General features: G+C 39.5%; 56 protein-coding genes and 1 riboswitch (1 of these 57 cut by a window edge). Of the genes, 15 read left to right on the top strand and 41 right to left on the bottom strand.

The window, feature by feature from the left end; all coding sequences use genetic code 11:
• The first annotated feature begins 121 nt into the window (after positions 1 to 121).
• Positions 122 to 748 (top strand): YczE/YyaS/YitT family protein, encoded by a 627-nt coding sequence (locus tag DFO72_RS07175; protein WP_113883888.1) that lies wholly within the window; start codon positions 122 to 124, stop codon positions 746 to 748.
• Positions 749 to 765: 17 nt separating this feature from the next.
• Here the strand turns inward: DFO72_RS07175 and DFO72_RS07180 are convergent, their stop codons facing one another.
• Positions 766 to 3,075 (bottom strand): ATP-dependent DNA helicase, encoded by a 2,310-nt coding sequence (locus DFO72_RS07180; protein ID WP_113883889.1) that lies wholly within the window; start codon positions 3,073 to 3,075, stop codon positions 766 to 768.
• 207 nt (positions 3,076 to 3,282) lie between these two features.
• Between DFO72_RS07180 and DFO72_RS07185 the strand changes: the two genes are divergently transcribed.
• Both DFO72_RS07185 and DFO72_RS07190 read left to right on the top strand, forming a co-directional pair.
• The gene (locus tag DFO72_RS07185) at positions 3,283 to 3,669 is read left to right on the top strand and encodes a hypothetical protein (protein WP_243856083.1); all 387 of its coding nucleotides are present in this window, start codon (positions 3,283 to 3,285) and stop codon (positions 3,667 to 3,669) included.
• Positions 3,670 to 3,779: 110 nt separating this feature from the next.
• On the top strand, positions 3,780 to 3,965 hold the full coding sequence (locus DFO72_RS07190) for a hypothetical protein (RefSeq protein WP_009334788.1): 186 nt from the start codon (positions 3,780 to 3,782) through the stop codon (positions 3,963 to 3,965).
• 69 nt (positions 3,966 to 4,034) lie between these two features.
• On the opposite strand, the gene DFO72_RS07195 is transcribed toward DFO72_RS07190, so the two are convergent.
• Positions 4,035 to 5,069, bottom strand: a complete 1,035-nt coding sequence (locus DFO72_RS07195) for a mechanosensitive ion channel family protein (RefSeq protein ID WP_113883891.1) — start codon at positions 5,067 to 5,069, stop codon at positions 4,035 to 4,037.
• A gap of 135 nt (positions 5,070 to 5,204) precedes the next feature.
• Here DFO72_RS07195 and DFO72_RS07200 point away from each other — a divergent pair, with 135 nt between their 5' ends.
• Both DFO72_RS07200 and DFO72_RS07205 read left to right on the top strand, forming a co-directional pair.
• Entirely contained in the window at positions 5,205 to 6,290 is a 1,086-nt protein-coding gene (locus DFO72_RS07200) for an AI-2E family transporter (RefSeq protein ID WP_113883892.1), read from the top strand.
• A gap of 109 nt (positions 6,291 to 6,399) precedes the next feature.
• Positions 6,400 to 7,449, top strand: a complete 1,050-nt coding sequence (locus DFO72_RS07205; protein ID WP_113883893.1) for a M42 family metallopeptidase — start codon at positions 6,400 to 6,402, stop codon at positions 7,447 to 7,449.
• A gap of 43 nt (positions 7,450 to 7,492) precedes the next feature.
• Here the strand turns inward: DFO72_RS07205 and DFO72_RS07210 are convergent, their stop codons facing one another.
• From DFO72_RS07210 to DFO72_RS07220, 3 genes are all read right to left on the bottom strand, one after another.
• Entirely contained in the window at positions 7,493 to 8,050 is a 558-nt protein-coding gene (locus DFO72_RS07210; protein ID WP_113884090.1) for a M15 family metallopeptidase, read from the bottom strand.
• 128 nt (positions 8,051 to 8,178) lie between these two features.
• Positions 8,179 to 8,682 carry a Mov34/MPN/PAD-1 family protein gene (locus DFO72_RS07215; protein ID WP_243856084.1) on the bottom strand — a complete coding sequence of 168 codons (504 nt, stop codon included), beginning with the start codon at positions 8,680 to 8,682 and terminating at the stop codon, positions 8,179 to 8,181.
• Between the two features lie 155 nt (positions 8,683 to 8,837).
• Entirely contained in the window at positions 8,838 to 10,274 is a 1,437-nt protein-coding gene (locus DFO72_RS07220) for a hypothetical protein (protein ID WP_113883895.1), read from the bottom strand.
• Positions 10,275 to 10,398: 124 nt separating this feature from the next.
• On the opposite strand from DFO72_RS07220, the gene DFO72_RS07225 reads away from it, so the two are divergent.
• Complete coding sequence (locus DFO72_RS07225) at positions 10,399 to 11,001, top strand: hypothetical protein (protein WP_113883896.1); 603 nt, start codon at positions 10,399 to 10,401, stop codon at positions 10,999 to 11,001.
• 21 nt (positions 11,002 to 11,022) lie between these two features.
• Positions 11,023 to 11,907, top strand: a complete 885-nt coding sequence (locus DFO72_RS07230) for a glycosyltransferase family 2 protein (protein WP_113883897.1) — start codon at positions 11,023 to 11,025, stop codon at positions 11,905 to 11,907.
• 83 nt (positions 11,908 to 11,990) lie between these two features.
• Here the strand turns inward: DFO72_RS07230 and sat are convergent, their stop codons facing one another.
• The 10 genes from sat to DFO72_RS07280 form a co-directional block, all read right to left on the bottom strand.
• On the bottom strand, positions 11,991 to 13,154 hold the full coding sequence (sat, locus tag DFO72_RS07235; protein WP_113883898.1) for a sulfate adenylyltransferase: 1,164 nt from the start codon (positions 13,152 to 13,154) through the stop codon (positions 11,991 to 11,993).
• A gap of 19 nt (positions 13,155 to 13,173) precedes the next feature.
• Positions 13,174 to 13,767, bottom strand: coding sequence for an adenylyl-sulfate kinase (gene cysC, locus DFO72_RS07240; protein ID WP_113883899.1), 594 nt, complete (start codon positions 13,765 to 13,767; stop codon positions 13,174 to 13,176).
• A 32-nt stretch (positions 13,768 to 13,799) separates the two neighbouring features.
• Positions 13,800 to 14,660: a sulfite exporter TauE/SafE family protein gene (locus DFO72_RS07245; protein WP_113883900.1), complete on the bottom strand. Its 861-nt coding sequence runs from the start codon at positions 14,658 to 14,660 to the stop codon at positions 13,800 to 13,802.
• A gap of 132 nt (positions 14,661 to 14,792) precedes the next feature.
• Complete coding sequence (locus DFO72_RS07250) at positions 14,793 to 15,200, bottom strand: hypothetical protein (RefSeq protein WP_113883901.1); 408 nt, start codon at positions 15,198 to 15,200, stop codon at positions 14,793 to 14,795.
• A 167-nt stretch (positions 15,201 to 15,367) separates the two neighbouring features.
• Positions 15,368 to 16,093, bottom strand: a complete 726-nt coding sequence (locus DFO72_RS07255; RefSeq protein ID WP_113884091.1) for a glycosyltransferase — start codon at positions 16,091 to 16,093, stop codon at positions 15,368 to 15,370.
• 270 nt (positions 16,094 to 16,363) lie between these two features.
• Complete coding sequence (locus tag DFO72_RS07260; RefSeq protein ID WP_243856085.1) at positions 16,364 to 17,290, bottom strand: NAD-dependent epimerase/dehydratase family protein; 927 nt, start codon at positions 17,288 to 17,290, stop codon at positions 16,364 to 16,366.
• Positions 17,272 to 18,102 (bottom strand): dTDP-4-dehydrorhamnose reductase family protein, encoded by an 831-nt coding sequence (locus DFO72_RS07265; protein WP_113883902.1) that lies wholly within the window; start codon positions 18,100 to 18,102, stop codon positions 17,272 to 17,274. Before DFO72_RS07265 ends, DFO72_RS07260 begins: the two co-directional genes overlap by 19 nt.
• Entirely contained in the window at positions 18,103 to 19,089 is a 987-nt protein-coding gene (locus DFO72_RS07270) for a polysaccharide biosynthesis protein (protein WP_113883903.1), read from the bottom strand.
• Positions 19,082 to 20,173 carry a non-hydrolyzing UDP-N-acetylglucosamine 2-epimerase gene (wecB, locus tag DFO72_RS07275; protein WP_113883904.1) on the bottom strand — a complete coding sequence of 364 codons (1,092 nt, stop codon included), beginning with the start codon at positions 20,171 to 20,173 and terminating at the stop codon, positions 19,082 to 19,084. The genes DFO72_RS07270 and wecB overlap by 8 nt, the downstream gene beginning before the upstream one ends.
• A 184-nt stretch (positions 20,174 to 20,357) precedes the next feature.
• On the bottom strand, positions 20,358 to 21,584 hold the full coding sequence (locus tag DFO72_RS07280) for a hypothetical protein (protein WP_113883905.1): 1,227 nt from the start codon (positions 21,582 to 21,584) through the stop codon (positions 20,358 to 20,360).
• A 376-nt stretch (positions 21,585 to 21,960) separates the two neighbouring features.
• Between DFO72_RS07280 and DFO72_RS07285 the strand changes: the two genes are divergently transcribed.
• The 4 genes from DFO72_RS07285 (at position 21,961) to DFO72_RS07300 (ending at position 25,027) form a co-directional block, all read left to right on the top strand.
• A complete protein-coding gene (locus DFO72_RS07285; protein ID WP_243856086.1) occupies positions 21,961 to 22,932 on the top strand; it encodes a hypothetical protein in 972 nt (323 codons plus the stop codon).
• A gap of 95 nt (positions 22,933 to 23,027) precedes the next feature.
• Positions 23,028 to 23,954 (top strand): hypothetical protein, encoded by a 927-nt coding sequence (locus tag DFO72_RS07290; protein WP_113883907.1) that lies wholly within the window; start codon positions 23,028 to 23,030, stop codon positions 23,952 to 23,954.
• Between the two features lie 63 nt (positions 23,955 to 24,017).
• Complete coding sequence (locus DFO72_RS07295; protein WP_113883908.1) at positions 24,018 to 24,719, top strand: hypothetical protein; 702 nt, start codon at positions 24,018 to 24,020, stop codon at positions 24,717 to 24,719.
• Positions 24,720 to 24,835: 116 nt separating this feature from the next.
• On the top strand, positions 24,836 to 25,027 hold the full coding sequence (locus DFO72_RS07300) for a CsbD family protein (RefSeq protein ID WP_113883909.1): 192 nt from the start codon (positions 24,836 to 24,838) through the stop codon (positions 25,025 to 25,027).
• A 56-nt stretch (positions 25,028 to 25,083) separates the two neighbouring features.
• Here DFO72_RS07300 and DFO72_RS07305 read toward each other — a convergent pair whose 3' ends face one another.
• The 11 genes from DFO72_RS07305 to DFO72_RS07355 all read right to left on the bottom strand — a co-directional run bounded on the left by DFO72_RS07305 (position 25,084) and on the right by DFO72_RS07355 (position 38,071).
• The gene (locus DFO72_RS07305; RefSeq protein ID WP_113883910.1) at positions 25,084 to 26,076 is read right to left on the bottom strand and encodes a C40 family peptidase; all 993 of its coding nucleotides are present in this window, start codon (positions 26,074 to 26,076) and stop codon (positions 25,084 to 25,086) included.
• A gap of 290 nt (positions 26,077 to 26,366) precedes the next feature.
• Positions 26,367 to 28,244 (bottom strand): selenocysteine-specific translation elongation factor, encoded by a 1,878-nt coding sequence (selB, locus tag DFO72_RS07310; RefSeq protein ID WP_166672433.1) that lies wholly within the window; start codon positions 28,242 to 28,244, stop codon positions 26,367 to 26,369.
• 76 nt (positions 28,245 to 28,320) lie between these two features.
• Positions 28,321 to 29,124: a type II pantothenate kinase gene (coaW, locus tag DFO72_RS07315; protein ID WP_113883911.1), complete on the bottom strand. Its 804-nt coding sequence runs from the start codon at positions 29,122 to 29,124 to the stop codon at positions 28,321 to 28,323.
• The gene (locus DFO72_RS07320; RefSeq protein WP_113883912.1) at positions 29,099 to 29,857 is read right to left on the bottom strand and encodes a TIGR02206 family membrane protein; all 759 of its coding nucleotides are present in this window, start codon (positions 29,855 to 29,857) and stop codon (positions 29,099 to 29,101) included. The genes coaW and DFO72_RS07320 overlap by 26 nt, the downstream gene beginning before the upstream one ends.
• Positions 29,858 to 29,924: 67 nt before the next feature.
• The gene (locus tag DFO72_RS07325) at positions 29,925 to 30,299 is read right to left on the bottom strand and encodes an SET domain-containing protein (protein WP_113883913.1); all 375 of its coding nucleotides are present in this window, start codon (positions 30,297 to 30,299) and stop codon (positions 29,925 to 29,927) included.
• 36 nt (positions 30,300 to 30,335) lie between these two features.
• The gene (locus DFO72_RS07330; protein WP_113883914.1) at positions 30,336 to 31,013 is read right to left on the bottom strand and encodes a diphthine--ammonia ligase; all 678 of its coding nucleotides are present in this window, start codon (positions 31,011 to 31,013) and stop codon (positions 30,336 to 30,338) included.
• A gap of 65 nt (positions 31,014 to 31,078) precedes the next feature.
• Positions 31,079 to 34,213 carry an AAA family ATPase gene (locus DFO72_RS07335; RefSeq protein WP_113883915.1) on the bottom strand — a complete coding sequence of 1,045 codons (3,135 nt, stop codon included), beginning with the start codon at positions 34,211 to 34,213 and terminating at the stop codon, positions 31,079 to 31,081.
• Positions 34,210 to 35,355, bottom strand: a complete 1,146-nt coding sequence (locus DFO72_RS07340; RefSeq protein ID WP_113883916.1) for an exonuclease SbcCD subunit D — start codon at positions 35,353 to 35,355, stop codon at positions 34,210 to 34,212. The genes DFO72_RS07335 and DFO72_RS07340 overlap by 4 nt, the downstream gene beginning before the upstream one ends.
• A 179-nt stretch (positions 35,356 to 35,534) precedes the next feature.
• Positions 35,535 to 36,818 carry a Na+/H+ antiporter NhaC family protein gene (locus tag DFO72_RS07345; protein WP_113883917.1) on the bottom strand — a complete coding sequence of 428 codons (1,284 nt, stop codon included), beginning with the start codon at positions 36,816 to 36,818 and terminating at the stop codon, positions 35,535 to 35,537.
• A gap of 86 nt (positions 36,819 to 36,904) precedes the next feature.
• A riboswitch (SAM riboswitch) is annotated at positions 36,905 to 37,009 on the bottom strand.
• A gap of 159 nt (positions 37,010 to 37,168) precedes the next feature.
• Positions 37,169 to 37,753 (bottom strand): DUF421 domain-containing protein, encoded by a 585-nt coding sequence (locus tag DFO72_RS07350; RefSeq protein WP_113883918.1) that lies wholly within the window; start codon positions 37,751 to 37,753, stop codon positions 37,169 to 37,171.
• Between the two features lie 117 nt (positions 37,754 to 37,870).
• Positions 37,871 to 38,071 (bottom strand): cold-shock protein, encoded by a 201-nt coding sequence (locus DFO72_RS07355; protein ID WP_009334826.1) that lies wholly within the window; start codon positions 38,069 to 38,071, stop codon positions 37,871 to 37,873.
• A gap of 336 nt (positions 38,072 to 38,407) precedes the next feature.
• On the opposite strand from DFO72_RS07355, the gene DFO72_RS07360 reads away from it, so the two are divergent.
• Positions 38,408 to 38,689 carry a phage holin family protein gene (locus DFO72_RS07360; RefSeq protein WP_243856087.1) on the top strand — a complete coding sequence of 94 codons (282 nt, stop codon included), beginning with the start codon at positions 38,408 to 38,410 and terminating at the stop codon, positions 38,687 to 38,689.
• 48 nt (positions 38,690 to 38,737) lie between these two features.
• On the opposite strand, the gene DFO72_RS07365 is transcribed toward DFO72_RS07360, so the two are convergent.
• The 4 genes from DFO72_RS07365 to DFO72_RS07380 all read right to left on the bottom strand — a co-directional run bounded on the left by DFO72_RS07365 (position 38,738) and on the right by DFO72_RS07380 (position 41,649).
• A complete protein-coding gene (locus DFO72_RS07365) occupies positions 38,738 to 39,064 on the bottom strand; it encodes a hypothetical protein (protein ID WP_113883920.1) in 327 nt (108 codons plus the stop codon).
• 128 nt (positions 39,065 to 39,192) lie between these two features.
• Positions 39,193 to 39,945 (bottom strand): SDR family oxidoreductase, encoded by a 753-nt coding sequence (locus tag DFO72_RS07370; RefSeq protein WP_113883921.1) that lies wholly within the window; start codon positions 39,943 to 39,945, stop codon positions 39,193 to 39,195.
• 355 nt (positions 39,946 to 40,300) lie between these two features.
• Complete coding sequence (gene rpmG, locus DFO72_RS07375; RefSeq protein ID WP_113883922.1) at positions 40,301 to 40,450, bottom strand: 50S ribosomal protein L33; 150 nt, start codon at positions 40,448 to 40,450, stop codon at positions 40,301 to 40,303.
• Positions 40,447 to 41,649 (bottom strand): GTP-binding protein, encoded by a 1,203-nt coding sequence (locus tag DFO72_RS07380; protein WP_113883923.1) that lies wholly within the window; start codon positions 41,647 to 41,649, stop codon positions 40,447 to 40,449. The genes rpmG and DFO72_RS07380 overlap by 4 nt, the downstream gene beginning before the upstream one ends.
• Positions 41,650 to 41,945: 296 nt before the next feature.
• Between DFO72_RS07380 and DFO72_RS07385 the strand changes: the two genes are divergently transcribed.
• Both DFO72_RS07385 and DFO72_RS07390 read left to right on the top strand, forming a co-directional pair.
• Positions 41,946 to 42,938 (top strand): permease, encoded by a 993-nt coding sequence (locus DFO72_RS07385; RefSeq protein ID WP_113883924.1) that lies wholly within the window; start codon positions 41,946 to 41,948, stop codon positions 42,936 to 42,938.
• 10 nt (positions 42,939 to 42,948) lie between these two features.
• Positions 42,949 to 43,923: a TIGR03943 family putative permease subunit gene (locus DFO72_RS07390; protein WP_113883925.1), complete on the top strand. Its 975-nt coding sequence runs from the start codon at positions 42,949 to 42,951 to the stop codon at positions 43,921 to 43,923.
• A gap of 33 nt (positions 43,924 to 43,956) precedes the next feature.
• Here DFO72_RS07390 and DFO72_RS07395 read toward each other — a convergent pair whose 3' ends face one another.
• The 9 genes from DFO72_RS07395 to DFO72_RS07425 all read right to left on the bottom strand — a co-directional run bounded on the left by DFO72_RS07395 (position 43,957) and on the right by DFO72_RS07425 (position 53,691).
• Entirely contained in the window at positions 43,957 to 45,645 is a 1,689-nt protein-coding gene (locus DFO72_RS07395) for a methyl-accepting chemotaxis protein (RefSeq protein WP_113883926.1), read from the bottom strand.
• Positions 45,646 to 45,984: 339 nt separating this feature from the next.
• On the bottom strand, positions 45,985 to 46,296 hold the full coding sequence (locus DFO72_RS07400; RefSeq protein WP_113883927.1) for a DUF3870 domain-containing protein: 312 nt from the start codon (positions 46,294 to 46,296) through the stop codon (positions 45,985 to 45,987).
• 47 nt (positions 46,297 to 46,343) lie between these two features.
• Entirely contained in the window at positions 46,344 to 47,549 is a 1,206-nt protein-coding gene (locus DFO72_RS07405; RefSeq protein WP_113884094.1) for an acyl-CoA dehydrogenase family protein, read from the bottom strand.
• A gap of 14 nt (positions 47,550 to 47,563) precedes the next feature.
• Positions 47,564 to 48,751 carry a CaiB/BaiF CoA transferase family protein gene (locus DFO72_RS07410; RefSeq protein WP_113883928.1) on the bottom strand — a complete coding sequence of 396 codons (1,188 nt, stop codon included), beginning with the start codon at positions 48,749 to 48,751 and terminating at the stop codon, positions 47,564 to 47,566.
• A gap of 322 nt (positions 48,752 to 49,073) precedes the next feature.
• Positions 49,074 to 50,102: a VanW family protein gene (locus tag DFO72_RS07415; RefSeq protein ID WP_113883929.1), complete on the bottom strand. Its 1,029-nt coding sequence runs from the start codon at positions 50,100 to 50,102 to the stop codon at positions 49,074 to 49,076.
• 166 nt (positions 50,103 to 50,268) lie between these two features.
• Complete coding sequence (locus DFO72_RS29350) at positions 50,269 to 50,436, bottom strand: hypothetical protein (protein ID WP_166672434.1); 168 nt, start codon at positions 50,434 to 50,436, stop codon at positions 50,269 to 50,271.
• Positions 50,437 to 50,458: 22 nt separating this feature from the next.
• Positions 50,459 to 50,602: a hypothetical protein gene (locus tag DFO72_RS29355; protein ID WP_166672435.1), complete on the bottom strand. Its 144-nt coding sequence runs from the start codon at positions 50,600 to 50,602 to the stop codon at positions 50,459 to 50,461.
• A gap of 117 nt (positions 50,603 to 50,719) precedes the next feature.
• Complete coding sequence (locus DFO72_RS07420; RefSeq protein WP_113883930.1) at positions 50,720 to 52,165, bottom strand: APC family permease; 1,446 nt, start codon at positions 52,163 to 52,165, stop codon at positions 50,720 to 50,722.
• Between the two features lie 137 nt (positions 52,166 to 52,302).
• Positions 52,303 to 53,691 (bottom strand): aspartate aminotransferase family protein, encoded by a 1,389-nt coding sequence (locus DFO72_RS07425; RefSeq protein ID WP_113883931.1) that lies wholly within the window; start codon positions 53,689 to 53,691, stop codon positions 52,303 to 52,305.
• 278 nt (positions 53,692 to 53,969) lie between these two features.
• On the opposite strand from DFO72_RS07425, the gene DFO72_RS07430 reads away from it, so the two are divergent.
• The gene (locus DFO72_RS07430; RefSeq protein ID WP_113883932.1) at positions 53,970 to 55,379 is read left to right on the top strand and encodes a sigma-54 interaction domain-containing protein; all 1,410 of its coding nucleotides are present in this window, start codon (positions 53,970 to 53,972) and stop codon (positions 55,377 to 55,379) included.
• A gap of 146 nt (positions 55,380 to 55,525) precedes the next feature.
• Here the strand turns inward: DFO72_RS07430 and DFO72_RS07435 are convergent, their stop codons facing one another.
• Both DFO72_RS07435 and DFO72_RS07440 read right to left on the bottom strand, forming a co-directional pair.
• Entirely contained in the window at positions 55,526 to 56,740 is a 1,215-nt protein-coding gene (locus DFO72_RS07435) for a CaiB/BaiF CoA transferase family protein (protein ID WP_113883933.1), read from the bottom strand.
• 64 nt (positions 56,741 to 56,804) lie between these two features.
• Positions 56,805 to 57,671, bottom strand: the 3' portion of a protein-coding gene (locus DFO72_RS07440; RefSeq protein ID WP_113883934.1) for an acyl-CoA dehydrogenase family protein. 306 nt of this gene lie beyond the right edge of the window; only the last 867 of its 1,173 coding nucleotides appear in the window; the start codon falls outside the window, past its right edge; the stop codon is at positions 56,805 to 56,807.

Below are 57,671 nucleotides of genomic sequence, written 5' to 3' on the forward strand. Positions count from 1 at the left end.
CTGTTAACCCAATCAATCTGATGATAAAATGAATTTTCCCTTCATAATTTCAGTGCTGCAGGAGTATTGATCTTAAAAAGGGCCAAGCTAATAATTAAACATAGATGATTGGAGAATCTTCATGAAAGAACGTTTCTTATTTTTTATTATCGGGATGCTGATACTGACTATGGGTGTAGCCCTAATTATCAGGTCAAACCTTGGAGCTTCTGCATGGGATGCCCTGGCTGTAGGTGAATCTCAAATGTTTCACTTAACAGTTGGCACCTTTGTTTTTATTAATGGAGTCGCACTCATTTTTATAAATGCTTTTTTAATGAAAAAAAAGCCTGAAGTCCTTGCAGCCATTTCCATCTTGATTATCGGCGCACTAATTGACTTTTGGCTTCTCGTTATTTTTGGTGACCTTTCCCCGCAAACATTGGCGGGTCAGTCATCCATATTGCTTTTTGGCATCCTTTCGATGGGAATGGGAGTGGCCATCTATTTGCAGGCCAAATTCCCGGCTAGTCCGATGGATACATTGATGGTGGCCATTCACACTAGATTTGGATTGAATTTAAGAAATTCAAGGATTATCAGCGAAAGCTTTGCCCTGCTGCTTGCGTTCTTATTCAAAGGTGCAATCGGTGTAGGAACGATAGTTGTCACATTAACACTTGGTCTGGTTGTACAATTCTTTTACCCGGTTTTCGAAAGAACGCTCGAAAAAATGCAGGTGCCCAAAGGCCCGCTTATTACCAAATGATTACCCTCATCCTGCTCTTACCGGGCAGGATGTTTTAACTTCTTAAACAAAATGGAATCCTTCCATTCATCAGGCAGCAGGGCCTGATACTTTGCCTGTACATACCTGTCATCCATTAAGACAATCATTCCTGTATCGTTTTCAGAACGAATTAGCCTGCCCCCTGCCTGAAGAACTTTGTTCATTCCAGGATAAGTATAGGCATAATCATAGCCGTTTTTCCCTTGCTGCTGGAAATAAGCTTTCATCATATCACGTTCAAACCCGATCTGGGGAAGACCCACACCAACCACAAAAACACCATTCAGCCTATCTCCCTGCAAATCAATTCCTTCTGAAAAAACCCCGCCCATGACGGCAAATCCCAATAGAGTTCCGGAAGCATTTGGCTGAAATGCATCCAGAAACTCCTCCCTTTCTTCTTCATCCATTCCCGTTTTTTGAATGATTGTATGTACGTGCATTTCCTCATGGGTGAACCTTTCATAAACATTCTCCATATATTGATAGGATGGAAAGAAGATCAAGTAATTCCCCTTCTGTCCCTTTAGCATGTCCTTAATCGTGCTGACAATCGGTTCGATAGATCCTTCCCGGTCACGGTATCTGGTAGAAAGCGGCTGAATGTAGACCTTGGCCTGATCTTTGGAGAATGGGGAAGGAACGGAAACAATATAATCTTCCTCTTGAAAGCCAAGCATGTCCAGATAATAGTTAAGAGGCATTAAAGTAGCGGAAAAAAAGATAGCCGACTTATAACCTTTTCTGGCCTTACGCAGAAGATTCGATGGATCCAGGCAAAATAACTTGATGATCAGGTCATTCCTCTGCTTTTGAATATAAGTTACAAACCTTTCATCATACAGTTTGCCTATTCTGATGAAGTTCTGAGCAGCAAAGAATACCTCCAGCAATTCTTCATCCGTATTGCTTCTGTTTTGCCCCAAATAGTTTTCGGCATTTTGAACAAATTCCTCAAGAACCTCAAAAAGCTCTTCAGGGGGATCTTTTTCTGCGACTTCCTGATTTTCACCACATTTCTTTTTTAATGCAATAAAAATTCCATTAACCTGTTTTGCGCTAGTATGAATCCCTTTGTCCCTCCCCTTAAAGCTTCTGCTCAATTGAAGAAATGCTGATTTTTCCAGGGAACTTGAATACATTTCTCTTCCCCGGTCCACAAGGTTATGCGCTTCATCGATCAGAAGCGCCGTTTTCTTTTTCTCCTCTTCAAGCAGTCGCTTAAGTGAGACCCTCGGATCGAAAATATAGTTATAATCACCGATAATGGCATCAGCGGCATATGCAGCGTCCAGTGAAAATTCAAAAGGGCAGACTTTATGCTTCATAGCATAATTTTCAATTGTTTTTCTGGTTATCATGTTCTCCTTCTTCAGGAGGTCAAGTACGGCATGGTTGATCCGGTCGTAATATCCATTGGCAAACTCACAGCTGTCTTTTTGGCAATTGGTCTCTTCCTTAAAGCAAATTTTGTCCTTGGCAGTAATTGTGACCGATTTAAGATTCAATCCGCCATCCCCCATAATGGCAACGGCCCCTTCAGCAGCCTGACGGGTAATGGTTTTAGCTGTGGCATAAATGATTCTCTGAATATGGCCTTCTCCAATGGCTTTTAATGCTGGAAAAAGAGTAGAAATTGTTTTTCCAATGCCTGTAGGTGCGTTGGCAAATAAGTTTTTCTCCTCTGCAATGGTTTTGTAAACTGCCCCGGCAAATTTCCTCTGGCCATTTCGGTAGGCAGGAAAAGGAAAAGCCAATTCTTGTATGCTCTTTGTTAATTCCTGTTGATGCTGAACCCTCAAGTCAGCATATGGAAAATAGGATTCCAGAAGGTAAAGTATAAATTCTTCAAGTTCACGAAAAGAATAGCTTTGCTGAAATCTTTTCACTTCATCTGTTTTAGATTGTACATAGGTTATTTGAACCCTCATCTCTGGAAGATTATGATCTTTTGCATACATGAAAGCATAGCATTTAGCCTGAGCCCAATGGACAGGGTAAGCAAATTCATCAATTTCAGATAGCGGGAGGGAAACAGACTTAATTTCATCGATAATGTGTTCTTCATTTCTGATGAGAAGCCCGTCACACCTGCCCTCAAGCTGAAAGTCGAGGTGATAGAAAGTTAAGGCTTCTTGCAGGTACACTTCTTTTTGATCTTCTTCCCCATAAAGTTTTTGGATTCTCTGATGAATCCTGGTTCCTTCTGAAAGCGGCACTGCAGAACGGAAGCCTGTTTCAATGCTGCCGCTTTTATAAACATATTCAACTAACGATCTAACCGATATTTTTATCTTATTTTCCATTGAAACGGCTCCTTAGTTTATTATTTCTACATTATAGCACATACGTTCTATTGATAAGAAAGATTTGCAATATAAGGAAATGACCCTTTACAATTTAAGGAGAGAAAAAATGGGAGGAGTGTGAGCGGATCTGTTCGTTGCCTGAACAGGCCATAAAAGTTGAAAAAAATTATTTTTTGGACAATAACCGGAGGGTCTTTTATATTATTGGGATTCCTAATCTATTTTGCTTCAATGGATCTGATATCAAATAAAGTAATGACAGAGGTTGCCGGCAGCATCACTGATGATGATCTGGAGATGCTTGCTGCTGATCCAAATGTAGAGGCCCTCCTCGGAAGCAGCCCAGAGGATTTAACAACAGTAAATCTAGAAAAGACATCGTTGCCGATCAAGACAAAAGACGAGGCAGTGAAGAAGATTTCAGAGAGCTTTTCGATGAAGGAAATCCAGCAGAGTGTCTCAAAAGTAAAAGGCGGACTGACTTCTGAAGAGCAGAATGAATTATACAGTCTTTTAACAGAAAGGTTATCAGAGGAAGAATTAACTGCCCTGAAAATCATTGCTATACAGGAAGTAAAGAAGAGTGATTAACACCAGATAATTCCAAAGAACTGTTTTTGTGTTATTCCGAAGATTCGGGATATTAGACCAAGCAAAATTCCTTCCTTTTCATACCTTAGTATGGAAGGGAGGGATCTATAATGTATCAATTGGCATTATTATATCTTGCTTGCATGCTTGCAGGCTACGGATTGACAATGGTACCTGTTTCTGCAGTTATTACTTCAGGCATTGCCAGCTTTTTCACCATTGTCGGCAGTCTGGCTATGATCATCTTTGGTCTTGCCATCCTTTATCTTGGCGTGAAAGCTTTGTTAGGGAAATAGGTTACATTTTAGGAAACACCAGCACTGAGCGGCTGGTGTTTTCGTTTTATCTCCCTTTAACTGAACCCGTCATTCACCTGGCAGCAGCTGTGCTGAGGCAAGCTCGATCCCATTTTTATAAAACCTCTCAGCAATTACATGTCTTAACCGGCTTTCAAATTTCTGTTTGGCTTCAAAGTTTGCAACAGGGACTTCTATTAGAAAGTCCATGGCCTTATTGCGGAAATCCACAAAACGGATATCAGGTGCAGGTGCCGATAAAACCCCTTCTGTGTTGGGCATTTCCACGTCGACTGCTTCTCTGAGAAGCTTTTCAACTTTATCTGTATCAGTACCATACGCTACGCTGATTAGAACCTGGGCAAGCATTTCTGAGCCTGTCCGGTTCTTAATGATTTGTTCGATGAAGTATTGGTTTGGGACGATGAGTGTTCCCTCTTTAGCTGTGCGGACGATAGTGGATCTGAGACGGATGCTTTCTATTCTACCGATCTTATTATTGATCTCGATCACTTCCCCAATTTCAATCGGCCGTTCAAAAAGGATAATGATGCCTGAAATAAAGTTACCGGCAATATTGCGCATGCCGAACCCTATACCAATGCCGAGAACCCCCAGTAGGGCAGCAGCCGCTGTTAAATCAAGGCCAACCGTTGTCAGGCTGATGGCGAGCGCTGCAATCATAACGGTATAATAGATCATTCTGTTGAATGAATAACCGAGCCCCCTGTCAACTCCATAGAATTCATAAACAGATGTTAATACATATTTGGTGAATACTTTTACGATCCGATTTGCAAGCGAGACTGTCAAAAAAGCTACGATTATTAAATATAGCGTCACATCCACATCCCCTGCTGTGAACAGGGTATAAAAAAGCCATTTCTCCCTTGAAAAATAAAACAAGAATAGAATGATAATTCCATAAAAAGCTGCCCAATTCACGAGTGAAGAAATTCCCTGAATGATCCGGTCGTTTTGTACTGACTTGCCCTTCCACTTTTTTACGAGTAAGTTAACTGTCCATTTGGCAGCCAATATCACTCCTGCAAACAATAAAAACAGCATTGCTTCCTTAATGGTTACATTTTTTATAAACAGCATCGTTATACTCCTTCACCTGTGCGTTCTTATGTTTTACCTATTCCTCTTACATCGATTCTTAAACGGCTGTGTTTAATACTGTTTGAAAAAAGGAAAGGTGTTTACTAAATACATATATAAGGTTGGGGTATATGAATGTGGATCAATAAACCATTTTTTAAATATGCAGCAGGCACTATTTTCGTATTAATCATCATTTTTCTGCTTGGAAAGATTGATTACTTCCTATGGCCAATTAGGGTTTTGGTTGCCACCATTTTCTTTCCGGTATTGATCGCTGGGATACTTTACTACATATTGAGGCCACTGGTTAGATTGGTTTCCAGGCCTTTACCCAAAACAGCCAGTATTATCGTCATTTTTGCTGTGGTGCTAGGTGCAGGGTATTTAGGATTTAACGCAATCGGCAATTTGATTGGCGGCCAGGTTACTGAACTAAGCGAAAACCTGCCGGCAAAGATGGAAGATTTATCGGATGAAACGGAGAAAGTGGTTGAAAAAAACAATATGGGCATGTTTTCTTATGACCAAGTCAAAAACAAAGCCTTGAACTTTTTAGAGACCATTTTATCTGGCGCTGGCGAGAACGTGATGAAAGTCTTCTCTACCATTACAAGCATTGTCACTGTCTTGGTTGTGGTGCCCTTTATTCTTTTCTACTTCCTAAAGGATGACCACAAGCTTCGGCCTTTTCTGTTAAAATATCTGCCGGATAAACACGAGGAAGAAGGCAATAAAATTCTCGGAGATATTGATAAGACCTTGTTTTCCTATGTTACGGGCCAGTTTATAGTGGCTGTCGTTGATGGTGTATTAATGTATATCGGCTATATGATTATAGGCTTGGACTACGCATTAACTTTGGCATTTTTTGCGATGTTCCTTACTGTCGTGCCATTTCTTGGTCCGGTACTTGGCATCATACCCGCCATTTTCATCGGTTTACTGCAAGGTCCCGGAATGGTATTAAAAATAGTACTGGTGCTTATCGCTGTTCAGCTGCTTGAAAGTAATCTCGTTTCCCCTCATGTGATGGGCAAAAGGCTTAACCTCCATCCGCTTACAGTCATCATTATCTTAATGGCTGCAGGATCAATTTATGGTTTTATCGGAATCCTCATTGCCATACCGTTCTACTCCGTCGTTAAGGTACTTGTAAAAGACTTTAGAAGATTTTACCGTTTAAGAACAAGGAAAAGCTTGCTCTCAGAAGAAATATAAAGAGGCCGACTGCCGTTCTGGCAGTTTTTTATTTATAGGGCATGCTTATCCCAAGAAATAACAGTATAATAAGAATTGCGTGTGAATAATTTGAGAGGAGATTTTCTAAATGGCATACCCAAATACAAAAGAAACCATTAACTTACTAAAAGAAATCGTTTCTATTCCAAGTCCATCCGGAAATACCAATGAAGTGATTACATATGTGGAAAAGTTTTTGAATGAGCTTAATGTTGAAACAAAACGCAACCGCAAAGGAGGGCTAATTGCTTCCCTCCCCGGTAAAGACCAAAATCGTCACCGGATGCTGACTGCCCATGTTGATACCCTGGGAGCAATTGTGAAAGAAATTAAGCCTAGCGGACGCCTGAAGATTGACCTGATCGGAGGATTTAAATATAACTCGATTGAAGGCGAATATTGTGAAATCGAAACATCTTCAGGCAATAAATTCACCGGCACCATTCTTATGCATCAAACATCTGTTCATGTATACAAAGATGCCGGGAAAGCTGAAAGAAACCAGGAAAACATGGAAGTGCGCATTGATGAAAAAGTACATAATGAAGAGGACGTCCGTGCACTGGGCATTGAAGTTGGAGACTTTGTTTCCTTTGATCCGCGTGTGAAGACGACACCGGCAGGATTCATTAAGTCACGCCATCTTGACGACAAGGCAAGTGTCGCGATTCTTCTTCAGCTGATTAAACAGCTGAAAACTGAGAACATTGAACTGCCGTACACAACCCATTTCCTTATCTCAAATAATGAAGAAATCGGCTATGGCGGCAATTCCAATATCACACCGGAGACTGTAGAATATCTGGCTGTTGATATGGGTGCTATGGGAGACGGGCAATCGACTGATGAGTATACCGTTTCTATCTGTGTGAAGGATGCAAGCGGCCCTTATCACTACGAACTAAGAAAGCGGCTGGTTCAGCTTGCCAAGGATAATGGAATTGGGTATAAGCTTGATATCTATCCTTTTTACGGATCTGATGCTTCTGCAGCCATCCGTGCCGGACACGATATTGTCCACGGCTTAATCGGACCGGGAATTGATTCTTCCCATGCATTCGAACGTACACATGAGGATTCAATTGAGAATACAGCTAAGCTTCTGTATCACTATGTACAATCGGAGATGGTGCTTTAACAAAAAATAAGAAACTGCACATCATGAGTGCAGTTTCTTTTATTTATTCAGTTTCAGGCGGTCTTTTTCCTCTTTGCAGTTCCCATATGGAAAGTCCAAAGTCCATTTGGAGATGGGGATAGTCTTTGAACTGTGTCCAATCCCCTCCCCATTCAAATCCAAGCCCCTTTGCGATTTCCACGACCTCCATCCAATCTGCTTTACTGTTGCCGTTGCCGTCATAATTCATATCCCAGATAACCTGGCCGTTTACAGACATCAGGGCGAAATCAATCGCCAGTCCGAAATTATGGTAGGACTCTCCCCCTTTTGCATGAGTAACAATATTCCCCTCAGCAGTGCGGCCTTTTTCATATAAAGCATCCTGTTCCTCTATGCTTCTGAAATCCTGGGTGATAACAACGTTTATGCCTATGTCGGCAGCCTTAGAGATCAGCTGGTCCTTTTTTTCTGCAACTGCAGGGTGAAGCTCGGTCGGGAGAGAAGTTTCCTCCAAATTTGGTGGTCCTATATAATATCTGCTATATTCATAAACTATTAACCCAATGGTGGATAATATGAGCAGAAAAACAACTAGTTTTAACAGTGATTTTACTGGCAAGATTTCAATTTCCTTTCTCATCGGTATTCCCTATATGTATATTAAATCATAAAAAGCCTCGGATTTCCCGTATCCGAGGCTTATATGACGATCTACACAACACACCTGTTAAATTAGAAAGGATAAAATTATCTTATAACTTCAAATTTCACTTGAAAAGCCTTATGGTCAATTATTTTAAAACACTTTATACTAGTCTTCCTATTTGCGAATGAAATAATAAAATAGGCTGCTGCGGGATCATGAAAGTTTCTGATGTCATCTCTTGAAGGCAATGGGGCTGCGGAAGGATGTGAATGGTACATGCCTGTCATAGTTTGAGAGAATTTTTTCATTTCAGTTAAGGCAGCTGAGACCTGTTTCATATCCATTGCAAAAGAAGTTGGACTTTTTTCCGTACTCCTAATTTTCCACATCATCTCGTTTCGGCCATGTTGACCGGAAAGAAGCCCACATGCTTCATAAGGAAGCTCTTCTCTGCAATGATTAATCATTTCATTCAAAACCGAACGATTTATATAAACAACATTTTTGTTGTAAAAGTCAAATTTATGGTTAACGGCCGCAGCAGCTCCTGCGTCTGGGTTGAGTGGCACTCGCAGTTCCCGAAACATAGATTTTTTTCTTGCCATTGCTCGATGTTTGTTTTAATTCTTGATTTTTCCCTTTTAAAAGCCCTGATGCTTTCTTGGCCTTATTACCAGCTGGGAATTTTCTCGCTTTTTTAAAACTTTCATAAAATTTTTTCGGTGTTTCCACTTCAACCACTCCCGTTAGTTTTTTATTTTTAGTATTTAAAAGGATTAAAAACACTGCTCTGCGATCGAGCCTGAGGGTAGAATTTCTGGATTAAATCCAGTTTGTTCTGAGCTCGCTGCTGACTTGGATTCATTTGTCTTGGCTGATTATTCATATTCCTTTGCATTCCATTTGCATTAGAGGTCCTGGACCTCCTAATGGAGCTTTGTTTTTGTTCAAATTGTCTCATTTCTGTTCTTTGGCTGCGTTGAGCATTTGCATTTTGCTGCTTCATCTTTTTCGATATTTTTTCCTTCTTCTGCATTTTCTGCGGAGGTAATGAAGATTGGTTATTCATATTTTCATATTCTTTTAACTGCTGCGATTTTGCATCCAGCTCTTCTTTCAAAAGATCCAATTCTGAAATCTTTTTTTCAAGACTAATATTTTTCTGCTTATATTCCTGAATCTCATCTTTGAGCTGCTGGATTTCATATAAATACTCATCTTCACTGCCAGCTATGGCCTGCAGATTTTCCTTTAAGTCAACCATTTCCTGCAGATAAAGTTCTTCATTTTTTTCATACTGGTCAAATTGCTTACTAAGCTTTTCCAGAACTTCTTCATATGAACTAACCGTAGCTTTCAATTCATTGATGGTACTTTGTAATTCTGCTGTTTTTTCCAAATACTGAGTTTGTTTATCTCCATTAAGCCAATTCCAAGCCAACTCTAACCAACTCCCTCTCTTTATGTTATTCATGTCCATTTCATGATGAATAGGCATAATAATCCCTTTTACTGCCCAATTTTCATGGAATACCTGATAATCGCTGCCCAACTTCTGTATCCTCAGATAGTCCTTTTTCTTTAAGTCCGTTAATTGGTTAATCTTTCTTTCAATTAGTTCAATGCTCTGCTTTTTATCTGGTCCCTTTTGAGTTACAGGGTATGAAGCCCCTGGTTCTAAGCTTCTTGCTTCACGATTTAACTGGTGACGCACTTTTTTATTTCCTTTTCCATTTTTTCGCTGAAGTGCGTTCTTGTAAAACTGTGTTCTTTTTTCGTGAATAGCAGCCAAATGTTTATAATCGGATATTTCTCTTTTCATTTGTTTCTTTTGTAAAACAAACTCTTTAATCATTAAGTCTTTTTTCTTTTTATCTTTTCTCCATTTTCCCTCCTCGAGGCGAAGATGTTTTAAATAATGCCTGATTTCTCCAATGATCATTTCTGTTTGGAGGAGAGCATCGTGCGGGTTATTAAATTTCTCCTTATGGACTGAGAAGCTGAGAGTCTTTTGATTTGTTATCCCTTTATTCTTATTCAAGGAAATCTTATTATCTTGGTCATTTTGTAAACTTTTTCTGTTTGGCTGTATATCATGTTTGGAGGAAAAAAGTCTGTCTTGAAGATTTTTCATCTCACACGAGTATCGTTGCCAATTGCCGTTCCTCACTAATACAACTTTGGCCCTTTTCAACATTTCACTCTCCTCCCTCTGCACAGATTCTTGATATATCTATATGTATTTATTTTTGTCACGTTACAAGCTTAAAGAACATTAAGTTATTACTACTTATGAGAATATTAAGACCGAGGTGTTAACCATGGAAAAGATTTATCTTCTAGATGAGTTTTTAACTGTTCCGTATTTGGAGGAACTCGTGAAAAGCATTGGTTTGAAAATGGTAAATCCCCCGCCACAAGAGCTTGAAGAGACCCTAAAATATTATAAACAGTGTTTAAGAGGCTCACTTGACGAGCCATACATCATGACTGATCACCAAAAAGCTAAAGTGAGAATTCCGCTAAACCAAGACGAGTACTATTGCATGGAATGGAACATGACGAAGCTGAAGTATCTTATAAAACGAGAACAAATAAAAAAAGTGGAAGTCACAGAAAAGATCATTGCTTCTTCTCTCCCGGCTCAATGCGAAGGCAATAAAGATGATAATTTGACACTGCTATCCTTCCCTCCAATCACAAGCAAATATATCCTTGCTGAAGGAAATAAGGAAAACATAAGCACCGAAAAAAAAATATGGGATGCCTATCTGATCCAGCCTCAAATACATCTTCAGGCAGTGACCCGTTCCATTTATAGGAATTTATTTGCTATCCATTTTAATTATTCCCTTATATGCAGTTATGTCGCCGGGCAGCTTACCCTTAAAGAAGTGGAAGCGAGAGTACTTCCAGTTATATAACATTAAAGGAGTGAGATAAATTTGCTTGCTTCCATTATCTTTCCTGTTAAAAACGAAGGAAACAACGTAAAAAACACTCTTGAATCTTTTTTCTCTGCGGAGATTAACTTTCCATATGAAATTATTATTGTAAATGACCAGTCTGATGATCATTGCTGTGATTTTCTTCAGGATCAGTTTTTGGATAAAAACATCACAGTGGTGAATACACCAGGTGTAGGAGCAGCAAATGCAAGAAATGCAGGAGCAGAAAAAGCAAATGGGAACATTCTTGTATTTTGTGATGCACACCTGGAATTTGAAGATTTGTGGCTCGACAGGCTGCTTGAATCAATTCTTGATGGGACCTGCGATTCCATTACCCCCGCCATTGGTGCTATAGGCAATCCCAATTTTATCGGGTATGGCCAAACACTATGGGTAAATGAAAGATCTAATAAATTCAGGACCCACTGGAATACCAAAAGGGATCATCTATTTGAAACAGCCATTTTGCCAGGAGGGTGCTTTGCGATCAGAAGAGATGTATTTGAGGATGTGGAAGGATTTGAAACAGGGTTTCCGACTTGGGGTCATGAAGATGTGGAACTTTCTATTAAGCTCTGGTTATTCGGCTACAATTGTTATGTTCAGCCGGAAACGAAAGTACTGCATTTATTTAGGAAAGTACAGCCCTACAAAATCGAAATGGAAGATTACTACTATAACCTATTAAGACTTGCCTATCTGCATTTTAATCCCAGCCGCATTCAAAAAATCCGTAAAATGATGGTAAAGCATACAAAGTCAAAAGCCGTGGAAAATAGAGTGATTCAGAATGGGGCGATGGAGAAGAAACAGGTTTATTTGAAGAAAAGGAAATTTGATGATGATTGGTATTTTCGGAGGTTTGGGATTGAGTTTTGATAGCATTTTTAAGCAAACAAGGAACCATCCATCAGCATCAATTAACAGACTCCCAGGATGATTCCTCAAATGAGCTCTATATGCTAGACGTTATTGCTAAATCCCTTCCTTAAAATATCCGCTACTTCGGGCCTTGTAATTTCAGGTGGAAGCTGCTCTCCATTTCTTAGCATCTCCCTGACTTTGGTGCCGCTTAGAAAAAAGCGGTCCTCTTCTAAGTGAGGACATGTCTTAGCGGACGCCATATTCATGCATTTTTTACAAAAAAAACTATGTTCAAAAAATATCAGTTTAATTCCAATTTTGTCCGGGTCAAAATTGGAAAATATTTTTTGAGCATCATAAGTTCCATAATAATTTCCGACACCTGCATGATCTCTTCCGACAATGAAGTGTGTACACCCATAATTCTTGCGGATAATGGCATGATGCACAGCTTCCCTCGGGCCTGCATAGCGCATAGCTCCCGGATAGATTACCAACCTAACCCGTTCCTTCGGATAATAATTATCCAGCAATACACTGTAGCTTTCCATTCTGATATCTGCTGGTATATCATCCCCTTTTGTTTCTCCAACCAGCGGATGAAGTAAAAGGCCATCTACAATCTCCAAGGCACACTTTTGCAGGTATTCATGAGCCCGATGTACTGGATTACGTGTCTGGAAGCCAACGATTGTGCTCCATTTTAAGTCATTGAACATTTTTCTTGTTTCAGCTGGTTCTTTTAGATAGTCTTCAAATGGTGCGTGTGAAGGCTGATTAAGTGCATAAACTGGACCTGCAACATAAATATCCCCTTGGGTATTTAATTTCTTCACACCAGGATGATGTTGATCGTTTGTGCCGTAAACCTTCAATGCCTCATATTCTTTGTTGTAACTATATATCTCCCCTATTTTAATAACTCCATAGGGTTTATTGTCTTTCCCTCTTAGGAGGACTTCATCTCCTATTTTAAGTTGTTCAGCCTCCTTTTTATCAAGGGGAAGTGTGATGGGTATTGTCCAGGGAAGACCGCTTGTGAGATGCATGTTTTCCAATACACTGAGGTATTCCTTTTGATTCATAAACCCGCAAAGTGGACTGTAACCGCCATTTGTAATTAGTTCAATATCAGATATAGTCCAATTCGAAATTGAAATATAAGGCATGGAATCTTGTTTTGATAAATATTTTTTTCTCTCCCCTTTAGATAACCTCCCGTTTACTAAAGTTCCTCCATGAGGTTCTATATTTGAATTCATTTTTTCCCTCCTTAACTATTTACAGAAATCTTTTTAGATACTCATAAAGAGATTCAGTACACTCTTTTATTGAATTTTTCGAAGTCTCTAGGATGATTTCTGGATTCTCAGGCACTTCGTAAGGCGAAGAAATCCCTGTAAACTCTTTGATTTCCCCTTTTTTTGCCCTTTGGTATAAGCCCTTTGGATCTCTTTTTTCGCACTCTTCCAGGGAGCAATTGACATACACTTCAATAAACTCGTCCTTATCAACCATATCTCTGACCAGTTTACGCTCTGAAGCGAATGGTGATATAAAGGTAACCAGTACCACAATTCCGCTCTCGACAAATAACTTTGCTACCTCTCCGATTCTCCGAATATTTTCTTTTCGATCTACTTGACTAAACCCTAAATCGCTATTTAGTCCCTGCCGGATATTATCTCCATCCAAGATATAAGTGGAGATTCCTTTTGAGTTCAGAATTTCCTCTAGTTCATTTGCAAGTGTTGTCTTTCCCGATCCGGATAAACCAGTAAACCAAATAATCATGCTATTATGTCCATGGAGTACTCTTCGTTTCTCCTTTGTTACTTTAAATATAGGAGCAAATAAATTCTTTTCTTGATCCATACCTTCCCTCCTTTTTTTGTGTCATCCATAAATTAGCCTTTATTATTTTTTTTAATTGTAAAAATTATAGCTATTAGCCAAAGTATAAAAAGACAGGCATATAAAAGGTAAGATAGTGTCACTTCTATATCTGCCAGATTGATAATCGTATGAAAATTGGTTATGATAATTACTCCCCCTACTGCTACTCCAAGGATGTATGAAGGCAGTTTCCTTACGAGCCATGCTGCAATAGGGGCGGCGAACATCCCGCCTATCATTAAAGCAATAACCCAAAACCAATCAAATTCCTGCCAGCCTAAAGATATTAGAAAACCTGCAGTAGCTGATAATGCTATTACAAATTCACTCGTATCAACAGTTCCAATCACTTTTCTTGGAACTGTGTCTTTTTGGGCCAGAAGAACAGGTGTGGTAATGGGACCCCAGCCGCCTCCACCGGTAGCGTCAGCAAACCCTCCTAACAGACCGAGGATCGCCGCCTTTTTGTTTGATAGCTCAATACCCCTATTCTCATTATAGGCATTCTTCAAAAACAAAAAGCGGAACAAAATGTAAAATCCCAATGATAATAAAAAGACAGAGATAAAGGGCCTGACAGCTTCTCCTGGTATATTGCTTAAAAAACAGGCTCCTATAAATGCTCCTACACCGCCGGGAAGAATTAATTTTAATACTGTCCCCCTGTCTACGTTCCCAAACTTAAAGTGAAAAAACCCTGAGGCAGCAGTCGTTACCACTTCAGACATATGAATACTGGCAGATGCTACTGCAGGGGCCATACCTAACATTAAAAGCAAAGAGGAGGAGGTAACCCCATAAGCCATTCCCAGAGATCCGTCAATTAATTGGGCAATGAATCCAACAATTGTGACAGTAAGTAATTTTCTCAAATGCTCTGCTCCAATCTATTTGATCTAATACATGAGGGTATATTTTATTAAATTCAAATCTCTTAAACTTGAAACGGCTAATGCACCAGGCAGAAGCGAAAAAAAATGCCGGGAATTTTACTTCCCGGAAATTTATAATTTAATCATATTCTTAAAATTTGAAGCAAAAGCATTTATATCTGGATACTTTTCTAATTCCTCAAGAATTTCCAGTACCTGTGTTCTGTTATATGGAATATTTTCTAGTAAGTTTGTTAAATTTTTTTCATGCCAAAGTTTTGCAGCTATTTGCCGAAACACTTTATTAAATAAGTTTGAAATTCCTTTAAATTTATTAGAATAACCTTCTAGGAATTTCAAATAAGAATCATATATTAAATGTACATTTGGAACAGTTATGCCCAGGAAGTGTATAACAAACATTCGTAATTGCACTTCAGAATATTTGTTGAATACTCTCACAAAGTTTTTTATCGCATCATGAGGATTAGACTTTGCAACAGGGTGTTCTTGATGATAAGCAACTAACCCATTATTCAAACTACTCACTCCTTAAGCTAATAATTATAGAATCAAGATTATTATTTATCGTTAATAGAAAGCCGCCTATAAAGATATTTTTAAAATAACTGTTGGCACTTTCTCGTCAGTAAAGTAAGCCGCAAAGCAAACAGTAGACAGCCCTTACTTAAAAGCTGTTTCAAGATTTAACTAAATTTATTTTTCAAATACTGGTCCATCTCCTCTTTGTGTTGTAATTTTACCCTTTCTGTTTCCTCTAACACATCATTCATAAAGAGCTTTGTTCCCATATTCCTATGAACTCTATATAAGGTGAGCGGAATATTTAAATGTCCAATTTCATATTTTAAAAAAACCCTGATCCAATAATCATAATCATTTGCATATACCAGGGACTCATTAAATAACCCTACTCTTTCAATAACATCTCTCCGCATCATAATTGTGGAACCATTTATCGGACAGCCCATTCTTAAACTATTTAGCAGCTCATCATGTGAAAAACCTGCAGGGCCAACAGAATTAGAGATAATTCTATTCTCTTCGTTTATGCAAAAGTAATTGGTATAGGAAAACAAAAAATTTTCATTCCTCATGAAATTTAATTGCGTTTCCACCTTGGTAGCAAAAAATAAGTCGTCTGAACTTAGCCATACAATGTAATCCCCTGTCGAATTTCTAATTCCCTCATTTAAAGCCGAGGCAGTTCCGCCATTTTTTTTTCTAATATAGATAATTTTGTCCTTAAGCGGTTTTATCATCGGAAAGTGATGAGTGGATCCATCATCAACCACAATAACTTCTATATTTTGATACGTTTGTTTTAAAGCACTGGTAATTGCTCTTGCAACGAACCTACAGTTATAGAATGGAATAATAATTGATACGAGAGGGCTTTCTTTGTGTTCCACTGTGATTTCAATCCTTTCTAACCCGAATCGGGTGAACATCATCCTCTATATATCCAAGTATTGAAAAAAAACTCTTAAAAATCGGTGTTCACATCTGCTTTAACTCTAAACTTAATATAAGAAGCGGCCCACCCCTTATCATAAGCTAGATGGGCTGATTAGCACCAAATAAACACTGGACGACTATTGGTAAAAGTTAAGTGAATTTTTTCCAACTATCCATTTTTAGATGTTCTTAGGAAACGGCATCATAAATATGATATTCCAGAGTCAACCCCTTCCTCTGGAATAATTTCTTCTATAATAATTAAGACTTTCTTCAAGTGATGTTTTTATGCAGAATTTCGGGCTCCATCCCAAATCGTTCATTTTTTTAGAAGAAATCTCAACTTTTTCTTCTTTTTTGCTTACATCAGAAGATTTGATACTATAATTAATTGGCGTCATGGTTTTAAATACCAATGCGATTTCCTCTAAAGAACGGCTTTTTCCTGATGAAATGGGATAGATTTCTTTACTTACCCCTTTTCTAAAAAGGATTTCATATGCTCTGATGGCATCTCGTACATCTATGAAATCGCGTTGTGCACATAGATTTTTCACTTCAAGTATTGGTTTAGCATTACGGCTTTCCATTTCAGCAATCTTTTTTGCAAACACAGAGCAAACTCCGTTTGACCTTCCGGGGCCTATTAGATTCGTTGGTTGGGCAATGACAATTGAAAGGCCATATAGTTCTGCCCATGCTCTTGCAGCAAGTACTTGAAGCGTTTTACTGAGGCTATATGGATGATTAATAGCAGATATATTGGAGGGGTCGATTTCGAGAGCTGATCCAACTATGACAGATTTTGAATTAGGGCATTCTTTTTGGAGTGCGTCCAGCAAATAAAGAGTAGAGAGTACATTTGTTTCCATTGTAATTATGGGATCTTCCCATGATTCACCAACATGATTTTGACCTGCCAAATGCAGAAGATATTGCGGTTTTACTTTTTTTATTAAATTTAGCACCGACTCTTTGATATTAAGATCGCATTGTTCTACCATTACACCATCGATAGCAATATCCCTTCTTGTGACAGCAACTACGTCATATCCAGCAGATGTAAAATATCTGGAGGAATGAAGGCCGGTATATCCAGCTGCACCAGTAATTAATATTTTAGACTTCCCGCTCACTTTTCTTTCATCCACTCTCTAAGATCAAATAGCATTTCCTCATAAGCTGAAACTTCATACTTTTTATAATTGCTTCTTGTATTAATAATGGTCCTGTCCTGTCTTATTTCACTATCTGGCTGAATTATAACGTCATTTTTATTAAAAATGTCTTTGATCAAAATCAGCAATGCAAATTTTGATATCTTTTTATCGGATGATAAGTGATATAATCCCGTAATATTCTGCTTAATCATCCAATCAATTGCCTTTGCTAATTCAAGAGTTGTAACACCATTCCAATAAACTTCCTTATATCCCTTAATAGTCCCTTTTTGCCTCATAAACCATAAAAATAGGCCGATTCCGGAATCTTTTAATTCTGGACCTATTATAGAAGTACGAATGGTTAAATGCTTATCGCTTATGATTTCTCCAAGCTGCTTTGATTGAGCGTAAACAGAAGTGCCATCTGGTATGTCATATTCCGTATAATTTCCTTTAGTTCCTAAAAAAACACAATCCGTACTAATATGAATCAGTTTGCCATTGTACCGCTCTGTAAATTTGACTAACTGATGCGGAAGCAAGCTATTAACCTGAAAGGCAAGCTTTTGATTATTTGCTGCAAAGTCATTTAATATCCCGATACAATTTATAATTATATCTGGTTTTTCATTATTGATGACCTCTTCAAGCATCAATGAATCTGTGATATCTAGATAGATTCCATCTTTATCTTCTTTATTCCTTGAAGTATAAATAACGTCATATAGCGGCTGCCTTTGAAGATAATCAACTATCATATGGCCAGCCATCCCTTTTCCTCCAAGGACTAATACCTTCATCTATATAAACCTGCCTTTCCTTAAAATTCCCCTGATTTCATCCTTGCTCATTAGGTCTTTGCTGGAATTATAGTTTAAAAGATTAACCGGTTTATAATTAGCATATTTTTCTTTTAAGCCATCAATATGAATACTTGGCAAAATGACAAAATACTCTTCATCATATGCAATTGTTGTTTCACTTTCATATTCTGAAAGGAGAAGTTCATGTATCTTCTCTCCAGGCCTGACACCCAGAATGTCAACCTCTATTCCTTTTTTTCCCATATCCTCTGATAAAACATGAGCAAGATCTAGAATTTTACATGCCGGCATCTTCATAACAAAAATCTCCCCGCCCATACTCTCAAAAGTGGCTTTGAATACCAGCTTGATAGCTTCTTCAATTGTTAAGAAAAATCTTGTCATTGCAGGATCAGTAATACCAATCCTTCCTTTTTCCTGTATTTGTTTCTTAAAGACATGGATTACACTTCCATTTGTTCCAAGAACATTTCCACCTCTTATGCAAACAAATTTAGTGTCTGTGTTAAGAGTATTGGCGTGGATGATCAGCCTTTCCCCCATTGCTTTAGATAAACCATAAAAATTGGAGGGATTTGCCGCTTTATCAGTTGAAATATAGACAACTCTTTTTACCTTGTTTTCAATGGCTGCTTCAATAACATTTTGTGTTCCGTGAACATTAGTTTTCAATGCTTCTAGTGGCTGATACTCACATACTGGTACATGCTTCAGGGCAGCAAGGTGAAAAACATAATCAACACCCTCAGATGCTTCCATGATAATTTCTTTTTCTTTAATATCTCCGATTACAAAATGAAGCAGCGGGTTATTGTCAAATTCTTGCTTCATCAAAAATTGGTTAGATTCGTTCCTGGAAAAAATTCTTATCTCCTTAGGATTATAATCCAAAAGCTGCCTAACAAGTTCATAACCCCAAGAACCCGTTCCTCCAGTAATTAAAATTGTCTGGTTCTTAAACAACTTCCATGCCTCCCATCAATAATTTCACCACTTTATCAGAAACACCAGTCTCGCCATATCCCTCAGGCAAAGGCCAGTCTCTCTCTCCATTCAGCATTACATTTACACAATTTAATATCTTTCCAGAGTCAATACCTGATAGAACATTGCTTCCGCAATCAATTGTTTCAGGCCTTTCAGTTGTCCGACGTACTGTAACCGTGGGGACACGAAAAATACAGCACTCCTCCTGGACAGTTCCACTATCAGTTAAAACACATAACGCCTTTTGCTCCAATTGAACAAAATCAAAGAAACCAAAAGGTTCATGAAATTCAACAAAGGTATTTAGCCTAAATGATTCAAGCTTTTGAAGCTTGGATTTGGTTCGGGGGTGTATACTGCAGATGATTCTTTTCCGGTAAACCTCTGCCACCCTGTTGATTCCATTCATGATTTCTCTTAGGTGGCTTATATTATCTACATTCTCAGCCCTGTGAATTGTTGCCAAAAAGTATTCCTCTTCCTTTAGACCAAGTGACTTAATTATTTGACTCTGCTCAATACTGGTTTTATAAGCACTTAATACTTCTTTTATTGGGTTTCCAGAAAGGATGATTCTATTTTTTGGAAATCCTTCTCTCATTAAATTTTCTTTGCTTTGTGGTGTATAAGGCATATTAAAACTGGCAATAGCATCGATTATTTTTCGGTTCTTTTCTTCCGGAACATCCAGATCGAAACACCGATTCCCCGCTTCCATATGAATAACCGGGATTCCCATTCTCTCTGCCAGGATGGCACTTAATCCGCTATTTGTATCTCCAAGCACCAAAACCTTATCCGGCTTTTCTTTTAGAAGGATATTTTCTAATTGATTAAACATATTTCCAAGCTGCCCACCTAAAGTGGCCTGTTTTTTCGATAAGAAATAATCTGGTTCCCTGATCTTTAATTCCCGAAAAAACAGGTCGCTTAATGACTCAGTAAAGTTTTGGCCAGTATGGACAAGTATGTGTTTCGAGGCAAGCAAATCAAGTTTTTTAATAATAAGGCTAAGACGAATTATTTCTGGTCTTGTCCCCAAAATTGTCATAATCCTCACTTTGTGCACTCCTTTCAGCTAAAATCATTATTTCAATTCGTCCCTATTAACCTATTCATATATCTTTGATTTGAATAGGTTTGTATCATCTATTTAAGTTAATTTTTTTGCTGTCAAAATAGATTCTTTGAAAAAAAAAGAAGGGTTGCCCCTTCTTCACATAGTTATTTGTTTATTCATAGAATTAATCATCTAGTAAATTAGGGAAAGTAACACAATCCTGTACAACCAGATCTTCATCCGGTACAAATCCTAATCCTGCTGCAGCAAATGTCACCAATGGTAATCCCGCAAGATCAGTAAGAACAATGGCATAAGCATCTGGGGCAGCACCGATGTTTTCAATCAGTGTCAATGTGAACAAAACAGTACGATCAGCTACACCAGGATCTGCAAAGCTTACAGTACCTGAACCTTCGACAGTCATAGTTGTAATTCCTAAAACTTCTGTACATTCCGGCATTCCAATTTCTGCAGCAGTAAACGTGAAGCTTTGATCCACAGTTCCTGTTCCTGTTCCTGTTGGAACTACGAAATCTTCTACAATCCACGAAATGGTGCTTCCACTCAATTGACAGTTGTCGCAAATTTCGGCGTTTAGTTCAGTAGTAAATGACCCTGCAACTAATGGTGCATCAAAAAGAATTCCTGCGAAGGTAATATCAACAGGACCAGTCAATGGATCAGTATCCACAAACGCCTGGCAATCACAGTTGTCACGCGGGAAGAAGTCACATTGTGCAGGCCACTCGAATTCCGGACAAACGCCGTTAGTAGGAAGTTCAATGTCATTTGGACGCGGGAAGCAGAATTTAGCAAGTACTTCTAGTTTTACGTCTGCTTCTACTTGAATCTCGAAACAGATATCCAGCATAACCTGAAGGCCAAGGTCTGGATCTCCAGTTTCGATGAAGTTAGTGTCACAGTCTAGTGAAATTAAACGGCAGAACACGTTATCAGCTGTAAACGGTTCTGGAGCACATACAACTAGACGGCGGGATTCACTGATAGTCGGACGGAATTGGCAGATGATAGCGCCTGTGCTATCAAAAATAGTAATGAGTGGTCTGATAGTGAAGATGACTTTTACAATGGCCACTTCTACTAATCTTCCACCAAGAGTAATTTCACGTCTTTCGATTCTGGAAGATACTGTGCACAATGCGTTTCCATCCGTATCTGGAGGAGTCAGCGGGAAGAATCCTCCTACATCCGGAACCTCACATGTTACATCCAGAGGTGTTCTTCCATCAGCAACCGCTGCAGCGACTGCAGCTGCGCAATCATCCGGCAAGGTTATTCCTGTGTCTTTAGAGATAGCATCAAAAACCCAGTCATAAACCTTGGATACCCGAATACATTCTTCTTGAACGTTATTAGGAGTCAATTGGGATCCTCTAATAGGTTTCAAGCAAATCATCCTTTCTAATAGGTTGTGTTTTCACTTCATAGTATGGATATATTTAGAATTGTGTTCTAATCAAATAGCCTGTTTTTGTTGATTCTCACGAATTCGGTCTCTTCTTCATATATATAGGTGTTACAAATGCAATTGATAAAAGGAGACTGTACACATGACCTATTCTGTTTTTATTGATGGCGAACTTTTAGGCAAAGCTCTCTATCAGTCAGCAGTTAGCCTGGCATTATTTTGTGAGCAACAGGGATTTGAAGCAGTTATTGATCAAAACAAAGAAACCATTAATATTGAAACCGGAAGAAAGCAGCACCCTATCTCAATTTCATCTCGTTCAAAGAACCAGCCGAGCAAGGACGCTGTTCTAAAATTGAATGATATTCTTAAAGCTGAGGGTTTGGATCTTTTGAAAGAACCAAGTATCACAATATTTTTGGATAGCATTGACCAGCAGTATTCTGATCAGCAATTGATCATTGAACATAATGTTCTTCTTGATGAAAGGCTAAAAAATCTTCTAATTATAGAGTTCAATAAAGCAAAAATACCTTTTGTATTAAATGAAAAGAAAAATTTAGCTGCTGATGGGAAACAGCAATTAGCCTTCAGATCTCAATTTAACGAAAATGATCGACTAATAGTAAGCATATCTCGTGCGTTTATCAGGTACTGCAGCGTTAAACCTAATGCAAATAATTCGGCTATAGTGCCAATGCCACTTATAAAGTCCTGGATAAGCTCCTTGTTAGATCAAACATCACTGACTAAAACACAAGAAAAGAAAGCAGCACCAAAGGTTCCTGAAAAAACCATTAAACCCGAAAAGAATAAAAATATCTCAGCAGTCAACAGTCAAGACCTACGATTAAAGAAAGCAAATGCTGAAGTTTTCCTAAATTACACAATGCTCATTCCAAGACCGGATGATGAACAAAAAGAGTATATGGTGAACGGTTCAATCATAATGAAAAACACTGGAGATCTCGATTTAAAAAATCCTGTCATCTGCATAAAAGTACCCACTGATTCAGGGGTCTCTTTACAGGGTCAGATTCTGCCGCCGAAACTTGTTGCAGGTCTCGCCATGAAGGGCAGTGATGGAGAAAAAGGCTGGAAATATGTATATGATGACTGGAGAGAAAGAGTGAAAACCAAAGGAGAATATTGGATAACTTCCATTCAGGATTTAACCATTCCACCCGGAGGTTCTGAGGCATTTAACGGATTAAAGGTCCTCATAAGAGAGCCTAAAAATTCCTCGGTCGGTATCCATGCATTTGTATATTTTAATGAAGGGAAACAACAATACGCTTCCAACAACACCATTTCACTTTCATTTTAAGCCTGTTTTAAACAGGCTTTTTATTTTGCACAATCTGCCTATCAGCACATAGGATAATACCAAATGCTCTAATTGTAAGGTTAGGAGGGCACATCATGTTGAATGCACCATTCATAAAAGAAGATGGGAAACAGGACAATAGAATTCTTCAGCAAAAGGTTATTTACCTTACTGCTGAAATCTCAAAATATAAAAATAAGATTAAGGATTACCAGGAAAATTATCATTACAGTCAATTGGAAACCTTGAAAAATGAAAATCAATACTTAAAGGAACAAATACAAAAAAAACAGCAGGATGAATTAGATATTAAAGAAGAACTTAGTTCTGCAATCGCCCACTATAAAAAGAACCTGAAAGAACTTTCTTCTAAAGAAGCAGATTACCTCGTTAAGATTGAAACACTAGATGAACAGATCCGGAAAAGTGAGAAGCTCATTTTAACCCTGCAGGAAAATAACACCTCTATACGTCAGGAAATTGAAGAGTTCCAAAAAAATAGACTCTACCTGCATAAACAACTTTCAGAAAAAGATTCTGAACTGATCAAGTTGAAAAATGAGAATGAACAACTCCAATCAAAGAATAATGAATTTAAAGACTTAATTGTTTACATGAGAGATGAATTGAACAATTACTCAAATCAATTAGCGACAATCGAAAAAAAGGATCAGCTTATTATAGACGACCTGCAATATAACTTATCCATACAAAAAGCGGAAAATGAAAAGCTTCTTCTTGAAATACTGGAATACCGTACCTTAATTAGCGAATATGAAGATAAAATAATGACAAATGAAGCGTATATAGAAGAATTAAAAATAAAAGAAGATACAAACCTTCAGCTTCAACAGCAAAATGAGCAGCTGCAAGCATTAAACAGGGATTTATATGATGAAAATGTGTTGATGGAGCAAATACAAAAAGAAATAATTGCTCAATTACTATTAATTAGAGATGAAATCAAGGAATATCCAAACTCCCCTTTTAGATCGGTTGTTGTATCTAACAGTAAACTTTGAGGCAATGCTAAAAAATAAAGTTATGTGCAGAAAAGTTAGAAAATATCAGAAAGGAGAATGAACATGCTCCGCAATCATACCCCCAATTTGGATAGCCAGATACAGCAGAAAATCACTGAACTAAAATCAGAATTAGCCAAATATCAATCCATGCTCAGCCCCTCTTTTAAAAGAGATGACTCAACAGAAGGCAAAAATAACATAAAGCAAATTACTGAATTGATCAATAAAAATGATATTTTGAGAAAGAAATTGGCTTCATTATCTGAAGAAAATAAAAAACAAAGTTCCTATTTGCATATATTACAGAAGTCAGTTTATGAGCTTCATAATAAAGAATTAACTGAAGAATTTTTTATAAAAGAAGATAAAGACTTGATTTACAAATTAGAAAGCCGAATATATGAGCTTGAATTAGCGTTTTGGGAAATGCATTGTAAAATTGAGAATTTGGAAAGGGAAAATGAAAGACTGATTAAATTACCTGAAAATGAAAATACACTTCACTTATTCCATAAATCAGATTCTGGTGACACCAGCAGTGAGATCATTGTATTAAAGGAAGAAAAGAGACTTGAACAGTTAGTAAGTATAGAAACGAACACAGTAACAGCCTTCAGCAATTCAACGCTTCAAAAAAAATTTTATGATGAAGCTGAAATTATTAACCCTTTAACTGACCGCAATATAGAGCTTGAAAGGGCTATAAAACTATTAGAGGGAAAAATTTTATCATTAGAGAATAAAATGAATCATCAAGAATAACACGCCTTTGAATGGGTCGTGTTTATTTTCTTTCCTTCTCCAATAACCGTTCAGTTTGTTTTAAAATGCTCATTTTGGGTAAATAAGAAGCAAGCAAACACAAGGAGGAGATACTTATGAACAAAGACCAGACAAATGGCAATGTGGACCAATTAAAAGGCGAATTTAAAAAGCAATACGGCAAACTGACCAATAATGAATCCAAAGAAACTGAAGGAAATATGGATAAAGTAAAAGGACAGGCACAGGAAAAATGGGGAGATGCAAAGGAAGCACTGTCAAAGACTTTTAGTGATCGCAGAGATTAAAAAAAAGTACTCAGCGCTGCATTTGAGCGTTGAGTACTTTTTCATGATCAGAATGATTAAAAAGTCGTTTTCGCACCTAAATAACGAGGTTTCCAATATGAATTATTCATATCGCTGATTTCTACACCGCGTGAAGAACCAGCATGAATGAACTTGTAATTGCCAAGATAGATTCCAGCATGTGATGGACCGGACTTGTATGTTTCAAAGAAAACCAAATCGCCCACTCTCGGTGCTGCAACATGTTTTGTCGCGGTCCAAATGGATGCTACAGTACGAGGAATAGAGATTCCCACTTTACCATATACGTAGTTCAGGTAGCCGCTGCAGTCGAATCCGGCAGGTGTGCTTCCTGCCCATTCATAAGGAGAACCAATGTATTTCTTTGCTTCATCGATCAATTCATTCACCTTTGATGTCGTTTGGCCTGCTACCTGTGATTCTGCCGGCTTGCTTGATGCCGTACCAATTACTTTTAGAGTCTGACCGGCATAAATCAAGTCAGAAGAAAGGTTGTTCATTGCCTTTAGTTGTGAAACCGATAAGTTATGGCGAGATGCAATACCTGAAAGAGTGTCGCCTCTTTTGATGGTATAAGATCCAGTGCTTGCAGGAGCAGGAGCAGAAGGTGCAGCAGTGTTAGCCGAACCTTTTACTATTAGCTTTTGACCTGGATATATCGTGTCACTGCTGATTCCGTTTAAACTTTTTAGTGTACTGACGGAAAGGCCATGTGTTTTTGCAATTCCCCATAAAGTATCGCCTGATTTCACTGTGTAGCTGACAGTACTGCTGGAAGACCCGACTGCTGAAGCGTCATGGCTGTGCGGTGCCAGCAGAGTCAGGGCTTGTCCTTTATAAATTATCGATCCTGATATATTATTCCATGTCTTTAACTCTTCAATTGAAAGATTGTTAGAGCGGGAGATTCCCCATAAGGTGTCGCCAGACTGAACTATATATTTATTTTCATGAGCACTTGCTTCTCCATTGAACGGTGTAATCAAAAAACCAGCTGTCGCAGCCATTGTAAGTAGTTGTTTCTTCAAGTTGTACACTCCTTAAATTTCATTGACAACCTAATATTAGTAATAATTCTAGTAAAATCCTATCTGAAAATAATGGACTAATAGGCAGAAACAACCATAATTTCATAGTATTCCCTCGAGTTGTAAATTTGTAGTAAATTTATCCTGCATTTATTGGTGGTAATTTCCAAGATATCAGAAGAAATCGGGTCGTTTATCGTCATATTTCAGATTATTCTAATTAAACTTTTTTCTTCCTAAACAAAAAAATAGATCAGCATTCTTAAGCTGATCTATTTACAGAAAACTCATTAAATCCATATTCTTTTATTTTCTGCTCTGCGTGTAATACCCAAAGAATCAAGCTTTTCGAGAAAAGGAATCATATACTTTCTGGAAAGACCCAAAACTTCCTTTGCATGGCCCACTTCAAATTCAGCATCTGTGCTCTTTTTCAGTTCTTCAACCGCTTCTCTAAAATGATCACCATGCCAATAGTTTTGTGCATCCAGCGGTACGACGATTTCCTGGTCTTCTAAATATCGTTTTAAATCGCCTTTGAGATTCTCAGGAATCCCGGCGGAAGCATAATAATCATCAAAAGGCTTTACTTTATATCCATCTTTTTTTAATTCCGCAAGAAGATTGTCAGTGCGTTTTTGCCAGCTTTTCGGCACATGAGGATAAAAATCTTTATTCTGCAAAAACTGTCCTGTTCTTTGAAATGCACTTTTTTCAATCCCTGAATTTAAAACAAATTCAACCAGCATTTTAGGATATTGATTCTGCATTGCCTGCAGCAATTCTGCTTTATTGGCCCCTTGCTTCATTGGATTTTCCAGGTGGAACTCATTCAGGCGGTCAGCTATTTCTTCTTCTATTGCCTCTTTGATGGCTAATAAAGTGAATTCCTTGCTGTTAACTCTCAGGAAATCTTCTTCATGAAGTATTTCCTTAACCGTCAATTCATCCAGCGAGGTTTTTACTGTAACCTCCGAAAGCGAAAGCACCTTATTTTCTGACAAAGCCGCTTTTATGCGATCTTTCGGTGTCCCTTCTTTTTTCCTGCTTAAGTCCTCAATGGTTTTTTGGCCGAACCGGTATTTTTCACCGTTCGGATCAATCACCCAGCCCCCGCCAACGGTCTCCTGGGGACTCGGCCGTCTTAAAATGAACCTGTCTCCCCTTTTGGCGACGACTTCCTCTTCTAAACGCAGCTGGCAGAGAATTTCTCCTTCTGAATTGGATAATTCATTACGGTCAAAAAAGACGATTTTCCCCATGACCTCAGCTGTACCAATATGGCATTTGATCGGCATTCTCTGTTTGACGATATGCTCTAAATCTCCCACCATTTTTACCGCTACATCAATGGTTTTCGTGACGCTGAAATGCTCAGATGATACAAGGACCTCGCCCCGCTCAATATCCTCCTTCGAAACACCCGAAAGGTTAATGGCTGCCCTTTGCCCTGCAAATGCCGATTTTGCAGGCTGATGATGTACCTGCAGCTGGCGTGCCCTGGTCTCAATACCATTTGGCATGATTTTCAGAAGCTGTCCTTCTTCGACTTTTCCTTCATAAACAGTGCCTCTGACTACAGTTCCCTGTCCTTTCACCGTAAAGACCTGATCGATTGGAAGGCGGAATGCACCTTTTGCATCCCGTGTGTCCTGTTCTTTCAGCGTATGAATAATCAGCTCCTTTAACTCTTCAATCCCTTTGCCTGACAGACTATCTGTTAAAATAAAGGGAACATCTTCAAAAACAGTGCCTTTCAGTTCCTCAAGAATTTCTTCTTTTACAAGGCCGGTGAACTCTTCGTCCACACGGTCAATTTTTGTTATGGCGACAATGCCATTCCGGATCCCCAGAAAATCGAGAATTTCCAGATGTTCTTTTGTTTGCGGCATAACACCCTCATCTGCTGCGACAGCCAGAATGACTAAGTCTATTCCAGCAACACCTGCAATCATTTGCCTGATAAAACGTTCATGACCCGGTACATCCACGACTGAAATTTGAAGTTCCTCATCTTCGTGTAAAGGGGCAAATCCCAGTTCTATGGATATTTGCCTTTCTTTTTCTTCTTTAAGCCTATCTGTATCCACATTTGTTAATGCTTTTGTCAATGTAGTTTTTCCATGATCGATATGGCCGGCCATACCGATTGTAAAATATCTTTTCATCAAATCTGCCACCTGCTTCTTTTTGCATTCTTTTTCCACTGTATCCTGAAAAAAAGAATCTTTCAATCATCTGATTTTATAAAGACAGCATCGCACCTATAGCTCCACAATACGCCCCATTTTGAATAAAGACAGGATTCTTGCCAAGCATGGAGGTATACTTCTTTAAAAGGTGCTTTAACGGTTCATTATACTGAACCGTGCTTCCTATATAAATAATATCGCCAACCTGGTGCTGAACTGAAGCCTGAGTGCTTAGGAGCACAATTGTTTCTGCAATCATGTTTGTTAAACTGGCAGCTTTGTCTTCCTTGCTTACATGATCATCTTTAATTTTCCCAAAATTGCTGGCAGTCAGGCTGCCATCTATCGGTGAGTTGAATGGTGCGTAAATATCTTTAACCATTAAATCTGCATTTTCGGCTTTCCCGCTGCATGCCAGGGAAACAAACGCGGAAAAATCTTTTTCACCTGTCAGCAATCTCCCCAGGCCCATCAATGTGCCACCGCCGATTCCGCTCCCGGACACTCTTGAGATTCTCCCGCCGCTGTTCAGGCAAATTGAAGTTCCTGTGCCTATACTTATTAAGAGAAATTTTTCATAAGATAAACCATCTTTCTTCATAAAATAGGATGCACCCATACCGCTTGACTCAAATTCAGGAACAATCCGGGAATTTTGAAAAAACTCATTTTTAAGGTATTCAGCCTTCCCGCCTGTCAAGGCAATTGGCGCATCAGCAGCAGTCATTTTCAGCCAATTCATAGAACTGTACAACTCATCAATCGAATAGCTTTTGTAATGAATTTGACCTTGTTCTTCAAAAGCCATTTTCAGCAGAGAACCTCCAGCATCAATTCCTATTTTTGCAGGTTTCATGCAGATTCCGCCTTTCCTTTCCAGCTTTATCTTTTCCAATCATTTTGAATGGCAGCAGCAATAATAAAAACAGGAATAGTGCCGCTATTTCCATTGTTATTATGTAATAAGGGTGAGGTCCAAAGTAATCTATTAATGATGGATTTACCGGCTTACGGGAAAGGAACATATAATTTCCTCCTGTTAGCTTGTTTGCGAAAAATGCCGCTGCTGCACAGAAATTCAGGAAGATAAAAGCTTGGAACAAACCCTTTCCTGTTGGTCTGAATTGATGAACAAACACGAAATAAAGGCAGGTCCAAACAATTAGATTATGGGTAATAAAAAATTGAAAATAGCGAAAATGAGGAAAGCCTAGAAACATCTCAGGAGTTAGAATCGCCATTAATGCCCCTGTGACTCCAATGTAATAGACAATCTGGAAGACAGTCTTAGATTTCGTTGCCAATAATAACAGGCAAAGAACTAAGCTTATGGAGCAAAGCTGAAGCGGCAGGGTGAAGGAAAGGTCCCACTTCCCTCCATGATAAAGCCAGAGATGGTAAAGCAGTTCCAATGTGAAAAGCAGAAGAAACATATACAGCCTGAATTTATGATCAAGCCGGTATAACCCTTTTCTGAATATGAATAAAAGTACAGCTGCTGCTGCAAACAAAACGACCATGGCAATATGAGATGCGGAAAAAACCATAAAAGGGAAGGCTTTATAATCATGAGAAAATACTCCGGACAAACTATTCTCTCCCTTCCGGGCTGGAGACTGCTCTCCAGGCCAGGGAAAGAATCAGTCTCCAATTAAATTATTTATTGAACCAAAGGGGATCATCATTATCAGCTTCCCCATTATAATTAATCAATACCTCTTCACCTGCTTTAATGTCCCTATAGGCGAAAAAGTCAAAGGTATGATTATCAAAATTGATATCATATACTGCATTTGGCTTGTAGGAATGGTTGAAAAGCATCCCATAGCCTAATAAAATAGCGCTGTGATTTTTCCCGTATTCAAACGCATAATCAGCCAGAGCGGTTTTTTCAATATGCTGATGCTCTATGTTTGGATAAGGAAGAACCGGAGCCTCATGAATCAGTTCACCCTTCTTGATATCACGAGTAGCAAAGACTCCTCTATTATGTTCGCCATCGCTTACTGCTGATGTCTTAATTTCGATCATTTCATTACCTGCACATTCTCGTCAATGACGTATTTTTTATTTTTCAGCGAGCCTAAATTCACCAAATTCCAATTTCTTTGTGGTCTCAAGCTGAATCACTTCAGGAGAGTACAGCTCTATGCTATTAGAAAATAGCGGACCGTCATATACAAATGTATGATACTCACCTGATTCACCCATCGGACAAACAGGCTTATCTTCAATTTCACTTACAAAGTCATGATTAAGTTCTTTGCCCAGCCAGGAATTATCCAATACCTCTTCCCGAACCCTTATGACTTTGGCTTTATACCCTGATTCCACAAAGGCCTTTAAAGCCTTAAGACTATCTTTCTCCTCCATCCATAGAGGATATACCGCATCCAATCCTGCTTCGGCCGCTGTTTTTTCTCCCCATTCGCGGTGCCCATCCAAGTAGAGATCTCCATATGCAATGCCTGTAATCCCATATGTATCTTTTATTTTTCTTAAATCACTTACGAAACGCTCTGAGTAATCTTCAAAGGTACAATAAATAAACTCTGCAGGTATGGATAAACTTTTAGCCTGAAGCTGGATTAATTCCTTTTTTTCACCATGCCCAAAGGTTCTGCCAATTTCCTGCGGAACCGTTGTCAGAAGGCATACAACCTCGTACCCCTGTTTTATCAGCACATCTAGAGCCAGACAGCTGTCTTTGCCGCCGCTCCATGATAAAACTACTTTCTTCCCCAACAGTCATCACCAACTTTAATAGTATGGGAAAAAGGATAGAAGGTCTATCCTTTTTCCCCTGAATCCTAATTTAAAAATTGAAACTGTGTACGGCTTCCTGTCTGGCTTGCAGTTACCTCAAGACGTGCATCAATTCTTTCCTTCAGCTCAGGAACATGAGAGATGATGCCTACAAGCCTTCCGCTGCTTTGAATTTCGATCAATGCTTCTATTGCCTGGTCTAATGATTCGGGATCAAGTGTCCCAAATCCTTCATCAATGAACATCGTCTCAAGGGAAACGCCTCCTGCGTATTGCTGCACCACGTCTGCCAGACCAAGAGCAAGTGCAAGCGCTGCTTTAAAGCTTTCCCCGCCAGATAAAGTTTTAACATGCCTTTCCTGCCCAGTGTATTGATCGAACACAAGTAATTCCAGGCCGCTTTGTGCGTTACCCTTTGACCGGTCAGTTTTTCGAAGCAGCATATATCTACCGCTGGTCATCTTTGATAAACGTCCGTTAGCTTCCCTCAGTATATCATCTAAAAATGCCGCCAGGACAAATCGTTCAAAAGTAATTCGGTAAGTATTCTGCCCTTTTGAAATTTCATACAAGTGCCCAATTACTTTGTACCTTTCCTCAAGGGCTTTCATATTTTGATTTATATCTTTGATTTTTTGCATAGTCTCTTCATTTTGTTTTTTCTTCATAAACAGATTTGTATATTGATCCTGCAGCAGTTTCAATTGATCATCTGTTTCTTGCAATAATAGCTGTAAGCTTTCCAGGTCAGGTTTTTCAATCCCTTCCAAGAGCTGCATTAGCTCAGTGTACCGATCATGAACAGAACGGACTTCTTCCCGATATTCCCTTACTTCAACTTCAAGCTGCCTGATTTGATCTTCTGATTTTTTGGCATCCCGGTATTCTCCGTAGATTTCAAAGCCCTGGTCTTTCATGCGCTGCACAAAATTCTGCCTTTCGGCTGCAAGCTTTTCCTCAATTTTAACAGCCTGCTTTTGAAGTGTCTCCATCTTTGCCTGTTCAGCCATATGGACCGACTTTGCATCTTGATAATTCTGCTGGGCTGTTTCCAGCTGCCTTTGCATTATTTCAAGTTTCTCAGCAGCCGTTCTCAAACTCGACTCGTAAGCTTCAATAGACCGCAGGTTTTCAGGAATCGTGTCCATCATCCTCGCCAAGTTGCTTCTTTTTTCCGCATGCAAAATGGCTGCGTCATTTAGTTGGTCTTGCAGCCGGTCAATTTCTGCAGCTAGTGCTTCTTTCCTCTGCTGTGTTTTTTCCAATTCAGCAGTACAGTTTTCCAGCATGGAAGATTTTTTCTTCAGCTCAGCATGTAGTGTCAAAAGATCCTTTTTTTGATCGGCAAGAGTATTTTTCATTACAAGCAAACTTTCTTGTTTAAAGTCAGGACGGTGTTTTTGTATTTGGGCGGTCAGTTCAGCCAATCCACTCTCGCTGGAATTCATGCGGGACTGGGCTTCATAAAAAGCAGACTCCGCTTTCGCTTTTTCGGCTTCAATTTGAACTGCCTGTTTTTTTGCTTCCTTCAGGTCTTGCTCATCCGGTATATCATGTGGAGATACAGCCGGAGTGGGATGGTGGTCTGAGCCGCAGACCGGACATGCCTCCCCGTTTTGGAGCCTGTCTGCTAAGATTGCTGCCTGTCCATGAAGCCACTTGCCCTCCAGTTGCTCCACAAGCAGTTTGGCATCAGTCAGCCTGGACGATGTCTGATCAAAATAATCTCTCTTATTGTTGAAGGCATTCATTGATAATTGATGCTCTTTATGCAGCTCTTCATATTTATGAAGCCGTTCTATTTCGTCTGCTAGTTTCTCCAGGTTTCGTTCATTCTCCATCTGTGCAAGCTTGCTCTTTTCAATGTCCTGCTTTTCTTCAGTCAGTGTTTTTATTTGCTGATCAGCTTTTTGATGGGCTTCATCTTTCTGTCTTTTTTGAAGCCTGAGGTTTTCAAGATTTTTTTCAAGAGAACAGACCAGCTTTTCCACTTTTGCATAAGAAAGAATGTCCTCTTTCATACTTTGCAGGTGACTAACCTGTTCGGCAGCCTGTTTTCTTTCTGCCTCGCGGTTCTTTTCAGTTTCCCATTTATCTTGCTTTTCTTTTAATAGTGCTTCAAGAGTGCCTAAATTTTTCTGAAGCTCATGAAGATCGGCATGTGCTGCATCCAGATCTTTCTTCAGTTCATGACAGAGCTGCTCCTGCTGATTGAGCAGGGCTGCTTTCTGGGCAAGAGCTATGGCATTCTCTTTTGCAGTGTATTGATCCCTTAGCCCTTCCAGCTCTTCTTTCCTTTGCTTTAGCTCTTCTTTCGCCTTCAGCTGTTTGAGCACCATTTCAGCTTCATAGAGCTTTTGCTGAAGATGATCTCTCTCTTCCTTTTTTTTCCTGCCTGCTTCTGTCAGCTCAGCAAGGCCAACTGCCATCTCCTTAACTTCCTCTGCAAGAAGCGGCATGAGCAGGGTGTCATTGACACTTCCTGCTTCGAGGTAAGATTTCAGCTCCTCGCTATATAAAGCCTGCACCTGATTAAAATACTGATCTCTCAGTTTTATCTGTTCTTCTACCGTTCTTTTTAATTCAGTTGCATCTTCTTTAAGTTTTTCTTCTATGCGCTTGTATATTTGAGTATGGAATAACCGCTGAAGAATGACTTCTTTATCCTTGCTTTCAGAAGTTAGGAGCTTTCGGAACTCTCCCTGGGGAATCATCAGAATTTGCCTGAACTGATTGCTGTCAATGATCATAATTTCTTTTATCTTTTCATCAACATCCCTGACATTTGAAGCAAGGAGCTTTTGCTCTCCATTTTCACCATACATATAAAGTTCTGCTTTGGCGCTTACTGTCGTCGTGCCATCGCCGCGCTCTTTTTTCTTTTCCTGCTGAGGAGATCTTGTAATGTAATACCTTTTATTTCTTAAAATGAATTCGAGGGAAATCTCGGTTAATGTATGATTTTTCGCAAACTGGCTTCGAAGTTCAGAGCCATTCCGATCCTCCCCGCTTGCCTTTCCATAAATCGCGTAGCTGATGCCGTCAAAAATAGTGGTTTTGCCTGAACCCGTCTTGCCGGAGATGACAAACATGGTCCGATTTCCAAGTTCCGTAAAATCAATGCTCTCACTGTCTGCGTAGGGTCCAAACGCCTGCATCGTTAATTTTAATGGCTTCATTTCAGCGCCTCCTCCCTCAGCACTTTTTCAATCACATCGGTCATAACCTGCTGTTTATCTTTTGTAAATTCGGAAGTGGTCATTTGTTCATAGAATTGTTTAAACAGATCAAGCTCTGACTTTTTCTCTTCCTTTATCGATAGGAAAGAGCTTTTTTTCTTTATATCTGTAACGGCTATCCTTCTTTCAAGGTGAAGAACATTCGGGTAGACCTGTCTCAGCTTATTAATTGGATCAAGCAATGCGCCTTCATCAAAAAGGGTGATTTTCAGATAGTCATCAAGGTTCTGTTTTTCATAGAAAGCTGGATCCATCAGTTCATCAAGATGCCCTTCTATCTCTCTCAAGTCTTTTTTGGGCTTAAGTGAACGGGTACGCAAGGCAAATTCGCCATTTTCCTTCATTTCTACAATAGAAACGGATTTCTCCTGTTTAGCTTCGGAAAAAGAATATTTTAATAGGGAGCCTGAATAGCGGATCTTGTCATGCTTTATGGCATCAGGACTATGCAAATGTCCAAGTGCCGTATAGGAGAAAGGATCAAAGCAGCTAGAATGGACACAGCCTGATCCTCCGACAGAGAGTGTCCTCTCCGAGTCACTGGTAGCTCCGCCCAGAACAAAAGCATGTCCGACAAGAACGTTCGGTTCATTTGGGTTCAGGTACTGTTCAATTCTGTTCACAATTGCCTTCATTGCATCATCATGGGAGTGCACACGGTCATCATCAAGCAAATGCCTGACCATTCCGGGTTCAGCATACGGTACCAGATAAAAGTTCACACCATTAATATGTATGGGCTTAAAATCATCTACCAGTTTTCCAGACAAGTAGAACTTGCTTTGTTTATACCAGGAGCTTCCAAAGGATAGCCTTTCAGCGCTGTCATGGTTTCCGCCTATTGCAACCACAGGTGTATTGAGCTCTACATTTATTTTAAAAAGAATTTCATTCAGCAATTCTACAGCATCAGTCGGAGGTACGGACCGGTCATATAAGTCTCCTGCAATAACGACTGCATCCGGCTTTTCTTCCTCTACCACGTCAATAAATTGATGCAAAAAATGACGCTGATCTTCGGTCATATATACACCATGGACCAGCTTGCCCAAATGCCAATCAGCGGTATGGATAAATTTCATATCTAACACCCTCTTTTCCTTGCCTGAGATTCTTTCTGCAATGTTACCATTATACCAAATCAAAAAACGGCAGAGGCTAAGCAAAATTTAACAGAACATTCGTTCTAATTATATCAGAGATTTTTTCCAAAACATAGCATTGTTCGAAAAGAAAAAGAGCCCAGCATAGGCTCTTTCATCTATTGCTTTTTTAGTTTAGGGAAGTTGATCAAAATGGCAATAATACCACAAATGCCTATTAATATCGGATAAAAGGAATATGCCATAATGCTCACCGGCGAAATGGCAGCAAGTCCGGATGCAGCCAGCATCTGTGCTCCATATGGGATAGTCCCTTGTACAAAACAGGCAAATATATCAAGAATACTTGCTGATTTACGCGGGTCAATCTCATATTGATCTGCAATTTTTTTGGCAAGCGGCCCCGCAATAATAATGGCAATTGTGTTATTGGCTGTAGATAAATTTGTCAGGGATACAAGTGACGCAATACCAAATTCAGCTCCCTTGCGGGATTTTATTTTGCTTGTAGCCATGTGAAGCAAGTAATCAATTCCGCCATTAAATCGGATGATCTCAACCAATCCGCCAATGAGGATGGCGATTATCGCAAGGTTCTGCATACCAGCCATTCCCTCAGCAATCATTTGCAGGAATGAAACAAAAGTATAGCTGCCGTCTGCAATTCCGATCAGGCCAGCAAGAAGGATACCCCCGCTAAGCACAAGAATAACATTCATGCCAAGCAAAGCAGCAGCCAATACGCCAAGATAAGGGACTACTTTCAAAAAGCTGTAATCCCCGCTGGTTACCACGCTTTCCTGACCTGCTGTTAAAATCCCTAGAATCAAAGCTGTAAGCAAAGCAGCAGGCAGGACGATTAAGAAATTCACACGGAATTTATCCGTCATTCTCGTTCCTTGAGTCCTGACAGCAGCAATGGTCGTATCTGAAATGACGGAAAGATTATCCCCAAACATGGCACCCCCTATTATTGCTGCAATCGCCAATGCTGTAGAAACATCTGTCTCCGCTGAAAGGGCTACACCAATTGGAGCAAGAGCTACAATTGTTCCCATGGATGTTCCCATCGATAACGAAATAAAGCATGCAATGATAAAAATTCCGACCATAAGCAGATTCTGCGGGATAAAAGAGAGTGCAAGGTTCACCGTCGAATCAACTGCCCCCATTCCCTTAGCCGTACCAGAAAAAGCCCCTGCCAGGATAAAAATGATGGACATTAATATGATATCAGGATGTCCGGCCCCTTTCGTGAATATCTCTACTTTTTCCATGAATGGCTTTTTTCTGTTCATTGCCAGTGCTATTCCGGCTGTAGCGGAAACAATGACAATGATTGGAATACTATTAAAATCTCCTGTTGCAATGCCGCTTCCTATAAAAATTAGAAGGAAAGCCAAAAGCGGCAATAATGCCCAGGGATTCCCCTTGTTTTTCATAAAAAAATCTCCTCTCCGAATGGAATTTCCTGCAAAATAAAAAGACCTCTTCAAGCAAGAAGAGATCTAACAAATCAATCGTTCTCTTCTTATCTGCCAAGCACCTCTGCTTGCTGGATTTGGCACAGCGCTCTATAGAGCCCGCTGCCGAGACATCTTAGGGCCAGTCCCTCAGTCTCTCTTGATAAGCGATTCATATGAAATTATTCTGAAATAACTCACGTTTGAAAATTATACAGGAAACTCGCGAAACTTCAAGCACTTTTTTGTTATGGACTAAGAATCTGAATAATACTTTAAAGAGTGAAAATAGAGATTGGGGTTAAAAAAAGCCGCAATGCGGCTTAAAACTAGTGCAGATCTTTGGGATTTGGCGGGGTATGGCCCTTTTTCAGCTCCTGAAAGATATCCTCTGATGCTTGAGGTGCAAGCTGAACAGGCGACTGCAAAATCATTTCTCCCATCAGCCTTTTAAATTCTCCAACAGTCAAAGGCTTGGCATCATTCATTAACTCATACCCAAGCTGTCCATTCGGTTCAAGAGTGGCCATTTTGACATCTGAAATTTTTGTGATTCCGCTGGTTCTGAGCCTCATTTCCAGCTGATCAGCTGTAAAGCGCAATTTCCTCATATTTGCTGTTTTTAGTTTTCCATTCTCAATCACAATTTTAGATTTGCCCGTTATAAATTTTTCAATAAAATTAAACTTAACCTGAAGATATTCCATTAATATTAATGATCCAACTAAGATAGCTGCTGCAGCAATCGTTTTCCAAACACTAGTCTCAACGATCGGCTGAATAATGATGGTACCTATTGAAATCATCACAACTGTTTGGGCTAGTGTCATTTGTGAGATGGATTTTCTTCCGGCCACACGCAAAAGCAGCACCCCTGAAAAAATTAAAAGGACTGATTCCCATATAAAGTTCATCCTATAGCCACCTCCCTTTTTCTCATAGGTTATGGCATAGCAGGTACTTATATACAATCGGTAATAAATAAAACAGCCTGACCATGTGGCCAGGCTGTTTTTGTATGGGTCTGTCGATTATAGTTTAGTTACGTTAGCTGCTTGAGGTCCGCGTGCACCTTCAACAACTTCGAAAGATACTTCTTGGCCTTCTTCTAAAGATTTGAAACCTTCAGATTGGATAGCAGAGTAATGTACGAATACGTCGTTTCCGTCTTCACCTTCGATGAATCCGAAACCTTTTTCAGCATTGAACCATTTTACTTTACCGTTTTTCATGAAAAAAATCCTCCTATTGGCTAGAAAAAGCCATGTGTAAATTCACCATATACACGCTTATAACTTTACATTCATTACTCATCCAGACCATTGCCTAACGGTTGAAAAAGCAGCTAGCAAAATATAACACGATGCATAACGGCTGATTCAAATTTAGCACTTATAGGAAGGAATGTCAACTATACCACCCGTTTACAGGAGTAATTTTCAAACTATTTCGCCTTCTTTAGCTTCCAATATGTGTAAATCTATTATGTTAATATATACCATTTTAGAGACAAGCAGACAAACAAATTATATGATGCATTCATAAAATATAGAAAACAGGATCAGGAGGTGAGTGGATTGAACTTACTGGATTTTTTAAACCAGAATTATTACATGCTGGTCCCGGCCCTATGGGTAATTGGGTATGCATTAAAACAAACACCAAAAATTCCTGATTGGTCAATCTTATGGATTCTTGTAATTATTTCTGTTTCCGCAGGCAGCCTTGCATTTGGCTTTTCTTTTGAAGGGCTCCTTAACGGAATCGTTGCAGCAGGCGTTGCGGTGCTCGGGCATCAAATGATGAAACAGACTATAGAAGGTGCATACAGCAATAAAAGAAATAGGTGATATCAAAAAAGGTTCATCCCAATTGGGATGAACCTTTTATTTACTCTATTATTTTAAGCCCGCCAGGACATTTACAATATCTTCTCCAGTCATTTCCTGTGCTTTTGCAAAACTGTATACATGATTCGATGCCCAGTAATCATAAAGCCTGGCAAGATCATTTCGGTCATATACTTTATTGGCAAACGTGCTAAAAAAATAAACGATCAGGACATTTACGACATTTGCCGGCAGCTGTTTTCTGTTTGCAAGCGTGCCCAAAGTTATTTTTTCCAATCCTCTAATATTACCGCCTGTTAAGTATTCAACCATCTCAAGCGGGGAAGAAGTTTCACACTTTTGCACAAAATCAGGGTCATTTAATAAATTTAACATAGGTCTCTCCCCTCTATAACTTCTATTTATACACATTTGGAGGAGATCAATAAACCCTTTTGGGTATTTTGTATCGAAAATGATATAAATAGCTGAGATTTGTTAAATAAATGTCACTTGCTCTTAGGTTAACCGCGAATGAACCCTCCCTCGGAATGAATCACCTGTCCTGTTATCCACTTTGACTCTTCACTTGCCAGAAATGCTGCAAGATTGGCTGAGTCTTCAGGCTGGCCGATTCTGCCGGCTGGAAATTTAGGCAAAAGGTGACTTCTAATGCTTTCATCCATCCATGTAGAATCAGTGGGACCAGGGTTAATCGCATTGACGGTTATTCCTAAATGAGCAATTTCTGCTGACAGAGATCTGGTAAATGCCGTGATGGCTGCTTTAGTAGAAGCATAGGCCAATTCACCGGGCATTGGCCCCAGTTCTTGTCCGGAAGTCATATTAATGATTCGTCCGTAAGGCAAATTCCAATCCGGAAATCTTTTGGCGAATTCTGTGCATAGAAGAAATACGGCTCTCATATTAACCGCATAGTGTGCGTCCAGTGTTTTTGCATTAAGTTCCAGATATCCATCTCTTGTTGAATGAGCTGCATTATTAACAAGTATCATCGGCTTTCCAACTGTCAAAGCAGCAGATTCAAGCACCTTTTCTGCTGATTGAACATCTGATAAGTCTTCTTCAAGACCTTTGCATGCAACCCCGATTTCCGATATCTCCTTGCTGAATACTTTTTCCCAATGGGGCTCGGCATCCCAATAAGTAAAGAATATGTTAAAATTTCGGATAGCCAGCTTTCGGCAAATAGCAGCACCTATGCCTTTATGGCTGCTGACACCTGTAACAATAACGGTCTTATTCTGTTGATTCATTCAGCTTTCCCTCCAATTTGGGCCTGCTGCGACTAGCCAGGAGATAAAGATTCCAATAAAAAAGCAGATACACAACAAGGTATCTGCCAGCTTATGGTTTGAGATTCCACAGCAAGGCATTCCTCGTTTTCATCATTTTTAAAAATAGAGAGGCCTTTGCAACATAATGAGAAAGCTGCCCTATTTTAGCTTAAAATGATTACAAGTTCTGCCACATTATAGAATCTCAATTCCCCTTCCGTATATCTCCTAATTTGAGCATATCTGCAAGAACGGGAAAAAGCAACAAAATTTTTCAGATTGCTCTGTTAGTTTACGTCAGCATTCATCCAGACATTAAAAGAGAACGATTACGTTATTTTGTTTCCCTGTGCAGGGTGTGTTTTTTTAGCTTTGGAGAGTATTTCATTAATTCAATTCTATCAGGATTATTTCTTTTATTTTTAGTTGTAATATAGTTGCGATCCCCTGTTTCAGTGCATGCCAAAGTAATTTTCACTCTCATATGATTTCCTCCATTATAGCAGAATTAAAAGCTGGCAGCCTGTCAGCCAGCATGCTCCAGTCTGAACTCATTTCTTTGTCGGTTAGTAAACACCTATCCAGACTTAATGCAATTTCTTCTTGTTTCATATCCATGCCAATGAAAACAAGCTCTGTCATTCTGTCTCCAAATTCCTTATCCCATTTATCAAGCAGTTCTGATTCATTTTTTAACATTTCGTTTATTTCCACTTCTGGAAGAGCTGCTATCCATTCCCCAGCACCTTGCAGTGTTATGGATGACCCTGCCTGAGACAGGAGCCCAGCCATGTCATTTCGGGAAGCCAGCCAGAAAAAGCCTTTGGCTCTCACAATATCTGCAGGGAAATCCTCTAGCCATTGCATGAATCTTTCTGGATGGAACGGCCTTTTCCTTCTATATACAAAGGATGAAATTCCATATTCTTCAGTTTCCGGCGTATGTTCCTCATTAAGCTCCTTAATCCAGCCTGCTCCCTGGCTCGCCGTTTCAAAATCAAAAAGGCTAGTATTAAGGATCTCTTCCGGTTCAATCCCTGAATTTACGGCTTTAATAATTTTCGCTTCAGGATTTAACTTTTCTAATACAGCCTTAAGTTCATCAGCCCTTTCCGGATCAACCAAATCCATTTTGTTCAGCACCAGGACATTCGCAAATTCTATTTGGTCAATTAATAGGTCAACAACTTCCCTGACGTCACTTTCATCTGTGCCCTGTTTGCGGTCCAGAAGAGTTTCTCCGGATGCAAAGTCATGCCAAAAACGATTTGCATCTACAACTGTAACCATGGTGTCAAGCCTGCACCTTCTTGAAAGATTAATTCCCAAACTTTCATCGATATAAGTAAAAGTCTGGGCAACCGGAATAGGTTCTGATATTCCTGAGGATTCAATCAGGATATAATCAATATCCCCATCTTTAACCAGCCTTTCGACTTCTATCATTAAGTCTTCTCTCAGAGTACAGCAGATGCAGCCGTTTTGAAGCTCTACCAGTTTTTCATCGGCCCTGGAAAAACCGCCTTTTTTTACCATGGATGCGTCTATATTGATTTCACTCATATCATTTACAATCACTGCAATTTTCTGATTGCTGCGATTATGTAAAATGTGGTTGAGCAGAGTGGTCTTTCCTGCTCCTAAATAGCCGCTCAGTACGGTGACGGGTATCTTCTGTGTCATGATTTTCTCCTTTTCAATATAAATAGTACTCATTCCGATTTACAGCAGATTAGTCCCCACTAATCCGATTAGATATAGTGCTGGCTCGAAAATATTGGCGGGTTTTTATCAAATCGTAATCGTTACGTTTTAAATCATATTAAAATTTTCTATCGATTGCAAGGATAAACATTATATTTTTTTATCCTCCAATTCTCCTATCCTTTCAAAATGCTCATAATCCCATTTACAATATCATAAAATTAATATAGAGTATAAAACGAAATCATTACGATTTTAAAACGCAGGAGGATACTATGAATCGAGTTTTTCGCAGCCATATTATTGATATAACGGGCATAATTTTGATAGCCATTCTGGTATATTTAATATCTTTCAGCTCTGGCTTAGGAGTATCTTTTGATATTCCCCCTTCTCTGTTAAATTTGAATGTTATCTTTATCAGCATCCTGATAGAAGCATTGCCATTTGTCCTGATAGGTGTGCTGATTGCAGGGTTTATCCAAATTTTCATTACAGAAGATCATATAAAAAGGTGGATTCCGAAAAATAGAACAGCTGCTGTTGTAATGAGCTGTGTGGCGGGCGCCCTTTTTCCAGCGTGTGAATGCGGAATTGTCCCTATCATACGCCGTCTTATGTCCAAGGGTGTTCCAGTATATGCAGCGATTGGTTTTATGCTGACTGGGCCCTTGATTAATCCCATCGTCATTGCTTCTACATACATGGCTTTTGGAAACGATTTTGAAATAGCGGGCTTACGAATGGGACTGGGATTTCTAATTGCCATTATAGTTGCCTTTAGTGTGAGCATCTTCTTTAAGTCCGGGCAATTGAAGAAAACTCTCCATTTACCCCACAGCAGTGAAAACAATCGTTCTTTCCTGGATCGGATTTGGTCGATGCTGACTCATTCAATCGATGAATTTTTTGACATGGCCAAATATTTAATAATTGGTGCTTTATTAGCTTCCATTGTACAAGTCTATATGCCGGCAAAAACATTTTTGCAAAATGCTGATAATCCGGTAGTATCTTTGCTGATCATGATGGGCTTTGCTTATATTTTGTCACTATGCTCAGAGGCCGACGCTTTTATTGGTGCCTCATTCAGCAGCATATTTCCTAAGTCTTCCGTACTCGGATTCCTCATCTTTGGTCCCATGATCGATTTTAAAAATACCATCATGATGCTTAGTGTGTTTCGGATGAAGTTTGTTCTTGGGGTATTAGCGCTGACTGCTTCCGTTGTCTTTTTCACGCTGCTTCTTGTACAGAATTTCATTTAGGAGGATTGCTATGAAAATCCATTTTCAGCAGGCATTAAGGGCGCTTATTCTATTGGCTTTTTGCGGACTGATTTTTCAGCTTCATTATACAGGTGACATAACCAAATATATTAATCCGAAGTATGTCCGCTTAAGTCAATCCGCTTCCATACTGTTTTTATTTTTATTTTTTATTCAGATTACCAGGATTTGGACTTCCACAAAAGAAGAAGTGGATCACGAACATCATCACGGCGAGGATTGCTGCCACCATGACGATCATAACTGTTCTCATCATCATGACCATGGTGATACACCGTTTACAGGTAAAAAGCTGCTGTCCTATTCCATTATATTATTTCCGCTATTAACAGGATTCTTATTGCCTGCAAAGACTCTTGATGCTTCAATTGCTGAAAAAAAAGGCGGGCTGGCCATACTTGGTAATCAAAAAAAAGAGGTGAATACATCGGCAGGTTCTGAGCAATCAGACTTTGACCTTGAAGACTATTCTTTTGAAGAAGAGCTGGAAGAAGCCGAGGAGCTGGAGCATGACCTATCTGTAAATGAAGAAGTAGAGGAAATATCCAATGAAGAATTTGAGCAATTAAAAAAGGACCTGTATTCGTCTCCTGCTATTAAGATGGATGATAAAGTTTTTAGCTTGTATTATGAGGAAATCGGTAAGGATATTGATAAATTCATTGGCAGGGAAATTGAATTTCAGGGATTTATATATAAAGAAGAAGGACTTGCTTCCAATCAGCTTGTCATTTCCAGGTTTTTGATTACGCATTGTGTAGCAGATGCAAGTATGATTGGCTTTCTTTCAGAAATGGAGGAAGCTCCGAAACTCTATGATAATATGTGGGTCAAGGTTAGCGGAGTAATAGACAAGGCAGTCTATAATGGAACAGAGCTTCCTTTGATTAAAATTAAGGATTGGAAAGAAATTGAGGAGCCGTTTATTCCATATCTGTATCCATTAACCATTAAAATCTTATAGTGTAAAGTAAAAGGGACTCAGGCTGAGTCCCTTTTATAATTTAAATCTCGACACAACTTCCTGCAATTCTTCAGCAAGCTTTGCAAGTGACCCGGCTGATGATGATACTTCTTCCATTGTGGCAAGCTGTTCCTCTGTTGCTGCAGAAGTTTCCTGTGAAGCTGCTGCATTTTTTTCTGAAATATCCTGCACATTTGTCATGACATCAATGATCTGGCTGGTTAAGGCCGTCAGTTCCTCAACTGAGGATGAAACTTCCTCGACTTTATATGTTACATCGCCCATTGAATGGGCAATTTCGGCAAAAGCCGCACTTGCTTCCATCGTATCTTCAAGGCCCTCTTTCACCTGTTCATTCCCTTTCTCCATTGCCTGAACGGCCTGCTTTGTTTCTTCCTGAACAAGACCAATCATTTGCTGGATCTGAACAGCAGATTGTTTGGAACCCTCTGCCAGTTTGCGGACTTCATCGGCTACAACCGAAAATCCCCTGCCATGCTCACCAGCCCTTGCAGCTTCAATGGCTGCATTGAGTGCAAGCAAATTGGTCTGCTCGGCGATAGTGGTAATCAGCTCCATGATATTGCTGATTTCTTTTGATCGGGATTCGAGCGTATAAATATACTGTGTGGCATCACCTACTGAAGTATTTATTTCATTCATCTGCCTTACAACATTTCCGACCGATTTAGTGCCTTTTTTAGTTAAATAATCAGTTTTTTCTGCTGCTTCAAGCATCAGCTCGCTGCTTGAAGAAATCTGCTGCATTCCGGAAGCAATCTCCTCCATTGAAGAAGATACCTCTCTAAAACGGTAAAGCTGCTGTTCGGTGCCAAGGGCATTTTTTTGTGAAATAGCTGCAACCTGTTCAGAAGCCAATGAACTTTCCTCTGCACTCGCAGCCAGTTCCTCACTGCTTGATGCAACTTGTTCTGAAGTGTTTCTTACCTGGCTGACAACAGATCTTAAATCTTTTACCATCTTATTTAAAGATAAAATAAACGCTCCTATTTCATCCCTGTTTTTTACTTTAATGGAGCTCTGGCTTAAATCCCCTCCAGCCACCTTGTCTATCGTAGCTGCAGCCAGATTTATCGGCCTTGAGATCATTCTGCTTATAAAATATGCGATCGCCATCGCAGCCAGAATGGCTGCAATCGTAATGATAAAAGTAATGACCTGAGCAGATTTTACGCTGGATACTGTTTCATTTATCCCAGCATCTAATTGGGTTTCATAAAATTTTACAAGTTCATCCGCTTTTTTGTTAAAATCCTGGCTGACCTGTTTATCGGAGGTTTCAACTAATGACATGTATGCATTATTATCTTCCAGCTTAAACTTAATTTCTTTATCAATAATGCTCTGGTAGCGATCATGGAGCACTTTCAGCTCTTTCGCCAACTCCTTTTCTTCATTATTGGCGGTTAATTTATTCAGTTCATTAATATGATGTTCCATTCTCTTGCGGGAACTTTCATAGTCACTGAGATATGTAGAGTCGCCTGTCAGGAGATAGCCTCGGATTCCCCCTGCTTCATTCATAAGCTCTGCCTTCAGTGTTTTTACAAGCATCACCTCAGAGACATTTTCATCTAGTAAGCTTTGATAATTTCTGTTAACGTTACCTAGTTCATAATTCGATAAACCGGCAACAAGACCAAATAATAAAAGAACAGACAAAAACCCGAGGAACAGTTTTTTTGCCACAGATAATTTCATGACTTTTCCTCTTTTCCGGATAAAATAGGATATTCTACTTATAATTTAACATGAACACACCTGGTAAGTCAGGTGCTTTTTTCCTATTGGCTCATATATTTACAGAAAATTCTCTTCCTTTCGCAATTATTTGCACAAAAACAAAGAAAATGCCGCTAATCCGGCTGGCAGATTAGCGGCGACTATGCAGACCAAAGATCCTTAGGGAGGAGATCTTCTATATTATTGTATTAAGAGGGACTGAAAAGGTGTGGACAAACCCCTCCGCTTTTTGCTTATTTTTTTAACTAAAAGAGCCCAAACACTTCTAAAGCCTTTATCTGAGATTCTCCTGACTATTTATTTAGCCAAAGCAAGCTCATATTGGAGATATACATCTTTAAGAGCTGCTTGAATCGCTTGTCCGGCTTTCCCGCGATAATGGTGCTGAACCTTTTCTATTAGTTCTTCAACCCCTTCACCCAAACAATAGCCTCTAAGCAGCTGGCGAATATATTCACGGCCATGCTCAGTGGCGAGTGTACATGATGAATCAACTATCACACCATATTTAAAGTCCAGTTCCAATGTAATAGTAATAGAGTCATATAGGTTTCTCGCAGCCATTCCCTGCGGAAGTTTGGCATGCCCGGCAATAAAATATGTGTTCATCCTTTTCCTCCCTTTTGTCACTATGGGGTGTGTGCCGATTCCCTTACTTAATGTACTGATACTTCTTCAAAAGGCCAAGCTGGCAGCTGCCTTCGAAGCGGCTTATCCTCCCTGTATCCCAGAGCATATTCTCCTTGCATAATGGTGTGAATTTCTCTTGTTCCTTCGTAAATCACCGGAGCTTTTGAGTTTCTTAAAAAGCGCTCAACCGGATATTGATCCGAATAGCCATATGCACCGTGGATTTGAACAGCATCATTGGCAGCTTCGAAGGCTGCATTGCATGCTATCCATTTCGCAAGGGACGTTTCTTTTGTATTCCTTTTCCCCTGATTTTTTAGCCAGCCTGCTTTAAACACAAGCAATCTGGAAATCTCCAGATTAGCACTCATTTTTGCAATCATCTGCTGAACAAGCTGATGCCTGCCAATTTCCTTACCAAAAGTTTTGCGTTCATGGCAATACTTTAGACTTGCTTCCAGACTGGCTTCAATTAAGCCAACTGCCCCTGCTGCTACAGTAAATCGGCCATTATCTAATGCTGACATGGCAATTTTAAAGCCTTCTCCTTCTTCACCTAGCCTATTTGATACAGGCACTCTTACATCAGACAAAAATACCTCGCCTGTGTTGCCTGCCCTTATTCCCAGCTTTCCTTTAATTGCCTTCGTTTCCACACCTGGGAAGTTTCGCTCAACTATAAATGCAGAAATTCCCTTGTGCCCAATATCATGTTCCGTTTTAGCAAAAATGAGGAAATTATCCGCTGCATCACAGAGTGAAATCCACGTTTTTGATCCGTTTAGAATATAAGAGTCTCCATCCCGAATGGCAGTTGAATTCATTGCAGCTACATCCGACCCTGCGTTAGGTTCGGTTAAGCCAAATGCTCCTACCTGTTTGCCTTGCGCTTGCGGCACTAAATACTTCTGTTTTTGCTCCTCTGCTCCCCATTGCAGCAATGTCATACTATTTAAACCTGTATGGACAGATACCGCAGTACGGTAGGCAGTATCTCCACGCTCCAGCTCTTCACAAACAATTGCCAAAGTGTTGTAATCCATCCCTGCACCGCCATATTCCTCAGGTATGCAAACACCCATTAATTGCAATTCAGCTAATTTTTTTAGTATTGAAGGTTCAAAATGACCTTGTCGGTCCCACTCCTGAATATTCGGGATAATTTCCTTGTCTACAAACCTTTTCACTAATTTTTTCACACTTTGCTGTTCATCTGTTAATTCGAAGTTCATCATTTCAATTCCTCCTATATAATTTGATTTTTTCTAAACCTGTCAATTTGGTCGGGATGGTAACCGAGCTGCTCCAAAATAGTCTCTGTATGCTCACCAAACATGGGAGGATGATGCCTCATTTTTACAGGTGATTTAGAGAGCTTGATCGGTGAACCGGTAAGTCTAAGAGTTTCAATAGAAGGATGATCCATTTCTACTATCATTTCTCTGGAACTTATCTGCTGATCATCAAACATGTCTTGAACAGTATTGATTGGACCGTTGGGAATCCCCGCTTTATCCAAAATGCCTTTCCACTCCTTTTTAGTTTTTTTTGCGAGCAGTTCTTCAAGTATTGGAATAAGCTTCGATTTATTCTCCAAGCGGTTCTCATTATGGATAAACTCTTTCATTTCAGATAAATCCTGTCTGCCCAAAGCAGCTGAAAATCGCTTGAATTGCTCATCATTCCCTACTGCTACAACCATTTCACCATCTTTTGCAGAAAATACCTGATATGGAACTATATTTGGATGCTGATTCCCTAAACGTTCTGGGACAATTCCACTGGACAAATAATTACTTGCAACATTAATTAGTGAAGCAACCTGACAATCCATTAAGGAAATATCGATTTCCTGACCTTCCCCTGTTTTATTCCGATGCTGGAGAGAAGATAAAATGCCAATGCATGTATACAGGCCAGTTAGTACATCCGCAATTGCAACACCAACCTTCATAGGGGTCCCATCCGGCTCACCAGTAATGCTCATTAGTCCGCTCATCGCCTGAATAATATAGTCATATCCTGGCAAGTCCTTATATGGTCCAGTTGAACCAAATCCAGTAATAGAAGCCATAATTAAAGAAGGGTTAATCTCTTTCAAACTTTCGTAGCCCAAATCCATTTTTTTCAGCGTTCCAGCTTTGAAATTTTGAACAACTACGTCACCTGTTGAAACAAGTTTCCTGAAAATTTCTTTCCCCTCTTCAGCTTTTAGGTTTAATGAAATGCTCTGCTTATTGCGATTGGCACATAAATAATAAGCACTTTCTCCATTTAAAAAAGGCGGGCCCCAGCCTCTCGTTTCATCTCCGGTTTTATAATGTTCGATTTTAATCACGTCTGCTCCTAAATCACCCAGAATCATGGAGCAAAAAGGACCGGCAAGCACCCTTGATACATCGATTATGCGGATTCCCTCTAAAGCACCCTTCACTTTTTCACCTCTTTCAAACGATTTAAGAAAACAAAAAGAGTCAGCAAAACATACAATGCCCTTACACATTGAACGTTTTACTGACTCTTATTCATGGCTCGTCTTCCGGCAAGGAAGATCAAGTGAAAAAAGTCAATGTCTTGTATTATGATTCATTCATAAAATTTCAAGCCGTACGTGCAGCATGGTTATTGCTGTCAGCGGTTTGTTAAAATTATTATAATTCATTTGATTGAATTTTACAACAATTTAAAATAAAAATTGCCAGGCACCTATACCAGTTCAAATGGTATAGGTCAAATGGCATAGGCGCCCGCATTAGCTAAACGGCTTTCTTTAGCATTCCCTCGTACTTTTTTGCAGTTCTTATTTCGATCGTTAAAACACCATTTCCAAAGTTAGCTTTCACTAGAAGAGGGATACCGGTTGTGTTTTCAAATCTGAAGTCTTTGCCGCCATAGGATACTGTTGCATCCCTGCCCTTAGGGACATATCCCACCGTTACAGAATGGTGGTGTTTTTCCACATAGCTGACCCCGACTTTATCTACGGCGTTGAAAAGGGTGGAGGATGTTTGGCAAATACCGCCTCCAATGCCCATAACAAGCTTGCCATTAATGGCTTCTTCGGCAGGCTGATATCCATGCGCTTCATCACTGGGACCCACTGTTGTATTAAAAGAAAAATGATCTCCGTCACCGAGGATGATATTATTGATGGCTTCTGCTGATAGCTCAATATTTTTTGTCCTGCCTGCCACACCGCTATTGAAATGGGTAGTATAGGACGCGACGACAACTTCGCCTAAATACGGTACATCAGCAGGGTCATAACCACTTTCGGATACATAGAGAGGCAGTTCCACATCCCCTCCGCTTACAGACGAGGCAATAATCTTATCTACTAATTCACTTTCTTCAAGGATGATTTCGGGCTGCCCTTTAATTATCTTCCCATTCGGTCCTATTTTATCAAGGGTCATCCTTTGGTCATAGCCTTGCTTAGTATCCGTACCACGCGCCATTTCTTTTGCCCATTGGGCAAGATCTGCTTTATATTTTTCATTTTCATCTCCAAATCCCATATCAGCAGGGCTGAAGGTCTTAAGCACAGCTTTTGTATTCGGATCGATAACATTAACCACAATCGGTTTTACTTCTTCCTTCTTATCCTCCTCTTTTTCCTTCTCCTCTTCCCTTGCCTCCTCTTTGGCCTTTTCGTCCTCCTTTGCCTTCTCTTCTGCTGCCTTTTTCTCCGGCTCTTTATCTCCTGCTGCTTTCCCTGAACACCCGGCTAATCCTATTAAACTGCCAATCAACAATAATAAAATTCCCCATTTTAGCTTACTCATTTATCCCCCAGCTTTTTCTTGTATTCTTCCTTTCTCTCTTTTAGGAAGTCGTTTCCATTTTCTTATTGTATTCAAGTCGGAAAAGAGGTATTCCTGCACAACAGCAGCTCAGTTTGTACCTTTTTTCCTAAATTTAAAAAACGCCTGCATTTAGCAGACGCTTTAATTATACTCCTCTACTGCTGGATGAATTTTTCCGATGGCTGGCTTCTTCTTTCGAAACAGACTCCAGCCCATACCCTGTTGAACTAATTTCAAGTGTCCCTTCTGACGGCTCACTATTAAAACTCTCACTCCCGCTTTCAGTGCGGAACGTATCATTAACTTTTTTCATAATAACCTCCTAATACTCTTTTCTAACCTTTAATCCCATGCAGCCATTCATGATAACAGCCTTTACATAAAACCTCTTCTTTTTCTTGATCAGCCACATCAAATGTAATCAAATGCATTTGCTTACCTTCAATCTCATCAGCGCAATAAAAACACTTTTCACCCATAATGGAACCTCCATAGTTGAAAGTGTTTTTATTTTGAAACAGCTGTACTTTTTTTATACTAAAAAAAGTACCAGGTACCTATACCAGTTTGCTTTAGTGGTATAGATACCTGGCCCATTAGCTGCTTTTTTCCTTTATGTCGGCTTGGTTGTCGTATGTTATGACTCGGGCTATTTCGTCATTCATATGTTTGTTGGAGTATTCTGTTCCGTATTTTGACATAGAGGTTTTATAAAAAACAAAGCCGAGGATAATCCAAGCAAATACAATGACCCATTCGTAAGGCCAGATTAGTGCTGAAGGCATTCCTGGCATATATAGAATACTAACGCCAAGAGACATAAAGACCGCAATCCAACCAATCGCGGTTCCCCCATGAAGACGGAATGGCCTGTACATATCTGGAGCCTTTTTACGCAAAATAACAAAAGAAAGTGCTACCATAAACCAAGCTACTACTAACCCCAATCCGCCTGCATCAACCAGCCAGACTAAGGCGGGCCTTCCTAACAATGGTGCAGCTGATGATAAAACTGCAATCAATAAAATGGCTTTATGAGGGGTATTATATTTTGGGTGAAGTTCTCCTAAAGATTTCGGAAGCATCCCTGCCCTTGCAAGTGCATAGATTGCCCTGCTTCCACCAACATAGAATCCAATCCAGCTTGTTAGAATTCCGCCTATTCCTCCGAGGACTAGGAGATTGCCCATCATTTGACTATCTCCAAAAGCTTTTGCCATTGCGTCAGCTGTAACAAGATTGGATTGAGCAATTTCAGAGGGGCTTAGTACACGCGAAACACCAAAAATTACCGCAATATACCAAACAATTGCCATAATAACAGATACAATTAATAATTTCCCAATTTGCTTCTGAGGAAGCTTTATTTCTTCTGCTGCCTGTGGAATGACATCAAACCCAACAAACATGAATGGCGTCATTATCACAACGGTTAGTATCCCAGCCATTCCTTTTTCAAATAATGGCTGCATATTTTGTGTGTTTCCCGAGATAGAACTGCCTGTTATTAATAAAATACCAGCGATTAGAATTAATAATGTCAAAATGAACATGGCAGCAGTAGAGAATTTAATTCCACGATAATTTATCCAGGCGATAAAAATAGATCCTATGATACCTACCCCTGCCCATGTTATCGTGACATCCCAATCTGCCACTGTGTATAAGTAGCCTTTACTATAATTAGGAATCAAATATTCAAAAACCGTTGGCAGTGCAACTGCTTCGAACGCAACTACTGAAACATACCCTAAAATTATTGCCCAAGTTGTAATAAAACTGGCAACCCTCCCCATGGCTTTAAAACTATAAACATGTTCCCCTCCAGCCAATGGAAGAGCCGATGCCAATTCTGCATAGGTTAGACCAACTAAAGTAACAAGCAAGCCTCCAATAACAAAGGCAAGAATAGCACCCAATGAGCCAGCTTCTGTAATCCATAGGCCTGCAGTAACAACCCAGCCCCAGCCGATCATTGCCCCAAATGCAAGAGTAAGTACATCTCGGTTTCCTAGTGTTTTTATAAACCTGTTTTCACTCATTCATTTACCTCCACTCAAATTTTGGTTGAAGAAAGTCTAAGCAAGCCCTCTATTAGTCTAAATATAAATAATTTTCTGATTTTTCACCTTTTTCTAGTGCCTACTCTAATGAATAGGCACCAGATCAATATTAACTATTAAACACTTTGTAATTTTAAACTCTTTTCAACCTCCTGAATGGCATCCGAGAAGATCGAAATCACTTTTTCAATTTCCTCTTTATTAATAATAAGCGGTGGTGAGAGGGCAATTATGTTTGTTCCTCCAAAGGTGACGGCCCTCACAATTAATCCTCGGGATAGACATTCTTCAACCAGCTTTTGGGCAGCCATTTTCTCAGGTTTAAAGGGAATTCCCTTTTCCCTATCCTCAAACAATTCAAATGCTCCAATCAAACCCTTTGCCCGTGATTTTGTCACCAGCGAATGATTCTCAGTCAAGTATTCAAAGCCTTTTTTCAGTTCTTTTTCCATCTTGCCTGCATGAGCCGGCAAATTTTCTTTTTCAATAATTTCGATATTTTTTAATGCAACTGCACAGGCAGCGGGATGACCACTATAAGTAAATCCATGGAATAAGACATCATCCGAAACTTCAGCCAGGCTGTCCCTTAAACGTTCAGTAATTGCGACCGCTCCAAGCGGAATATAACCACTCGTTATACCCTTCGCCATACACATGACATCAGGTATAACATTCCAATGATCGACTCCGAACATTTTTCCTGTTCTGCCAAAACCGCAAATAACTTCATCAGCTATCATTAAGATGCCGTATTGGTCACAAAGCTCCCTCACAGCTTCTAAATATCCATTCGGCGGGATAATCACACCGCCTGCCCCCTGAATCGGTTCAACAATAACCGCAGCAATCTTTTCGGGGCCTTCATTTTCAATAATACCCCGAATGCTTCTAGCAAAGTCCGGATCGTTCTTGTCACCCAATTCACAATTCGTTTTGTGGGCTGCAGCATGGAGAAAATCTGGCGCCAGTGAGTTTGTCATATTTTGAAATTGCTGAATTCCCGTTGCGCTTGTCGCCCCTATGGTAATTCCATGATAAGCGCGCTCTAAACCAATAATCTTCTTTTTCTGCGGCTGTCCCTTTAATTTCCAATAATGCCTTACAAGCTTAAAGGCCGTATCATTTGATTCAGATCCTCCAGAAGTATAGAAAAACACATTCAAATCGCCAGGTGTAATGTTTGCCAGCTTTTCAGACAGCCGAATAACCGATTCGTGAGAAAAATTGTTAAAAGATGAACTATAAGCAAGCTTGCCCATTTGCTCGCTCGCTGCCTCCCCAAGTTCCTTCCTGCCATGACCTACATTCACATTCCACAGTGATGCCAGCGCATCAATATAGCGACCCCCATTTACATCGGTTAAGTAAACCCCTTTCCCCTCTGTAAAAATCCGTTTCGGCCCGCTCTCCTGATGCTGTCTTAATGAAGATGTTGGATGCAAATAATGCTTTTTATCCAGCTCTAAAAGATTCTTGATTTGATCTTTATTATACGTAGCCATTCCGATTACCTCCTTATTATGATGAATAATATAAAAGTTACTTAAAAAAGTAGTCTGCAAATTTTATGCCAAAAATCTATTACTGCTAGATAAAGAAACCATGAGCTTCAGCTGAGAGTTTAATGATTTTGTGCATTAATAATAATGCATTTACGCATTAATATCATCATTATTATTTACTATTCTAAATATTAAGAATTGTTGATGCCTACTTAGTATGCTATTATTTCATTACCAGCCTTTATTACCTCAATTTATTAAAAAATGCGGGTGAATTTATGGAAATTTGCGAGCTTACACATTATAAGAATTTGAACCATGAATTGGAGACAATTATTAATACCTGTTTTGATGAAATTTTTGTTACTGACGGCATTGGTACAGTCCTTAGAGTGAATCCAGCCGGAGAGGCATTTTATGGGATGAAGGCAGCTGAAATAGTAGGAAAAAACACGGAAGAACTGGCGAGAAAAGGGCTGTTTTCCCCATCTTTGTTTCCTATTGTAAAGGAACGAAAAGAGCGGGTTTCCATGATACAAAGAACAAGAACCGGCCAAACGATTCACTGCATCGGAAATCCCTCTCTGGATCCTGAAGGAAATATAGAGTTCATTATTTTTACCTCAAGGGATCTGACAGAAATCAGGCAGCTTCGCAATAAGATTGAGCGTACCGAACATTTACTTGAAAGCTTCCAGGAGGAACTCGAAGAACTAAGGAAATTTCAGAACAAAGAGGAAGAAGAATTTATTTCATTTTCACCAGATATGCGCAAAATTGTGAAAATGGTAGATAAAATTGCCAAGGTGGATTCTACTGTACTTGTTACAGGAAAATCCGGTGTTGGAAAAGGTGTAATCGTATCTCTTATACATAAAAAAAGCAAAAGAAGGAAGCAGTCTTTCATTCATGTTAATTGCGGGGCAATACCGGAGCCTCTCATTGAATCAGAACTTTTTGGGTACGAGCCAGGCGCTTTTACAGGTGCCAATAAAGAAGGAAAAAAAGGATTGTTCGAAGAGGCAAATGGAGGCACATTATTTTTGGATGAAATTGGTGAGATGCCGGTTAATCTTCAGGTAAAACTATTAAAAGCTATTCAGGAGCATGAAATCCAGAGGGTTGGCGGGACCAGACCAATACAAGTAGATACCAGAATCATTGCTGCAACGAATAAAGACTTAGAAAAAATGGTGGAAGAAGGTACATTCAGAGAAGATTTATTTTACCGGTTAAATGTAATCCCTATTTATATTCCCCCTTTAAAAACAAGAAAAGAGGATATTTCATATTTAATGGATTACTTTTTAGAAATATCCAATAAAAAATATGGAACTTCAGCATATCTCACCTTAGAAGCAGAAAATAAGCTGATTAATTACAGTTGGCCTGGGAACGTTAGAGAATTGGAAAATTTGATGGAGCGATTGGTGGTTATAGCTGACAAGGATGAAATTCAGTTAACCGATTTGCCGCAAAAGATTGTTAACTCATCTATCGGCCAACAGCAATATGCTGTCCAGATTAATGAAATTTGCTCTTTAAAGCAAGCACAGGAAGAATTGGAAGAACAATTAATTATAAATGCATATAAAAAATACCACAGCTCCTATAAAATCGGCAAAGTCCTCGGCATAAATCAATCAACTGCCTATAGGAAAATTCAAAAATATATTAAAGAACAATAAAAAAACTCCTGGCTGGCCAGGAGTTTTACATTATAAATTTCCCTGTTGGCTTATGTTCACAAAACTTTCTTTAGATAGTCCGGAAACCTTCTTCTCGCCATGAACCACTAATCCCTTTGCTTTTCTCATTCCGCAATACTTCTCAATTACCTGGTTTGTGCTTTATCTTCAATTGTTTGTACGATTTTTTCATTTAATAATTCCTCAATCTTTGCTTCATCATACCCAATCTTTTTCAAGATATCCTTCGAATTTTCTCCCAGCTTTGGCGGAGCTTGTTTAATCTCTGCTGGTGACATGCTTAGTTCAAATGGAAGCCGCGGAAGCTTAAATCCTTCGATGTTCGAATGTGCCACCCTCTCCCACATCTTGATGGCTTCAGCCTGCTCATCCCCCACAACTTCTGAGATCTTTTTTACCTTTGAGCTCGGTACCCCGGCTTCTGCCAAAAGTTTTACCCATTCATCAGCAGTTTTTGATTGCAGTATGTTTTCAATGGCAACCCTCAAATTCTCTCTATTTTCAATTCTTTTAGGATTAGTCTCATATCTTGTGTCTGTAATCCATTCAGCTTTACCGAGCACTTTACATAAACGGCTAAATAATGAATTATTGGATATTCCAATCATGACGGGTGCATCGCTTGCATAAAACGCACCATATGGTGCAAAAGCTGTGTGGCCAGCACCATTTTTCTTGGGTTCCTTCCCTGTAGCAAGCCAGGATAGCATATGGTAGCCAACCCAAAAAACGCCTGTTTCATATAGCGAGGTTGTTACCAGCTGTCCTTCTCCCGTTTTTTCTTTATGAAAAAGGGCAGAAATAATGCCGATGGCTCCCCACATAGCACTCCCCTGATCCAGCACGGAAACTGGAACTCTTGCAATCTCTGATCCTTCTGCCCCGTTAATCCCGATAATGCCGGAATCAGCCTGGGCGATCGCATCGTACCCGGATCTTTCACGCAAAGGTCCGTCCTGGCCATAAGCAGATAAGGAACAATAAACAATTGCAGGATTAATTTCTTTTAATTTTTCGTAACCAAGTCCCATTTTTTCCGCTTTTTTATAACGGAAGTTCTCCACAAACACATCAGCTTTCTCAACAAGATCGTAAACGATTTTTCGGCCATCATCCTTCTTAAGGTCAATGACAACAGATTTTTTATTGCGATTTATATGAAGGAAATAAACGCCTTCCCCTTCCCAAAAAGGTCCCATGCCCCTTGAGTCATCTCCAGTAACTGGCCTTTCAATTTTGATGATTTCAGCACCTAAATCCGCAAGAATCATAGTTAAACTGGGGCCGGAAATATTTGTTGTAACATCCACAATTGTAATACCTGATAACGGTCCTGCCATCCCTGGTTCCTCCTCCTTATTGAAGAGAGGACCAAATTTAATAATGGTCCTCGGATTTTTGTTTTTAGAATGAACGCGGCAGCCCTAGAACATGCTGGCCAACATAGCTTACGACGAGGTTGTTGGTAATAGGAGCTACGATAAACAGCCGGGCTTCCCTAAATTTACGTTCAATATTGTATTCCTTAGCAAAACCATATCCCCCATATGTGTCCATGGCTGCATTTGCTGCACGCCAGGTGGCTTCAGATGCCAGGTATTTAGCCATATTTGCTTCTGCACCGCAATCCATACCCGCATCAAATATCTCAGCTGCCTTATCACGCATTAATTTCGCTGCCTGAATATCCATATACGACCTTGAAATTGGGAATTGAACTCCTTGATTTTGCCCGATTGGCCTGTTAAATACCACACGCTCATTTGCATATTGAACCGATTTATCAACGAAATACATCCCATCCCCGATCGATTCAGAGGCTATTAAAATGCGTTCTGCATTCATTCCTCCAAGCACATAGCGGAAGCCTTTGCCTTCTTCGCCAATAAGGTTTTCAGCAGGAATTTCGGCTCCTTCGAAAAAGACTTCAGTTGTAGCATGATTGATCATCGTATCAATTGGCCGGATATCAATTTTATCTGCCTGTGCCTTCATATCCAGAATAAAAAGGCTAAGTCCATCTGTTTTCTTTTGCACCTGGTCTTTTGGTGTCGTTCTGGCCAGGAGCATCATTAAGTCTGAATGCTCAGCCCGGGAGGTCCAAATCTTTTGGCCGTGAACGATATATTTGTCTCCCTTTCTCTCAGCAAAAGTTTGAATGCTTGTTGTATCACTGCCTGCAGTTGGTTCAGTAATGCCAAAAGCCTGAAGCCTTAATTCACCGCTGGCAATCTTGGGGAGAAACCTTTGCTTTTGCTCCTCGTTTCCGTG

Source organism: Cytobacillus oceanisediminis (assembly GCF_004366035.1).
In the GTDB taxonomy this organism is placed as follows: domain Bacteria; phylum Bacillota; class Bacilli; order Bacillales; family Cytobacillaceae; genus Cytobacillus; species Cytobacillus oceanisediminis_C.

Excerpts from the sequence above, each read along its gene's own strand:
- DFO72_RS07175 (WP_113883888.1), top strand. The coding sequence starts at position 122 with ATGAAAGAACGTTTCTTATTTTTTATTATCGGGATGCTGATACTGACT.
- DFO72_RS07180 (WP_113883889.1), bottom strand. The coding sequence starts at position 3,075 with ATGGAAAATAAGATAAAAATATCGGTTAGATCGTTAGTTGAATATGTT.
- DFO72_RS07190 (WP_009334788.1), top strand. The coding sequence starts at position 3,780 with ATGTATCAATTGGCATTATTATATCTTGCTTGCATGCTTGCAGGCTAC.
- DFO72_RS07195 (WP_113883891.1), bottom strand. The coding sequence starts at position 5,069 with ATGCTGTTTATAAAAAATGTAACCATTAAGGAAGCAATGCTGTTTTTA.
- DFO72_RS07200 (WP_113883892.1), top strand. The coding sequence starts at position 5,205 with ATGTGGATCAATAAACCATTTTTTAAATATGCAGCAGGCACTATTTTC.
- DFO72_RS07205 (WP_113883893.1), top strand. The coding sequence starts at position 6,400 with ATGGCATACCCAAATACAAAAGAAACCATTAACTTACTAAAAGAAATC.
- DFO72_RS07215 (WP_243856084.1), bottom strand. The coding sequence starts at position 8,682 with ATGGCAAGAAAAAAATCTATGTTTCGGGAACTGCGAGTGCCACTCAAC.
- DFO72_RS07220 (WP_113883895.1), bottom strand. The coding sequence starts at position 10,274 with ATGTTGAAAAGGGCCAAAGTTGTATTAGTGAGGAACGGCAATTGGCAA.
- DFO72_RS07225 (WP_113883896.1), top strand. The coding sequence starts at position 10,399 with ATGGAAAAGATTTATCTTCTAGATGAGTTTTTAACTGTTCCGTATTTG.
- sat (WP_113883898.1), bottom strand. The coding sequence starts at position 13,154 with ATGAATTCAAATATAGAACCTCATGGAGGAACTTTAGTAAACGGGAGG.
- cysC (WP_113883899.1), bottom strand. The coding sequence starts at position 13,767 with ATGGATCAAGAAAAGAATTTATTTGCTCCTATATTTAAAGTAACAAAG.
- DFO72_RS07265 (WP_113883902.1), bottom strand. The coding sequence starts at position 18,102 with ATGAAGGTATTAGTCCTTGGAGGAAAAGGGATGGCTGGCCATATGATA.
- DFO72_RS07290 (WP_113883907.1), top strand. The coding sequence starts at position 23,028 with ATGTTGAATGCACCATTCATAAAAGAAGATGGGAAACAGGACAATAGA.
- DFO72_RS07295 (WP_113883908.1), top strand. The coding sequence starts at position 24,018 with ATGCTCCGCAATCATACCCCCAATTTGGATAGCCAGATACAGCAGAAA.
- DFO72_RS07300 (WP_113883909.1), top strand. The coding sequence starts at position 24,836 with ATGAACAAAGACCAGACAAATGGCAATGTGGACCAATTAAAAGGCGAA.
- selB (WP_166672433.1), bottom strand. The coding sequence starts at position 28,244 with ATGAAAAGATATTTTACAATCGGTATGGCCGGCCATATCGATCATGGA.
- coaW (WP_113883911.1), bottom strand. The coding sequence starts at position 29,124 with ATGAAACCTGCAAAAATAGGAATTGATGCTGGAGGTTCTCTGCTGAAA.
- DFO72_RS07325 (WP_113883913.1), bottom strand. The coding sequence starts at position 30,299 with ATGATCGAAATTAAGACATCAGCAGTAAGCGATGGCGAACATAATAGA.
- DFO72_RS07335 (WP_113883915.1), bottom strand. The coding sequence starts at position 34,213 with ATGAAGCCATTAAAATTAACGATGCAGGCGTTTGGACCCTACGCAGAC.
- DFO72_RS07340 (WP_113883916.1), bottom strand. The coding sequence starts at position 35,355 with ATGAAATTTATCCATACCGCTGATTGGCATTTGGGCAAGCTGGTCCAT.
- DFO72_RS07345 (WP_113883917.1), bottom strand. The coding sequence starts at position 36,818 with ATGAAAAACAAGGGGAATCCCTGGGCATTATTGCCGCTTTTGGCTTTC.
- DFO72_RS07350 (WP_113883918.1), bottom strand. The coding sequence starts at position 37,753 with ATGAACTTTATATGGGAATCAGTCCTTTTAATTTTTTCAGGGGTGCTG.
- DFO72_RS07355 (WP_009334826.1), bottom strand. The coding sequence starts at position 38,071 with ATGAAAAACGGTAAAGTAAAATGGTTCAATGCTGAAAAAGGTTTCGGA.
- DFO72_RS07365 (WP_113883920.1), bottom strand. The coding sequence starts at position 39,064 with ATGTTAAATTTATTAAATGACCCTGATTTTGTGCAAAAGTGTGAAACT.
- DFO72_RS07370 (WP_113883921.1), bottom strand. The coding sequence starts at position 39,945 with ATGAATCAACAGAATAAGACCGTTATTGTTACAGGTGTCAGCAGCCAT.
- rpmG (WP_113883922.1), bottom strand. The coding sequence starts at position 40,450 with ATGAGAGTGAAAATTACTTTGGCATGCACTGAAACAGGGGATCGCAAC.
- DFO72_RS07380 (WP_113883923.1), bottom strand. The coding sequence starts at position 41,649 with ATGACACAGAAGATACCCGTCACCGTACTGAGCGGCTATTTAGGAGCA.
- DFO72_RS07385 (WP_113883924.1), top strand. The coding sequence starts at position 41,946 with ATGAATCGAGTTTTTCGCAGCCATATTATTGATATAACGGGCATAATT.
- DFO72_RS07390 (WP_113883925.1), top strand. The coding sequence starts at position 42,949 with ATGAAAATCCATTTTCAGCAGGCATTAAGGGCGCTTATTCTATTGGCT.
- DFO72_RS07395 (WP_113883926.1), bottom strand. The coding sequence starts at position 45,645 with ATGAAATTATCTGTGGCAAAAAAACTGTTCCTCGGGTTTTTGTCTGTT.
- DFO72_RS07400 (WP_113883927.1), bottom strand. The coding sequence starts at position 46,296 with ATGAACACATATTTTATTGCCGGGCATGCCAAACTTCCGCAGGGAATG.
- DFO72_RS07405 (WP_113884094.1), bottom strand. The coding sequence starts at position 47,549 with ATGAACTTCGAATTAACAGATGAACAGCAAAGTGTGAAAAAATTAGTG.
- DFO72_RS07415 (WP_113883929.1), bottom strand. The coding sequence starts at position 50,102 with ATGAGTAAGCTAAAATGGGGAATTTTATTATTGTTGATTGGCAGTTTA.
- DFO72_RS29350 (WP_166672434.1), bottom strand. The coding sequence starts at position 50,436 with ATGAAAAAAGTTAATGATACGTTCCGCACTGAAAGCGGGAGTGAGAGT.
- DFO72_RS29355 (WP_166672435.1), bottom strand. The coding sequence starts at position 50,602 with ATGGGTGAAAAGTGTTTTTATTGCGCTGATGAGATTGAAGGTAAGCAA.
- DFO72_RS07420 (WP_113883930.1), bottom strand. The coding sequence starts at position 52,165 with ATGAGTGAAAACAGGTTTATAAAAACACTAGGAAACCGAGATGTACTT.
- DFO72_RS07425 (WP_113883931.1), bottom strand. The coding sequence starts at position 53,691 with ATGGCTACGTATAATAAAGATCAAATCAAGAATCTTTTAGAGCTGGAT.
- DFO72_RS07430 (WP_113883932.1), top strand. The coding sequence starts at position 53,970 with ATGGAAATTTGCGAGCTTACACATTATAAGAATTTGAACCATGAATTG.
- DFO72_RS07435 (WP_113883933.1), bottom strand. The coding sequence starts at position 56,740 with ATGGCAGGACCGTTATCAGGTATTACAATTGTGGATGTTACAACAAAT.